At 66.6% G+C, this 57,671-nt stretch carries 44 protein-coding genes and 1 pseudogene (2 of these 45 running past the window's edge); 22 read left to right on the top strand and 23 right to left on the bottom strand.

Annotated elements, in window-relative coordinates:
• Nucleotides 1-1,656, top strand: the 3' end of a protein-coding gene (locus tag DFR29_RS10400) for a S8 family serine peptidase (protein WP_133818520.1). Its footprint begins 1,716 nt before the window's first position; 1,656 of the gene's 3,372 nt are visible here — the last part of the coding sequence; its start codon lies off the left edge, out of view; it ends in the stop codon at nt 1,654-1,656.
• Nucleotides 1,657-1,759: 103 nt separating this feature from the next.
• On the opposite strand, the gene DFR29_RS10395 is transcribed toward DFR29_RS10400, so the two are convergent.
• Together DFR29_RS10395 and DFR29_RS10390 are read right to left on the bottom strand one after the other, a co-directional pair.
• Nucleotides 1,760-2,269 carry a hypothetical protein gene (locus DFR29_RS10395; RefSeq protein WP_133818519.1) on the bottom strand — a complete coding sequence of 170 codons (510 nt, stop codon included), beginning with the start codon at nt 2,267-2,269 and terminating at the stop codon, nt 1,760-1,762.
• Between the two features lie 199 nt (nt 2,270-2,468).
• Nucleotides 2,469-3,230: a TerC family protein gene (locus DFR29_RS10390; RefSeq protein ID WP_133818518.1), complete on the bottom strand. Its 762-nt coding sequence runs from the start codon at nt 3,228-3,230 to the stop codon at nt 2,469-2,471.
• A 505-nt stretch (nt 3,231-3,735) separates the two neighbouring features.
• Here DFR29_RS10390 and DFR29_RS10385 point away from each other — a divergent pair.
• The 3 genes from DFR29_RS10385 to DFR29_RS29995 all read left to right on the top strand — a co-directional run bounded on the left by DFR29_RS10385 (nt 3,736) and on the right by DFR29_RS29995 (nt 6,192).
• Complete coding sequence (locus tag DFR29_RS10385) at nt 3,736-5,052, top strand: pyridoxal phosphate-dependent decarboxylase family protein (RefSeq protein ID WP_208113560.1); 1,317 nt, start codon at nt 3,736-3,738, stop codon at nt 5,050-5,052.
• A 139-nt stretch (nt 5,053-5,191) separates the two neighbouring features.
• Complete coding sequence (locus tag DFR29_RS10380) at nt 5,192-5,611, top strand: EF-hand domain-containing protein (protein ID WP_166654008.1); 420 nt, start codon at nt 5,192-5,194, stop codon at nt 5,609-5,611.
• Nucleotides 5,608-6,192, top strand: a complete 585-nt coding sequence (locus tag DFR29_RS29995; protein WP_243746010.1) for a DUF3011 domain-containing protein — start codon at nt 5,608-5,610, stop codon at nt 6,190-6,192. Before DFR29_RS10380 ends, DFR29_RS29995 begins: the two co-directional genes overlap by 4 nt.
• 218 nt (nt 6,193-6,410) lie before the next feature.
• Here the strand turns inward: DFR29_RS29995 and DFR29_RS10370 are convergent, their stop codons facing one another.
• Nucleotides 6,411-6,794, bottom strand: a complete 384-nt coding sequence (locus tag DFR29_RS10370) for a hypothetical protein (protein ID WP_133818515.1) — start codon at nt 6,792-6,794, stop codon at nt 6,411-6,413.
• A gap of 291 nt (nt 6,795-7,085) precedes the next feature.
• On the bottom strand, nt 7,086-10,109 hold the full coding sequence (locus DFR29_RS10365; protein ID WP_243746017.1) for a sensor histidine kinase: 3,024 nt from the start codon (nt 10,107-10,109) through the stop codon (nt 7,086-7,088).
• A gap of 242 nt (nt 10,110-10,351) precedes the next feature.
• On the opposite strand from DFR29_RS10365, the gene DFR29_RS10360 reads away from it, so the two are divergent.
• The 8 genes from DFR29_RS10360 to DFR29_RS10325 all read left to right on the top strand — a co-directional run bounded on the left by DFR29_RS10360 (nt 10,352) and on the right by DFR29_RS10325 (nt 17,682).
• Nucleotides 10,352-10,984 carry a response regulator transcription factor gene (locus DFR29_RS10360; RefSeq protein ID WP_133818513.1) on the top strand — a complete coding sequence of 211 codons (633 nt, stop codon included), beginning with the start codon at nt 10,352-10,354 and terminating at the stop codon, nt 10,982-10,984.
• A 344-nt stretch (nt 10,985-11,328) separates the two neighbouring features.
• The gene (locus DFR29_RS10355; protein WP_133818512.1) at nt 11,329-11,985 is read left to right on the top strand and encodes a hydrolase; all 657 of its coding nucleotides are present in this window, start codon (nt 11,329-11,331) and stop codon (nt 11,983-11,985) included.
• Between the two features lie 206 nt (nt 11,986-12,191).
• Complete coding sequence (locus tag DFR29_RS10350) at nt 12,192-13,016, top strand: alpha/beta fold hydrolase (RefSeq protein ID WP_133818609.1); 825 nt, start codon at nt 12,192-12,194, stop codon at nt 13,014-13,016.
• Nucleotides 13,017-13,088: 72 nt separating this feature from the next.
• Nucleotides 13,089-13,370 carry a XapX domain-containing protein gene (locus DFR29_RS10345; protein ID WP_133818511.1) on the top strand — a complete coding sequence of 94 codons (282 nt, stop codon included), beginning with the start codon at nt 13,089-13,091 and terminating at the stop codon, nt 13,368-13,370.
• A 2-nt stretch (nt 13,371-13,372) separates the two neighbouring features.
• A complete protein-coding gene (locus DFR29_RS10340) occupies nt 13,373-15,214 on the top strand; it encodes an amidohydrolase (protein ID WP_133818510.1) in 1,842 nt (613 codons plus the stop codon).
• Nucleotide 15,215: 1 nt separating this feature from the next.
• Nucleotides 15,216-15,923: a YoaK family protein gene (locus DFR29_RS10335; protein ID WP_133818509.1), complete on the top strand. Its 708-nt coding sequence runs from the start codon at nt 15,216-15,218 to the stop codon at nt 15,921-15,923.
• Nucleotides 15,920-16,330 carry a DoxX family protein gene (locus DFR29_RS10330; protein WP_133818508.1) on the top strand — a complete coding sequence of 137 codons (411 nt, stop codon included), beginning with the start codon at nt 15,920-15,922 and terminating at the stop codon, nt 16,328-16,330. Before DFR29_RS10335 ends, DFR29_RS10330 begins: the two co-directional genes overlap by 4 nt.
• Complete coding sequence (locus tag DFR29_RS10325) at nt 16,327-17,682, top strand: alginate export family protein (RefSeq protein ID WP_133818507.1); 1,356 nt, start codon at nt 16,327-16,329, stop codon at nt 17,680-17,682. Before DFR29_RS10330 ends, DFR29_RS10325 begins: the two co-directional genes overlap by 4 nt.
• Nucleotides 17,683-18,038: 356 nt before the next feature.
• Here DFR29_RS10325 and DFR29_RS10320 read toward each other — a convergent pair whose 3' ends face one another.
• The 8 genes from DFR29_RS10320 to DFR29_RS10285 form a co-directional block, all read right to left on the bottom strand.
• Nucleotides 18,039-18,974, bottom strand: a complete 936-nt coding sequence (locus tag DFR29_RS10320) for a rhomboid family intramembrane serine protease (protein ID WP_133818506.1) — start codon at nt 18,972-18,974, stop codon at nt 18,039-18,041.
• Between the two features lie 142 nt (nt 18,975-19,116).
• Nucleotides 19,117-19,524 (bottom strand): hypothetical protein, encoded by a 408-nt coding sequence (locus tag DFR29_RS10315; protein WP_133818505.1) that lies wholly within the window; start codon nt 19,522-19,524, stop codon nt 19,117-19,119.
• Nucleotides 19,525-19,804: 280 nt separating this feature from the next.
• Nucleotides 19,805-21,490 carry a sensor domain-containing diguanylate cyclase gene (locus DFR29_RS10310; protein ID WP_166654007.1) on the bottom strand — a complete coding sequence of 562 codons (1,686 nt, stop codon included), beginning with the start codon at nt 21,488-21,490 and terminating at the stop codon, nt 19,805-19,807.
• 809 nt (nt 21,491-22,299) lie between these two features.
• Nucleotides 22,300-24,294 (bottom strand): amidohydrolase family protein, encoded by a 1,995-nt coding sequence (locus tag DFR29_RS10305; RefSeq protein WP_166654006.1) that lies wholly within the window; start codon nt 24,292-24,294, stop codon nt 22,300-22,302.
• 251 nt (nt 24,295-24,545) lie between these two features.
• Nucleotides 24,546-25,274: a TetR/AcrR family transcriptional regulator gene (locus tag DFR29_RS10300; protein ID WP_133818502.1), complete on the bottom strand. Its 729-nt coding sequence runs from the start codon at nt 25,272-25,274 to the stop codon at nt 24,546-24,548.
• A 249-nt stretch (nt 25,275-25,523) separates the two neighbouring features.
• On the bottom strand, nt 25,524-25,727 hold the full coding sequence (locus DFR29_RS10295) for a hypothetical protein (protein WP_133818501.1): 204 nt from the start codon (nt 25,725-25,727) through the stop codon (nt 25,524-25,526).
• A 39-nt stretch (nt 25,728-25,766) separates the two neighbouring features.
• On the bottom strand, nt 25,767-29,000 hold the full coding sequence (treS, locus tag DFR29_RS29640) for a maltose alpha-D-glucosyltransferase (RefSeq protein WP_133818500.1): 3,234 nt from the start codon (nt 28,998-29,000) through the stop codon (nt 25,767-25,769).
• Nucleotides 29,000-30,478 carry an alpha,alpha-trehalose-phosphate synthase (UDP-forming) gene (locus tag DFR29_RS10285; RefSeq protein WP_341829850.1) on the bottom strand — a complete coding sequence of 493 codons (1,479 nt, stop codon included), beginning with the start codon at nt 30,476-30,478 and terminating at the stop codon, nt 29,000-29,002. Before DFR29_RS10285 ends, treS begins: the two co-directional genes overlap by 1 nt.
• 195 nt (nt 30,479-30,673) lie before the next feature.
• Between DFR29_RS10285 and otsB the strand changes: the two genes are divergently transcribed.
• The 5 genes from otsB to DFR29_RS10260 are packed head-to-tail and all read left to right on the top strand — an operon-like array spanning nt 30,674 to nt 35,668.
• Nucleotides 30,674-31,426 (top strand): trehalose-phosphatase, encoded by a 753-nt coding sequence (gene otsB / locus DFR29_RS10280; protein WP_166654005.1) that lies wholly within the window; start codon nt 30,674-30,676, stop codon nt 31,424-31,426.
• On the top strand, nt 31,413-32,726 hold the full coding sequence (locus tag DFR29_RS10275; RefSeq protein ID WP_166654004.1) for a mechanosensitive ion channel family protein: 1,314 nt from the start codon (nt 31,413-31,415) through the stop codon (nt 32,724-32,726). Before otsB ends, DFR29_RS10275 begins: the two co-directional genes overlap by 14 nt.
• Complete coding sequence (locus DFR29_RS10270; RefSeq protein ID WP_133818497.1) at nt 32,723-33,526, top strand: endonuclease/exonuclease/phosphatase family protein; 804 nt, start codon at nt 32,723-32,725, stop codon at nt 33,524-33,526. Before DFR29_RS10275 ends, DFR29_RS10270 begins: the two co-directional genes overlap by 4 nt.
• Complete coding sequence (clsB, locus tag DFR29_RS10265) at nt 33,523-34,743, top strand: cardiolipin synthase ClsB (protein WP_133818496.1); 1,221 nt, start codon at nt 33,523-33,525, stop codon at nt 34,741-34,743. The genes DFR29_RS10270 and clsB overlap by 4 nt, the downstream gene beginning before the upstream one ends.
• A complete protein-coding gene (locus DFR29_RS10260; RefSeq protein WP_166654003.1) occupies nt 34,727-35,668 on the top strand; it encodes a lysylphosphatidylglycerol synthase transmembrane domain-containing protein in 942 nt (313 codons plus the stop codon). The genes clsB and DFR29_RS10260 overlap by 17 nt, the downstream gene beginning before the upstream one ends.
• A gap of 135 nt (nt 35,669-35,803) precedes the next feature.
• Here the strand turns inward: DFR29_RS10260 and DFR29_RS10255 are convergent, their stop codons facing one another.
• The 4 genes from DFR29_RS10255 to DFR29_RS10240 all read right to left on the bottom strand — a co-directional run bounded on the left by DFR29_RS10255 (nt 35,804) and on the right by DFR29_RS10240 (nt 39,725).
• Nucleotides 35,804-36,679 carry a BON domain-containing protein gene (locus DFR29_RS10255; protein WP_133818494.1) on the bottom strand — a complete coding sequence of 292 codons (876 nt, stop codon included), beginning with the start codon at nt 36,677-36,679 and terminating at the stop codon, nt 35,804-35,806.
• An 88-nt stretch (nt 36,680-36,767) separates the two neighbouring features.
• The gene (locus tag DFR29_RS10250) at nt 36,768-37,349 is read right to left on the bottom strand and encodes a DUF4142 domain-containing protein (RefSeq protein WP_133818493.1); all 582 of its coding nucleotides are present in this window, start codon (nt 37,347-37,349) and stop codon (nt 36,768-36,770) included.
• A 147-nt stretch (nt 37,350-37,496) separates the two neighbouring features.
• Nucleotides 37,497-38,114 (bottom strand): GIY-YIG nuclease family protein, encoded by a 618-nt coding sequence (locus DFR29_RS10245; RefSeq protein WP_133818492.1) that lies wholly within the window; start codon nt 38,112-38,114, stop codon nt 37,497-37,499.
• 273 nt (nt 38,115-38,387) lie between these two features.
• Nucleotides 38,388-39,725: a sigma-54-dependent transcriptional regulator gene (locus tag DFR29_RS10240; protein ID WP_243746013.1), complete on the bottom strand. Its 1,338-nt coding sequence runs from the start codon at nt 39,723-39,725 to the stop codon at nt 38,388-38,390.
• 1,388 nt (nt 39,726-41,113) lie between these two features.
• Between DFR29_RS10240 and DFR29_RS10235 the strand changes: the two are divergent.
• From DFR29_RS10235 to DFR29_RS10215, 5 genes and pseudogenes are all read left to right on the top strand, one after another.
• Nucleotides 41,114-41,449, top strand: a pseudogene (locus DFR29_RS10235) (KGG domain-containing protein); the annotation flags it as partial.
• Nucleotides 41,450-41,645: 196 nt separating this feature from the next.
• Complete coding sequence (locus DFR29_RS10230) at nt 41,646-45,086, top strand: response regulator (RefSeq protein ID WP_133818489.1); 3,441 nt, start codon at nt 41,646-41,648, stop codon at nt 45,084-45,086.
• Nucleotides 45,071-45,925, top strand: a complete 855-nt coding sequence (locus tag DFR29_RS10225; RefSeq protein ID WP_243746008.1) for a CheR family methyltransferase — start codon at nt 45,071-45,073, stop codon at nt 45,923-45,925. The genes DFR29_RS10230 and DFR29_RS10225 overlap by 16 nt, the downstream gene beginning before the upstream one ends.
• Nucleotides 45,922-46,512, top strand: coding sequence for a chemotaxis protein CheB (locus DFR29_RS10220; RefSeq protein WP_133818488.1), 591 nt, complete (start codon nt 45,922-45,924; stop codon nt 46,510-46,512). Before DFR29_RS10225 ends, DFR29_RS10220 begins: the two co-directional genes overlap by 4 nt.
• Entirely contained in the window at nt 46,509-47,645 is a 1,137-nt protein-coding gene (locus DFR29_RS10215) for a hybrid sensor histidine kinase/response regulator (protein ID WP_133818487.1), read from the top strand. The genes DFR29_RS10220 and DFR29_RS10215 overlap by 4 nt, the downstream gene beginning before the upstream one ends.
• A gap of 162 nt (nt 47,646-47,807) precedes the next feature.
• On the opposite strand, the gene DFR29_RS10210 is transcribed toward DFR29_RS10215, so the two are convergent.
• From DFR29_RS10210 to DFR29_RS10180, 7 genes are all read right to left on the bottom strand, one after another.
• Nucleotides 47,808-50,231, bottom strand: a complete 2,424-nt coding sequence (locus DFR29_RS10210) for a PAS domain S-box protein (RefSeq protein WP_133818486.1) — start codon at nt 50,229-50,231, stop codon at nt 47,808-47,810.
• A gap of 159 nt (nt 50,232-50,390) precedes the next feature.
• Nucleotides 50,391-51,404 (bottom strand): sialidase family protein, encoded by a 1,014-nt coding sequence (locus DFR29_RS10205; protein ID WP_133818485.1) that lies wholly within the window; start codon nt 51,402-51,404, stop codon nt 50,391-50,393.
• Between the two features lie 155 nt (nt 51,405-51,559).
• Nucleotides 51,560-52,915, bottom strand: a complete 1,356-nt coding sequence (locus DFR29_RS10200; protein WP_166654000.1) for a M20/M25/M40 family metallo-hydrolase — start codon at nt 52,913-52,915, stop codon at nt 51,560-51,562.
• 369 nt (nt 52,916-53,284) lie between these two features.
• Entirely contained in the window at nt 53,285-53,869 is a 585-nt protein-coding gene (locus DFR29_RS10195; RefSeq protein ID WP_166653999.1) for a hypothetical protein, read from the bottom strand.
• Nucleotides 53,870-53,880: 11 nt separating this feature from the next.
• Entirely contained in the window at nt 53,881-56,025 is a 2,145-nt protein-coding gene (locus DFR29_RS10190; RefSeq protein ID WP_133818483.1) for a xanthine dehydrogenase family protein molybdopterin-binding subunit, read from the bottom strand.
• A 52-nt stretch (nt 56,026-56,077) separates the two neighbouring features.
• On the bottom strand, nt 56,078-56,536 hold the full coding sequence (locus tag DFR29_RS10185; RefSeq protein WP_133818482.1) for a (2Fe-2S)-binding protein: 459 nt from the start codon (nt 56,534-56,536) through the stop codon (nt 56,078-56,080).
• Between the two features lie 102 nt (nt 56,537-56,638).
• On the bottom strand, nt 56,639-57,671 hold the 3' portion of the coding sequence (locus DFR29_RS10180; RefSeq protein WP_133818481.1) for a sulfatase-like hydrolase/transferase. 563 nt of this gene lie beyond the right edge of the window; 1,033 of the gene's 1,596 nt are visible here — the last part of the coding sequence; the start codon falls outside the window, past its right edge — the gene reads right to left on this strand; it ends in the stop codon at nt 56,639-56,641.

The following is a 57,671-nucleotide window of genomic DNA, read 5'->3' as shown; positions in this document are numbered from 1 at the left end:
GGTAGCCCGGCCGTGCTGTACTACGACCAGAACACGCGCACCTTCGACAATACGGGCGAAGAATGGAACCTCAGCGTGTCGCCGGCTGACACGACCAAGCCGGTGCAATTGGTATTGGTATACACCGACGCGCCGGGCCACGGCCTCGGCGGCAATACGCCGGCCTGGAACAACAACCTCGATCTGCAGGTCAGTGCCGGCGCCGGCACCTACCGGGGCAATGTCTTCGGCAGCAACGGCTATAGCGCCACCGGCGGCACGGCCGACGCGAGCAACAATATCGAATCGGTCTGGCTCGACGCAGCCACGGCCAGCGCGGCCGGTGCGCTGAACGTGAAAGTGCTGGCGGCGAATATCACCTCCGACGCGCTGCCCAACAGCGGCGATGCGACCGACCAGGATTTCGCCCTGGTCTGCGTCAACTGCGTATCGCAGCCGGACTATTCCGTAGCCACGCCGGTCAGTGCGCAGGCGGTCTGTACCAGCAGCACGACGACGGCGAGCTACGCTGTCAGCATCGGCTCGGTGATGGGCTATACGACGCCGGTGAACCTGTCGCTGGCAAGCCTGCCCGCTGGCGCCAGCGGTGCAGTGACGCCGGCTACGGTCGTGCCGCCGGGTTCGGCCAGCATCGGCCTCAGTGCATTGAATGCGGTCGCCGCGGGTACGCATACCTTCCAGCTGCAGTCGGCCTCGGCCGCTGGCAATCGTTCGCGCGATCTGTCGCTTACCGTCGCTACGGCGGCACCGGCAGCAGCGGCGTTGACTGCGCCGGCCAACAGCGCGACCAATGTCGCCGTGCGGCCGGCCTTCAGTTGGTCAGCGGCGGCACAGTCCTCGGAATACGTGCTCGAAGTCGCGACCGATGCGGCTTTTGCCACTATTGTCTTCAGCAAGACCGGCAGCGACACCACGGCCACGCCGACGACGGACCTGGCCACCAGCTCGACGTATTACTGGCGTGTGCGCGCGAACAATGTCTGCGGCGCCGGCAGCAACTCGCCGGTCTATCAGTTCAGCACGGTCGCCGCACCGGGCGACTGCGGCCTGGGCAGCGTGGCCAATACGGTATTTTCCGACGATGTGGAGAACGGTACCAACGGCTGGACCACCAGCGCCGGCAGCGGCTCGGCCAACTGGGCCATCAGCGCGGCGCGGCCTTACGGCGGCACGGGCAATGCCTGGCTGGCGCAGGATCCGGTTGTGGTGTCCGACCAGCGCCTGGTTTCGCCGACCATCAACCTGCCGAGCGGCCAAAGCCCGCTGACCCTGCAGTTCCAGAGCGACCAGACCATGGAGCCGAACAGCAACGGCGGCTGCTGGGATGCGGGCCTGCTGGAAATCTCCACCGACGGCGGCAGCATCTTCACGCAGATTGCTGGCTCGGCCATGCTGACCGACCCGTACAACGGCGCGATCGGTGCCAACAATCCCGCGGTCGGCCTGCAGGGCTGGTGCGGCGATCCGCAAGCCTACCTGCGCTCAGTGGTGGATCTGAACGCCTATGCCGGCCAGGCCGTGAAGCTGCGCTTCCGCATGACCAGCGACACCTCGATCGGCCGTGTGCCGCATGGCTGGTACGTGGACAACATCAAGGTGCAGGGTTGCGCCGCACCGCAGCCGGACGCGATCTTCGCCAATGGTTTCGATAGCTGATCCGATAGCCGGGCGGTAACGGCAGGAAACGAAAAGGGGCGCTTCGGCGCCCCTTTTCTGTCGTACGGTGCTTCTGTCGTACGGTGCAACCCCGCGTCGCGGCTCAGTCGGCCTTTTTCACCGCGGCGCCCAGCTTGCCGCCGGCATAGGACACGCTGGCCGCCCGCTTGATGCTGGGACAGCAGGCGCCGTCGTCGGGCGCATAGGCGAGGATTTCGCCGAGAATCCTGCCCGCCTCGATGCGCTTGGGCGAGAAGCTTTCGCCCTGGGCCGTGCCGCTGCTGCCGTTGTCGCGCTCGGCCTTGAAAACCAGCTGGTCTTTTTCAACAACGAACAAGGCCTCGTAGAGCAGGGTGAAATTGCCGCCGCTGGCGCTTTCCAGCGAATACGACACATAGGCGTCGGCCTTGCCATTGCCGTCGATATCGCCGCGGACCAGCTTGCTCACGTAGATCCCGGCGGCGGACTCGGCGGCGGCTTTCCTGTCCAGGTAGGCCCTGATCGGCGCGTCGAGCGTGCCGACGGAATCGTCACTGCTGATTTCGGCCGCCGTCGCGGCACCGCCAGGCAGGACCAGGGACAGGGCGAGGATGGCAGGGGGGCTCAGGATCATGCAGCAGCTCCTTTATGGCCGGCGAGGTGCCTGGCCGGTGCATGAAAAGCCGGTACACATGAACGAGGCGTCAATGCGGGCAGTCGCGCGCCGGCGAATCGGCTGCCGGCAGTGTTGTCTGCGCGGCGGGGGGAAACGCACAGCCCCGCCCGCTGTCGTCGCGGGCGGGGCTGGGGTGGCAGGCAGCGTGGCGCCGGGCTCAGGTCTGCGACGAGTCGCTGTACTTCTCGTGCAGCTTTACCGGTTCCACTTTCTTCTTGGCGCGGTTGCGAATCCACAGGTTGATCATTTCGACGAAGACCGAGAACGCCATCGCCGCGTAGATATAGCCCTTGGGAATCTTCTGGCCGAAACCATCGGCCATCAGTACCAGGCCAATCATGATCAGGAAGCTCAGCGCCAGCACCTTCACGGTCGGATGGCGTTCGACGAAATCGCCGATGGCCTTGGCGAACAGCAGCATGAACACGATGGAGATGAGGATCGCAGCGAACATCACCCAGCGCTCGTCCACCATGCCGACGGCGGTGATGATGGAATCCAGCGAGAACACGATGTCCAGGATCATGATCTGCACGATCACGCTGCCGAAGGTCGCTGCCGCAGCCATGGCATTGTCTTCGGTGGCGCCTTCGAGTTTCTGGTGGATTTCGTGCGTGGCCTTGCCGATCAGGAACAGGCCGCCGCCGATGAGGATGAGGTCGCGCCAGGAGATCTCGTGGCCGAATACGGAGAAGATCGGTGCGGTAAGGCCGACGATCCAGGAAATCGCAAACAGCAGGCCGAGGCGGGTGATCGCTGCCAGCATGATGCCGAGCTTGCGTGCCTTGTCGCGTTGCTCCGGCGGCAGCTTGCCCGCCAGGATGGAAATGAAAATGATGTTGTCGATGCCCAGCACCAGCTCCAGTGCGGTCAGCGTGGCGAGGGCGATCCAGATTTCGGGATTGGCTAGCGATTCCATAAGCGTTCTCTTGCCGCACGGTGAGATGCCCGTACCCCGTCGCCATGGGTCGATGCGACAAAAGGTCGGACATGGGGTAGGGGCCGCCACGGGGCGGTTGCGGCGCAGACTACCATTGGCCCTTATACAGGACTAGGAACGGCTCGGACTGCAGGCCGGCATGGCTACGGCTTTGGTCCGGCAATTACCGCGTCGCCAGCCGGTTGTAATGCTTGCAGCGACAAAATGACGCAGCGGGTGCCCGGCTGGCGAAGCCGCCTGGCGGCAGACAACGGCGAGGCCGGGCAGGCCGCAGGCGTAGCCCGGCATCGGCATGTTCCCGCCAGCAAAGTCGCATGGCGGGAAGCAGGGGCGCAGCGAGGGCCTGGGTTCGACCGGAATTCCGGCATGGGCTTTCTGATGGCGATACATTCCGATGTCCGGGGCGCCTGCGGCGTGCCCCGGCCAGCCCGGCGGCGCATTGCGTGCGCCGGAATAGTAAAATTGTTAATTTATGGAGGATTTCTTGCCCGACTTGCCGTCTTTCGACCAGGCCATTGCCGCCGCCAGCAAGCTTGCCGCGGCGCACCTTGCCAACTTGCCGCAACGGCGCGTGGCGCAGATGCAGCGGGCAGCTGCGCCGGCGCCGCCGGACGGCGGCGGTTTCGATGCCGCCCTGGCCCTGCTGGCCGAGCGCGTCGCACCCTGGCTGTCGGCCTCGCCCGGCCCGCGCTATCTGGGTTTCGTCACCGGCGGGGTGACGCCCGAAGCGCTGGCGGCAGACTGGCTGGTCAGCACCTGGGACCAGAACGTATCCAATGCCATAGGCTCGATCGCTGCAGAGCTGGAAAGCGTGACGGTCGCCGCCTACGCCCAGGTCTTCGGCATCGCTGCTGGCATGCACGGCCAGTTCGTCAGCGGTGCGACGGCGGCCAACCTGGTCGGCCTGGTCACGGCGCGGGAGTGGGCGGCGCGCAAGACAGCCGACCAGCGCGCGACGGTTTTCGCCGGTGCGGCCCATTCCAGCATCCTCAAGGCCATGGCGATTGCCGGCATAGGCCGGGGCCAGTACCGCGCCGTGGCAACGTTGCCCGGCCGCACCGCTGTCGATACAGCGGCGCTGGAAGCGGCCTTGCAGCAGCATCGCGGGCCGGCCATCGTCGTCGCCAGCGCGGGCGAAGTGAATACCGGCGACTTCGACGATATCGACGCTTTGGCCAGCCTGGCCGAACGCTACGATGCCTGGCTGCACGTGGACGGTGCATTCGGCCTGTTCGCCAGTCTGCTGCCCACGCTGTCGGCGCGCCTGCGCGGCCTGGAACGGGCGCACTCGGTCACGGTAGATCTGCACAAATGGCTGAATGTGCCCTACGACAGCGCGATCGCGTATACCTCGCGGCCGGATCTGCAGCGGGAGATCTTCGCCGCCAGTTCGGCCTACCTGGGCAGCGATCCCGACCCGCTGCATTTCACCCCGGAGAACTCGCGCCGCCTGCGCGCCTTGCCGGCCTGGATGGTGATGGCGACGCGCGGCCGCGCCGGTATCGCCGAATGGGTGGCGGCCAACTGCGCCCAGGCGCAGGCGCTGGCCGAGGGTCTGGCCGCGAGCGGACGATTCGACGTGCTGGGCGGGGTACATCTGAACATCGTCTGCTTCGCCCTCAAGGAGGGCGATGCCGCGGCACGCGATGCCTGGCTGCAGGCCTTGAACGCCGGCGGCGAAGTCTTCATGACGCCGACCCAGCTGTTCGGCCGCGCGGCGGTGCGTGCGGCATTTTCCAATTGGTCGACTACCCAGGCCGATGTGGCCCGCATCCTCGCTGCCATCGCGGCGACGCCGTAGGCGACTGCCGCTGCGTGCCTATGCCATGATGCGGGCGGTGCGCTGGCGCGTCGTATCGACGCGGCCGGCAGCAACGTCAGTCGTTCCAATGCTGTACTCGCTTCCCTTACTCATTCGACTTCCAAGCGGAGGGCAGGCCATGGCTTATCGAAGTGTGCTGGTAGGTTTCGCGCTGGTGCTGTGGACGACAGGAACAATCGCCGCCGACAAGGCTGTCGCGGACAAGCCGGGCGATACGCGCTCGCGCCTGCTGCAGCGTATGGACCGCAACGGCGACGGCAAGATCAGTTTCGAGGAATACCGCAATGCCATGCAGCGGCGCTTCGCCGCACGCGACAAGAACAACGACGGCGTGCTCGACGCGAAGGAATTCCCCAAGGAATGGCTGGCTGGGGCCAGCGAGCAGGCATCCGATCACAAGATCACGCTGGAAGATTTCGGCGGCGAACTGGAAGCCACGTTCAAGCGCTTCGATACGAATGGCGACGGCCAGCTCGAAGCGGGCGAACTCGATGCCTTTGTCGCTGCCCGCAAAGCCCAAGAGGAGTCCAAGCCATGAAGCGCGCCGATCTTCTGAGCACCGCGGCGGCTGCCGCACTGCTGCTTGTCACTGCCGCCAGCCAGGCGGAAACCGTGCGCTGCGAATCCAGCGACGGCAGATACCGCAGTTGCCCCATCGACGGCCGCAACGGCGTCAGCCTGTCGCGCCAGCTCAGCTCGCAAGGCTGCTGGCAGAACGATACCTGGGGTTTCGACCTCAACCGCATCTGGGTCGATCGCGGCTGCCGCGCCGAATTCCGTGTCGGCGAACGTTCGTCCGGCTCGTCCGACAAAAGCAATGCAGTGGCTGGCGCCATCGTACTGGGCCTGGTCGGCGCGGCCATCATCGCCAGCAACAAGAACAAGGATCGCGACCGCTACGACGACTACCGGCCCGGCTATGGCGGCAATCCGCGCAGCACCTTCCGCTGCGAATCCAACAACAACCGGTTCACCTATTGCAATGCGCCCAATCGTGGACATCTGGAAGTGTATCGCCAGCTGAGTTCCGCCCCTTGCGACTATGGCCGCAGCTGGGGCCAGGAGCGGGGCAGGGTGTGGGTCAGCAACGGGTGTCGGGCGGAGTTTGCGGTGTATTGACGAATGGCCGGATGGAGTCGTGTGGCAGCAGCGCTGCAGCGCCAGTTCCGGCTTGCTTGTACTTCCTCTCTTCCAGACCTTGCTTGGAGGAGAGGAAGCAGTCGGCTCCGCTCCCCGATAGCCAAGCCGCTGCGCAGCGAGTCACCGCACGACGGGGCGCCGGCGTTTGCTGGCGTCTATGCCACTGCCGCGAAAATGCGCCAGGCAACCGTGCCCCGCTACCACCCCACTGCCACCAGCACCGCCGCCGCCAGCAATCCTATCCAGCCGGGGTGCCTGCCCCGCGTGCCAGCCAGTACCAGCAGGGCACTGAGCGCCAGGGAAATGACGATGGCGTTCTGTACAAATACCTGAAGTATCTGCGGCTCGGATGGAAAGGCCATGCGCAGCAGCACCGCGGCGAAAGCCCAGCCCAATACGCTAACGATGTGCCAGCTGGCCCACAGAATGCGCACGTGACGCTCGCGCAGCGGCGGTGCGGCAGCGGCAGGCACCATGCCGCCCGTGCGCAGGTGGCGGAAGATCAGCCATTCGCCCAGGATGGAGTGGATTGTTCCCACCATCAGCAGCACTAGCGCTGCGCAGAACAGGTTCGTTTGCATAGGCTTTGTGAGGTGCACACCGGCTGCCCGCGAGAGATGCCAGCATAGCGCTGCGTTGCCGGTGCGCGCGGCCCGCGCCGATTCGCCGCAGCCGCTGCGCTGCCGGCGTCTGCGCAACAGGTACTGGGCGGGGTTGGGCAACCGCCGGACCGGTTGGAATCTGGCTTTGCCGTTGCAGCCTCTTTCAGGCAACAGGGTGGCCCGACGCCCGCCAGGCAGGCGGCGGGCGGGGTGGTGCAGACCGGTGGCCGCGGGCACGGGCGACTGCGCGGAAACCTTTTCGGAAGTTCCTCAGGGCAGCGGTTTGCGCCCCCCTTCGCCGAACACGATCTGCCGCGGCACTGTCAGCACGATTTCGCTGCCGCCTTCCTGGCGGTTGCGGATGCTGAGCGTGCCGCCCAGGCGTTCGGCGCGTTCGTGCATGCCGACCAGGCCCCAGTGCCCGTCCCGGCGGCGCTGGCGCAGGATTTCCTCGGCAATGCCACGGCCGTCGTCCTGGATGCGTACGCGCAAGGTGTGCGCCTCGTAAGCGACCAGAACGGCGATGCGTTCGGCCTGTGCATGCACGAAGGCATTGCGCAGGCCTTCGCGCACCAGGGCGAGCAGTTCTTCGCAGACCGGTGGGCAGATCGGCTGTTCGTTGCCGCTGACGCTGACGTCGAAATGGGCGGGATCGGCCTGCGCCGCGGCGATACTGGCGCCCAGCGAGCGCACGGCGGCGGCAAAGCTTTCGTTGTCGGTATCGCCGGCGCGCAGGGCGACGATCTTGTCGCGGCCTTCGACCAGCATCACGCGCGCCTGGTCGACTGCCTGGTCGAGCTGGCGCCGGCGCGGGTCGTCGGGCGCCAGCCCGGCGGCAAGGGACTGCAGGCGCAGCAGCAGACCTTGTATACCCTGCAACAAGGTGTCGTGCAGGTCGCGCGCAATGCGTTCGCGTTCGCCGAGCCGGTCGGCGAAGCGCTGGCGGATCTTTTCCGCGGCCAGGTGCAGGCGCCAGAAGTAGAAGCGCAGTGCCGCAGCCAGGGCGAACAGGGCGCACAAGGCATAGAACCAGCCGCGCTGGTAGAAACGTGGCGCGATCTGAAAGTCGAGGCTGGCGCCCTGCTCGTTCCAGAGGCCGTCTTCGTTCGCGGCGATCACGCGGAAGCGGTAGTGGCCCGGATCGAGGTTGGTATAGAAGCCCTCGCGCCGGTTGCCGGCGTCCTGCCATTGTTCGTCCACGCCGTCGAGGCGGTAGCGAAACTGCACGCGCTCGGGTGCGGCCAGGCTGGTCGCGGTATAGGCGATACGCAGATTGGTGCTGCCGGCCGGCAGTTGCAGTGCGGTGCGGGCGGCATGGCGCACGCCGCCGGCGACGACGCTTTCGATCAGCACCTGTGGCGGCAGCTGGTTGCTCGCGATGGCGTCCGGTGCGATCCATGCCGCGCCCTGGTTGGTGACGAACCAGAGCCGGCCGGCGGCGTCGACCGCGGCAGTGCCGGTGATGCTGGCCTGGCGCGCGACGCCGCGCAGGCCGTCGCGGAAATCGAACAGGCGGTAGTGGGCGCGATAGGCCGGATCGGCGAAGGCGCGCTCGGCTTCGGCGGCGTCGACGCGGACCACGCCGTTGATGGTGTTGAGCCAGAGATCGCCGTTGTCGCGGCGCACGATGCCGGAAATGCCGCTGAGCAGATCTGCATCGTCGAGGTGCAGGCTCTGGAAGCGCTGGCCGTGCAGGCGGGCCAGGCCGGCTTCGCCGCCGACCAGTACCTGTGCCGAGCTGGCGTCGATCACGCTGACCAGGCCGACAGCGAGGCCGTCGGCCTTGCCGTAGAGGCGCTGGCCGCCGCTGTCGATGCGGGCCAGCGCATCGCGCGCGTGTCCCAGCCAGAGGCCGCCGGCCGCATCGCTGGCGAGCGCGGTCGGGGTACGTCCCTGCAGTTCGGCGACAGCTTGCAGTGCTGTCCAGCGGCCTTCGCTCCAGCGATGGATGCCATGGCGCGAAAACGCCGCCCACAGGCCGCCGTGGCCGTCGCCGGCCAGCGCGCGAATATCGTCGGTGGTGGTGGCCGGCGGCAGGGCGACCTTGTCCAGGCGGCCGTCGTGGTAGCGCAGCAGGCCGTCGGGTTCTTCCAGCCAGAGCTGGCCGGCGCCGTCGTACAGCGCACCGACGATGGGCGGCAGTCCGCGCAGCACTTCCTGTACGCCGTCGCGCGTTACCTGCGCCAGCCTGCCGTTGTTGGCTATCCACACCTCGCCATTGCCGCCGGCCAGGCTGAAGCTCAGGTCGGCCATGGCCTGGAATTCGGCAGGCGATGTGACATTGTTTACATGGAAACTATTCAGGCCCAGGTTGGTGCCGGCCCAGACGCTGCCTTCGGCGTCCTGCAGCAGCGGCACGGCGATGTCCGAGGTCAGGCCGTCCTTGGTGCCGAAGAAGCTGTCGACGTCGTCGCTGCGCAGCGACTGGCCGTCGGCGATGCGGGCCGGATCGGCGACGCGGTAGATGCCGCCGCGATTCGCGTCCGATCCCCACAGCCGGCCCTGCCGGTCGAACAGCAGGCGCTTGGCCTGGCCGAAGCGGGTGCGTGGCGGTGGCGGCGGCGGTGGCTCCGCGGCGCTGGCCGGCAGCGGCCGGGTGCCGTACAGGCCGTCGGACAGCCAGATCCTGCCGTCGGGTGCCTGTGCCAGCGCGGCATCCTTGCCGACGGCGATGCCGCTGTGTTCGAACTGCGTGCCAGCGGCGTCGAGAAAGACCAGTGCTTCGTCGGTCGCCACCCACAGGCGTCCGTCGCGGTCCAGCAGCAGGGCATCGGCGCGCTTGCCGGGATAGTTCATCTCGCGGCCGACGGTCTGCCAGCGTTGGCCGTCGAAGCGCACCAGGCCGCCGCGGCTGGCGGCCCAGAGGCGTCCGTCGCGGGTCTGCGCCAGGGCCAGCACCATGCCGTCGGGAAAGCCTTCGGCGCTGCCATAGCGCTGCAGCGTGTCGCCGCGCAGCACGGCAGTACCGCCGTAGAAGAAACCCATCCACAGGCTGCCGTCGCCACTGCTGTGCAGGGCGGTGATATTGCGCGTGGTCAGCGTATCGCCGGCAGCCGGCAGGCGGCGCACGAAGCCGACGCCGTCGAAGCGATACAGGCCGTTGCCGGTGCCCAGCCAGAGAAACCCGTCGCGGTCCTGCGCCAGTGCCCAGATGTCGGCCGGCGCTCCGCGTTCCACCGACCAGGCGGTGTGGCGGAACTGGCGTTCGGGTGCGGCTGCGGCGACGGTGGTGCAGAGGCCTGCGAGCAGCGCCGGCAACAGGCAGTGCAGCAGAAGGCGCAGCGGGCCGGGCATGCTCACGATGGCTCCGGATATGCCGGCGGCGGAAATGCATCGTGGCGACGCATCTGTCCGGCCGGCCGGTGGAAGCGGCAGTAATGTACAGACCGCTTGGTGCAGGTGCAACGCAGGCACGGCGCAGGTTCACCCGTTTGGGCATTGAACCGGCGCGAACGCCCGACCATGATGGCGCCGCGCCGGTGCAGTCCATTCTCAGACGGCAGGCTCGCCGCCGTTGCGCGGGCTGGAGGTCGTCGATGAAAAAGGACGTGGTGCGGATTCGGGTATTGCTGGCGGACGACCATCCGGTGATGCGCGATGGCCTGCGCGCCGCCATCGAAAGCGCCGGCGATATGGACGTGGTGGGCGAGGCGGGCGACGGCGTCGAAGCGGTAGCGCGCTTCCAGCAATGCCAGCCCGACGTGAGCGTGCTGGATATCCAGATGCCGCTGCTGGACGGGCTGCAGGCGATTGCGCAGATCCGCGCGCTGGATGCGGCCGCGCGCATCGTCGTGCTGACCACCTATCCCGGCGATGCGCGGGCGAAGAAGGCGCTGGCTTCGGGTGCCATTGCCTATCTGCTGAAAAGCTCGACGCGCGAGGAAATTCTCAATGCCATCCGCGCCGCGGCGCAGGGGCGCGGCATGCTCAGCGCCGAAGTGGCCAGCGACGTGGCACTGCATGCCGGTGCCGACATGCTCACCGGGCGCGAGCTGGCCGTGCTGCAGCTGGTCGCGACTGGCCATTCCAACAAGGAAATCGCCGAGAAGCTCACGGTCGCCGACGACACCGTCAAGGCGCGGCTGCAGAGCGCCATGGTCAAGCTGGGTGCGTCCGACCGCGCCCATGCGGTGACGCTGGCGGTGAAGCGCGGTTTTCTCGATCGCTGACAATGCTACTTGTCCATAAGCGGGCAGCGTGCCGCGCGCGACGGGCATGCTGCGCTGCGCCGCAGGTAGTGCGGCTATGCGCCAAGGCCGGCACCTCGACGGTGCCATTCGCGGTGCTCGTCGCAGCCTGCGGAAAGCATTCGCGCCGCGTGCCAGGCGCGATGGGCACGGCGAATGGCGCCGCCGCGCTGCCGGCGTAAATCACCCTTTCGGGTAGGAAAACTCTGCCCGTAGCGGGATGGGCCAGGGCGGTCGCGACAGCCAAAGTAGGCAGCCTCGGCTGGGCGTGGCGATCCGTCTCCGCGTGCCGGCGCATCTGTCCCGACCCTGCAGGAGAATCGCGCATGTCCCCCGTTGCTACGGCTGCTCCCGGCAAGCTGCTGCTCAATCCGGCCGATCACACCCTGATCCTGATCGACTTCCAGTCACAGATGGCTTTCGCCACGCATTCGATCGACGCCATCGTGTTGCGCAACAACGCCGGCCTCGTCGCTGCCGCAGCGGCCAGTTTCAAGGTGTCGACCATTCTCACGACCGTGGCCGAGAAGAGTTTTTCCGGCCCCATGTTCGGCGAAGTCACCGCGCCGTTCCCGGGCCAGGCGCTGCTGGACCGCACCTCGATGAATACCTGGGAAGACGCGGCGGTGATCCGCCGTATCAACGAGATCGGCAAGCCGCGCATCGTGCTGGCCGGGCTGTGGACCTCGGTCTGCATCGTCGGTCCGGCGCTGTCGGCGCTGGACCAGGGTTTCGAGGTGTATGTGATTGCCGATGCCTGCGGCGATGTGTCGGCCGAGGCGCATGGGCGCGCCATCGAGCGCATGGTGCAGGCCGGTGCCCAGCCGATGACCGCGCTGCAATACCTGCTCGAACTGCAGCGCGACTGGGCGCGCAGCGAAAGCTACGACAGCACGACCGGCATCGCCAAGGTGTTCGGCGGCTCCTACGGCCTGGGCGTGATCTATGCCAAGAGCATGTTCGGCGCCAGCGAAGGCCATTGAGGCACAACGCCGCGATTTCCACAGTGCGAGGTATCGCCATGTCTACACCGCTCGACGACGACGCACGCGACACTATCGATGCGCAGCGGCGCGCACTGCTGGCAGCGACGGCCGCTGCCGTCGGCGCCGGCATCGCCTGGCCCTTGCTGGCCGGCGCGGCCACTCCTGCATCTCCCTCCCATCCGAAACGCGGCAAGGAAACGTCCATGACAACGATCAGCAGCAAAGACGGCACGGCCATCTACTACAGCGACTGGGGCAAGGGCCGCCCGATAGTGTTTTCCCACGGCTGGCCGCTGACCGGCGATGCCTGGGAAGCACAGCGCTACTTCTTCGCCAGCAACGGTTTCCGCGCCATCGCGCATGACCGCCGCGGCCATGGCCGTTCCGGCCAGCCCTGGGACGGCAACGACATGGACACCTATGCGGACGACCTGGCCGCGCTGATCGAAAAGCTCGACCTGAAGGACGCCGTGCTGGTCGGCCATTCCACCGGTGGCGGCGAAGTGGCGCATTACCTCGGCCGTCACGGCACCGCGCGCGTGTCCAAAGCCGTGCTGGTCAGTGCCGTGCCGCCGGTAATGGTGAAGAGTGCGAGCAATCCCGACGGCGTGCCCAAGGAAGCGTTCGACCAGATCCGTGCCGGCGTGCTGGCGGACCGGTCCGGCTTCTACCGCGACCTGGCGTCGGGCCCGTTCTTCGGTTTCAACCGGCCGGATGCGAAGAAGCAGCAAGGGCTGATCGACTCGTTCTGGCTGCAGGGCATGGCGGGCGGCCTCAAGGGCCAGTACGACTGCATCAAGCAGTTTTCCGAAGTCGACTACAGCGAAGACCTGAAGAAGATCGACATACCGACCCTGGTGCTGCACGGCGACGACGACCAGATCGTGCCCATTGCCAATGCCGCGCAGAAGTCGGTCAAGCTGCTGAAGAAAGGCACGCTCAAGGTCTACAAGGGCGGCTCGCACGCCTTGCCGAATGTGAATGCCGACGAGGTCAATGCCGACATCCTCGCCTTCATCAAGAGCTGATCACCCGGCTGCGCCGTCACTGCCGGCGGCATTGCGCCGCCGGCCATCGCTTCGTCTGCCGCAGGTATCGCAATGAATGTCTATGTGGTTTCGCTGGGTGCCGGCGTGCTGGTCGGCGTGATCTACGGCCTGCTCAGCGTGCGTTCGCCGGCGCCGCCGGTGATCGCCCTGGTCGGCCTGGCCGGCATACTGATCGGCGAACAGCTGGTGCCGCTGGCCAAGCGCCTGCTGGCCGGCGATACGCCGACCGTGTCGGAAGTGAAGCAGGATTGCCGCGAACATATGTTCGGCCAGCTGCCGCAGCGGCCGGCGCGGACTGCCGATGCGGCACACAGCGATAGAACCGGAGCCTGAACATGCCCGATCACGCCGATCTGATTGTGCACAATGCCAGTATTGCAAGCGGCGACAGCAGCCGGCCGCAGGCCCGGGCACTGGCGGTTGTTGGTGGGCGTTTCGTCCATGTCGGCGACGATGCCGAGGTGCTGGCCCTGGCCGGCCCTCAGACGCAGGTAGTCGATGCGCGCGGCCGGCGCCTGATTCCCGGCCTGATCGACTCGCACCTGCACGTCATCCGCGGCGGTCTGAACTACAACCTGGAACTGCGCTGGGACGGACTGCCTTCGCTGGCCGATGCCATGCGCCTGCTGCGCGAACAGGTGGCGCGCACCCCGGCACCGCAGTGGGTGCGTGTCGTCGGCGGCTTCAGCGAACAGCAATTCGCCGAGAAACGCCTGCCGACGCTGGCCGAACTCAATGCGGCTGCACCGGATACGCCGGTGTTCATCCTGCACTTGTACGACCGAGCCCTGCTCAATGCGGCAGCGCTGCGCGCCGCCGGCTATACGCGCGATACGCCAGATCCGCCCGGCGGCGAAATCGTCAAGGACGGCAACGGCGAACCCAGCGGCCTGCTGCTGGCCAAGCCGAATGCCCTGCTGCTGTATTCGGCCCTGGCCAAGGGGCCCAAGCTGCCTTACGACTACCAGCTCAATTCGACACGGCATTTCCTGCGCGAGATGAACCGCCTGGGCGTGACCAGCGTGATCGATGCGGGCGGCGGCTTCCAGAATTACCCCGACGACTATCAGGTGATTGCCGACCTGCACCAGGCCGGCCAGCTGACCTTGCGCATTGCGTACAACCTGTTCACGCAGAAACCCAGGGAAGAACTGGCCGACTTCACCCGCTGGACCAGCAACAACCGCTATCAGCAGGGCGACGATTTCTACAAGCTCAACGGCGCGGGCGAAATGCTGGTGTTTTCCGCCGCCGACTTCGAGGATTTCCGCCAGCCGCGGCCGGAATTGCCGGCGTCGATGGAGGGCGAGCTGGAAGGCGTGGTGCGGGTGCTGGCCGAGCGGCGCTGGCCCTGGCGCCTGCATGCGACCTACGACGAAAGCATCGGCCGCGCGCTGGATGTATTTGAAAAGGTGGACAAGGATATTTCGCTGCAAGGCATCCACTGGTTCTTCGACCATGCCGAGACCGTGAGCGAGCGCAATATCGAACGCATTGCACGCCTGGGCGGCGGCATCGCGGTGCAGCACCGCATGGCCTACCAGGGCGAATACTTCGTCGAACGCTACGGCGCCCAGGCCGCGGCGCACACGCCGCCGTTCAAGCGCATGCGCGAACTCGGCGTACCGGTCGGCGCCGGCACCGACGCCACCCGCGTCGCCAGCTACGATCCCTGGAACGCGCTTTACTGGCTGACCACGGGCAAGACCCTGGGTGGGCTGAGCCTGTATCCGTCCAGCAATACGCTGGACCGCCACGAGGCGCTGGATTTGTATACCCGCGCAAATACCTGGTTTTCCAACGAGGAAGGACTGAAGGGCCAGATCAGGACCGGCCAGCTGGCCGACTTCGCCCTGCTGTCGGCCGACTACTTCGCCGTAGCCGAGGAAGACATACGCCAGATCGTCTCGCTGCTGACCGTGGTCGACGGCAAGGTGGTCTATGCGGCCGGCGAATTCGCGCCGCTGGATCCGGGCATTCCGCCGGCGATGCCAGACTGGTCGCCGGTGAATTTCGGCAGCCGCTACTGGAAGAGCGAAGCGGCGCAGCAGGCGCACCGGCGCATGCCCGCCGCCACGGCCTGCCAGGTGCATCGCCATGCCGCTGCGCCGGCCAGCGGCCTGGCCGATGCCGGCGGCTTCTGGGGCGCGCTGGGCTGCGCCTGCTGGGCGTTCTGAAATGAACGCCAGCCTGCCTGTGCGCGCCAGCGCCACCACGACCGACGCCATGCTGCTGGCCTTTATCGCCGGCTTCGTCGACAGCGTAGGATTTGTTGCCTTGTTCGGTCTGTTCACCGCCCACGTGACCGGCAACTTCATCCTGCTTGGCGCGGCGCTGATCCGGCCCAGCCACGGCGTCATCGCCAAGCTGCTGGCGCTGCCGGTATTCCTGCTCGCGGTGATGGCGACGACGGCCTATGTCGGCCGGCACCGGCCGCAATGGGGTACGCCGCTGACGGTCGTCGTGCTGGCGCAGATGCTGTTACTGACCGGCTTCGGCGTACTCGGCCAGCTGGCCTTGCCGATCAGCAACGCCGACCAGCCGCTGGCGATTGCCGCCGGCCTGATCGGCGTGGCGGCGATGGGCGTGCAGAACGCGGCTTCGCGCCTGTTGCTGCCGGAGCTGCCGCCGACGACGGTGATGACCGGCAACGTGACCCAGCTCGCCGCCGACGCAACCCAGCTCTGGTTCGGCCCGCGCGGTGGTGATAGCGCCGCAATGCGCACGCGCCTGGCCAAGTTCTGGCCGCCGCTGCTGGCCTTTGCGATTGGCGCGGCGGCCGGCGCGGTGGCGTATCAGCTGCTGGCGTTCTTTTCCCTCGGCATTGCCGTGCTGGCGCTGGCGATCGTGCTGCTGCGCTGCCGCGGGCGTGGAGTAGCCGCATGAACGATGCACGCAGGGCGTTGCTGTACTGGCTGGCGCGCGCCGCCTTGTGCCTGGCCTTCGTCTACAGCGGCGTGGCCAAGCTGCTGGACTGGTCTGGCGCGCTGGCCGAGCAGGCGCATTTCGGCCTGCAGCCGGCGGCACTGTTCGCCGCGGCGACGATTGCCGTGCAGCTGGGCGGCTCGGCACTGGTGCTGTTCGCGCCAGGCCGCAAGGCGGCATGCGGCGCACTGGCGCTGGCGGGCTTCACCCTCGCCGCCACGCTGATCGGCCACGCGTTCTGGCGCGAAACCGGCATGGACCGCTTTCGCGATCTGAACGCCTTTCTCGAACATATCGGCCTGATCGGCGGTTTCGTACTGGTGGCGCTGTACGAAGGGACACGCCGGCGCCGCAGCGCGCTCGCGTGAAGCGCCGCCTGCTCGGCGCGCTGGGCTTGCTGGTGCTCGGCGGTACGGCGATGGCGGCCGATGCCTTGCCGGCATTCCGCCTGCTGCGTTTCGAGGAAGACTGGAGCGTGCTGCGCGACGATCCCGCGCGCGCGCCGGCGTACAAGTTCGTTGCCCTGTCCGATGAATCGTTCGCCTCGTTCGGCGGCGAATGGCGCCTGCGCCTGGACAGTCTGGCGGCACCGCGCTACGGCCTGGGCCGGGTTGCCGATAGCTACGCCTTGCAGCGCGTGCTGGTGCATGCCGACTGGCATATCACGCCGCGCCTGCGCCTGTTCGCCCAGCTGGGGCGCGAGGACGCGATCGGCAAGAAAGCGCCGCTGGCGGTCAGCGACAGCGACCGCGGCGATGTACAGAACCTGTTCCTGGATATGGCTGTCGACACGGCGAAGTCGCTGAATCTGCGCCTGGGCCGGCAGGAACTGATGTTCAGTCCCTTGCAGCGTTTCGTCTCGGTGCGCGAAGGGCCGAATGTGCGGCAGGGCTTCGACGGCCTGCGCGCGAGCTGGCGCAGGCCGGCCCTGTCCGTCGATCTGTTCGCGACGCGGCCGGTTGCCTACGCGGCTGGTGCGTTCGACGATGCCACCGACCGCAGCCAGGCTTTCCAGGGTGTGTATCTGTCGCGGAACCTGGCTTCGCGCTACCGCTTCGATGCCTACTATTTCGGCCTGCGCCGTGATGGCGCCGTGCTTGCCGGCAGCCGCGGCCGCGAGCGGCGCGACAGCGCAGGCCTGCGCCTGGCAGGCAGCAGTGCCGGTTTCGATCTGGATATGGAAGCGCTGGGGCAGGGCGGACACCTGGGCCCGCGCACTATCCGCGCCTGGGCCTTCAGTGCGATTGCCGGCTATACGGCTTCTGCGGCCTGGTCGCCGCGCTATGCGCTGGAATACGACATCGGTTCCGGCGACAGCGGCAGGCCGGGCAGTGCGCTGGGCACCTTCAATCCACTATTTCCAAAAGGTGCTTATTTCGACGAAAGCGGCCTGATGAGCTGGGCCAATGCCCGTGTGCTGCGCGCCAGCGCCAGCGTGCAGCCGACGGCTACGCTGAGCCTCAAGGCCAGCCTGATCGGACGCTGGCGCCAGAACACCGCCGATGCCGTCTATCTGCAGCCTTATGTGGCCTTGCCGCAGACCCTGGCCAATCGCGAGCGCCGTGTCGGTAGCGCCTACGTAGTCGATGCGGCCTGGCGTATCGGCCGGTCGTTCAATGTCGCGCTGCAGTTGAGCCGTCACCAGGCCGGACCCGCCATCCGCCGCGCAGGTGGCGATGATGTGGATTTTGCCATGCTGCTGACTCAGTACCGCTACTGATTTCAGAACACGGTACGAAATACAAGAAATGTACTGCCAACACTCCGCAAGGCAAAAATCAGGCTCCGGAGGGCAACGTGCCTGCTCCGTTGGGCAAATTTTGCGCTCCAGAGCATGCCAGTCACCCTCCGGAGCGCCATTTTGGGTCTCCGTTGAGCACAATTTGCTCTCCGTAGCGTCGCAATTGCGCTCCGTAGGGGGCCAGCTCCCCTCCGTAGCGTGATTTTTGCCTTCCGCTGACGAATTTTTGCTCAACGGCGAGGAAAAATCGGGCAATTCGCACGGTGAGGCAAGCCTCGCTGCCTCGCGCTCACTAACTAGCTGTCCGGTATTGCCGGAGGTGCAACTTCCACCGCTCAGCGCTCCATCTCCGCACTCAACACCCGCATCCGGTCCGCATGTACCAGCCGGAACAGCAGCCCCAGCACTGCGCCGGTGGCGGCGCCGCTTATATGTGCCACGTAGTTGATGGTGGAGCGGCCGGCACTGGCGTAGTGGTCGTACAGATCCCAGCCTACGTACCACAGGGCGATCACGATCAGCGGCAGGCTGAAGCGGCGCAGAAAAATCAGAAACCAGAATAGGCAGCGCACGCGTGCCGTCGGCATCAAGGTGGTGATCAGCGCGAGCATGCCCATGACGACGCCCGAAAGGCCTACCGTCGGTAGCGCGCCCTCGGCAGAGCCGACGCTGTAGCTGTAGGCGAGGCTGCAGGTCACGGCCATCAGCAGGAAAGCCAGCAGGTAGTAGACGTAGCCGATCGCGCTTTCGACGAAAGACGCAAAGATGAAAAAGAAGATCAGGTTGCCGATCAGATGGCTCCAGCTGGCATGAGCAAAGGTCGAGGTCAGCATGCGCACCACGTCGTAGTGCGAGGGGTCGTAGGCCAGCTTGTCGGTCATCAGCGGCGGCACGGCGCGTTCAAAGTCGGCGAAGCCGCTGCTGATCTTGGCGGATTTGTAATCGATGTCCTTGGCCGGGTCGGCATAGAAACTCAGATCGCTGCGCTGGCGCGCCATTTCGGCAATGGTGGCCTCGCGGGCATCGGCGCTGCGCAACAGCAGCAGGTTTTCCACGCAGCCGCGATGCTCGCCGTCGGCGCTGGTGCTGGAAAGAATGGCCTGCAGATTGGGATCGACCGCCTGGGCGCAGTGAGTGCTGATACGGCGCAGGTAATGGGAATCGGCCGACATCTGGCGCGAAAACGTCAGGAAGCAGAGCAGGCAGACGAATGCCGTCAGGAACGGGATGCGGTAGAGGCTGACGTCGAGTTTGTAGGGAAAAAAGAACATCGCGCATTTCCGGCCGAATCCGGCCTGGATTCTGCCATCGAAAAGCCTGTGCGGTGGCCGCTGCGCCGCGGTGGCGGCCACGCTGCCGAGTTGACGGCTCGCCCGGTGCCTCGCGCGACCGGCTCGTGGCGTCTGCGCTGCGCTACTGCCCCGGCGTGCTGTTTTTTGGTTTTGTATACGGAACGAACTTGCTCAGGCCCACGCTGCCCATGAGCGTGCGCGTACCCGAATCGAGCAGCTTGACGGTATCGATGTCGCACAGTTCCGACGAATGCGTGTCGGTGACGAGTATCGAGTCGCTGCGCAGGAAGGCAGCGCCGGACGGTGTGTTGACATAGACCGTGCTGCCGACCGTGTAGACGATGGCGGTCTTGTCGATCACCTGGGTGGAACGGATATCGCGCAGCCGGATACAGCGCACGGGTTCGCCTTCGGTACGGCCGGCAATGGCCTTGGCCAGGCGTGCTTCGGGGCTGCGGTCGGCGGCGACGGCGGCGACGCTGAGCAGCGAGAGTGTAGTCGCCAGCGCGATAGTGAGCGGACGGAACATGACGATATTCCTTGTGTTGCCAGGGGTGTGGGCAGCATCGGCCTGCGGGTTGCCTGCGTCAAATGCATAGCCTCGTAGGGCAGGACGCCGGCGGGCAGCGCGACGTTGCAGGCGGAACCGACACGCGCAAACGTTGGGCGCATACGCAGGGCGCGATGAGCGCAGCGAATTGCGCCGCACAGTGCCCGGGCCGGCGAAACAACACGTTTCGGTTACGCCCCGTTGCAACCCGGTACCCCAGCGGGCGAACCACGGCGTTCCGATCACGCCCCATTACAAGCTAGACGACCGCCCGCGCCGCCTCGACCCGGTCGCGGCCAGATTCCTTGGCCAGGTAGAGCGCGCGGTCGGCCCGGGCGATCAGATCGGCCGGCGTGTTGCCGTGGGGAGGATAGCTGGCCAGTCCGATGGAGCAGGTGACGCGGCCCAGGTGGACGCGGCGATGACTCACATCGATGGCTGCGATGGCCCGGCGTACCTGTTCGGCGCGGCCCAGTGCCTGGTCCAGGTCGGTGTCGAGCAGTACCAGGGTGAATTCCTCGCCGCCGTAGCGGCAGACGATGTCTTCGCTGCGCGCAACCTGGGCCAGTACCACGCCGACCTGGGCAAGCAGGGCATCGCCGGCATCGTGGCCTTGGGTGTCGTTGAAACGTTTGAAGTGATCGATGTCCAGCATCAGTACGCTGAGATCGGACTGGCGCCGCTCGGCACGCTGCAGTTCGCGCGGCAGCGAGGCTTCCAGGTAGCGGCGATTGAACAGGCCAGTCAATGGGTCGCGGATGGACTGGGTGCGCAGACTGTCCTGCAGGCGCAGGTTGGCCAGCGACAGCGACAGCTGTTCGGCGGCGGCGATGCAGTCGCGGCGCAGGCTGGCGTCGATAGGGCCGGCGCAGCTGACATGCAGGATGCCGAACGCCGCGCCCTGCGCGCTGAGCGGCACGCACAGGTACTGCGCAGGGCTTGCCGCCGCGCTGTCGTGCAGGTGCTGGCAATGCAGTACGACCTGCGCCCCGGCCGGCGGATAGGGCTGGCCGCGGCGGATTGCCAGGCAGGCTTCCGGTGCGAACAGGGTTTCCCGCGCGATGGCGGGTTCACCCCACTCCAGCGCGGTCTCGACCAGGTTCTGCGAGGCGTTGATGGTCTGTACTGTGCCGGCGCTGCCGCCGAGCAGGGCCGGCAGGGTGGCCCGCGCGACGGCGTAGGCTTCGGATATGCTTTGGCAACTTTGCAACATTTCCGCCATTTCGCCGAGCTGGCGCAGCGCACTGGAGAGGCCGCGCGATTCGGTCAGCGCGGCTTCCAGTGCAATGGCCGCTTCGCGCAGGCTGGCCTCGGTGATCTGGCGCCGGCGCTGTTCGCGCCAGACCAGTATCAGGCACAGGCCGAGCAGGGCGATGGCGGTAACGGCTGCCACGACCAGCAACAGCTGCGTGCGTGCGACGCTGGCGCGGGTGGCCGATTCGCGCTCGCCGAGCAGGTTTCCCTCGATCTCGTGCATGGCCTGGATCAGGGCGGTGAAATCCGCAATGCCTTCGCGGTCGCTGCCCTGGTTGATCAGCGACAGCGCGGCAGCCGGATCGCGCTGCTGCGTATGGAGCAGGCGGTCCATGGTCTCGCGCCGGGTTGCCGCCAAGGCGATGAGTTTTTGCACATTGTCGCCTTGGGCGCGATGGTCGGCGACCAGCTGCTTTACCCGTTCCACGCTCACGTGCATGCGTTCGCGGGCATCGACGTATTCGTTGACGGCGTTTTCGCGCCGGGTCAGCACAAGGTCGCGCATGCTGGCGCTCATGTCGTGGGCGGCCAGTTCGACGGCACCGATTTCCTTGCGCACCAGATGGCTGTGCATGACCCAGCGCATGTCCTCGACCAGCCGGTCGTTGCTGCGGTAGAGCAGCACATTGCTCAGGCCCAGCAGCAGGCCGGCGGCGAGAAACAGCAGGGCGAGGCGGGCGCGCAGGTCCACGGCTAGGTTTTTGCCGGGATGCAGGCCTGACCGGACTGCAGCAGATGGCCAGGTGCGGCTGGGTGGCAGGTGGCGCTGGCCGGTAGGTTCCGCATGGGCTTCCGAGGGTGGATAGCTGGGCCGAGTGTAGGCGGACCGGGGTCTGGCCGCGCAAGCGTATGGCAGGCTCGGGCAGGACGATTCGGCCAGGCGACGGTGGTCGTGAACGCACTCCCTTGCCGATGTGCGGTCCGCAGTCTCGGAGGGGCGCATCCGCCCTGCAGCGGATAGCTCGTGCAGTCGCTGGCTGTGCCGGGCCATCACGCCACGCACCGATCCCACGCTTGGCCTGCGCCGCCGCCGCGGCCCGCCGCCTGAGCTGAGCTTCGCAGTGCCTGTGTTACGCCCGTCGGCGGCGTAGCGCGCCGACGCGAAGACGGCGTCTTCGGCCTGGAAACCGGCAGCCGCGGCGGTGCCGCGCAAAAACAGCAGATGTATTCGGTTTTCGTCGACACCAACAAGGCACGCAATCTCTGGCTGAGCTTGAATGTCAGGTTTTGATGGTTTTGCCGATTCCTGCTTTGCTGTTTGCCGAATTTTATGGATGGAGGCGATGGAGCGGGAATGCTTGTCTTCCGGTGCGGATGCCAGGCGGTGCAAGCTGGCGCAGCCGCTGCGCGGAAAAGACCGCGTTCAGGCCTCGCTGTACTGCCTGACCCGCTCCCCCAGCGAAGCCGGGTGGAGCGGGTCAAGGCGAAACCCGCCATCCGGCACGCGCGCGCCGAGTGGGGCGAAGGCCACGCGCCGGTTTTGATGGCTGTACAGATTCCTTACTGCCGCCCTGCCGTCATGCCCAATGCCGCCTCGATCTGCGCCGGCTCGTAGATACGCCCGCCCTTGAATACCAGGTCGATACGCCGCGTGTCGTCGATGTTGCGGGTCGGGTCGCCGTCGATCAGGATCAGGTCGGCCAGCTTGCCGTTGCCGATCACGCCACGCTCGTGCGCAACACCCATGACTTCGGCCGAGGTCAGCGTGGCCAGGCGCAGTACTTCAGCCGGTGCGATGCCGGCGCGCACGTACAGGGCCAGCTCGTGATGCAGCAGGTAGCCGGCCAGGGCGTCGGTGCCGGGCACGATGGTCACGCCGGCATCGTGTAGCGCTTTGAGCAATTTATACATGGCAGGCAATGCAGCGGCGTAGGCGGCTTCCTGGCCCTTGGGCACGGCGTAGCTGGCGCTGCGTGCGCCGCGGCGCACGCTGGGCGGAAAGCGCGGGAATACGGTTTCCAGTCCGGGCACCGGTTTGCGCGGGTCGCCGCTCAGGCGCATTTCGAACAGGCCCAGGGTGGGATCGAGCACGACATGGCGGCGCTTGAGGAAATCGATGAAGGCGCGCACGCGGGGCTGGGCCGGGTCGAAATCGCGCGCGCGCTCGGCCACTTTGCCGAAACGTTCGCTTTGCAAGGTGGTTTCTTTCACCTCGGGCCAGAGCAGGTTCAATACCACGTAATTGAAATGCTGGATTTCATCGGCACCGGCCTGGATGAACTGCTCGGCCGACATGAAGGCCGGCACGTGGCCGCTGACGCGCAGGCCGCGCGCATGGGCGCGATCGGCGATCAGCGGCACCAGTTCGGGCTTGAGCGACATGTACGTCTTGATCTGCACGTAGCCGCGGTCGGCATACCAGTCCACCGCACGCAGTGCCTGCTCCGGCGTGTCCACGTGCATGGGCGTAGGACCGGCGTATTTGCCGCTGCCGTCGATCATGCCGGCCTTTTCCACGCGCGGGCCGATTTCCGTGCCGGCATCGAAACGCGCGACGCGGCGCAGGAATTCGTCGTTGTCGTTGGCCAGGTCGCGCGCACTGGTCACGCCGTTGGCGATGTCGAGCAGGCCGTCGACGCCATCGAAATGCTGGTGGTTGTCCCACAGGCCAGGCATCAGGAAACGGCCGCGCGCATCGAGGATTTCCGCGGCGCCCGCGTCGATAGTCGCGCCCGGCGCGACGCGCAGCAGGCGTTCGCCGCGCAGCAGCACGCTGCTGGCAGGAGTGACCGAACCGTCGCGGGGATCGAACAGGCGCGCATTGCGGATCAGCAGGTCGCCGGCCGGCTTGCGCCCCAGGCGCTGCGCCAGCCCGGCATGCCAGGCGGTTTCCGTCTCGCGCTGCGCGGCGAGCAGGGCGGCGCGCAGCGGTTCGCGGCCTTGCGGCAGGGTGGATACCCAGGGCGACGCCTGCAGCGCAGTGCCGTCGGCATCGAGCCAGACCGACTGCGGCGAAAAGCCAAGGCCGCTGATGCGGTAGTGAGTCAGTTCGCGCGGATCGCCGTTGCTGCGGTCGGTCAGGCTGCCGACGCGCTGCAGCTGCGCCTGGCCGTCGGGCAGCAGCGCCAGTTTCTGCTGCGGGGCCTGCAGCAGGGCGCGGGCGAGTACGCCGAGCAATTCCGGCGGCGCATCTTCGGGCAGGTAGAAGGCGGCGGCTGCGCTGTCGCTGCTGCCGCTGCCGTCCAGGCTTTGCCAGCTCGCCTTGCCGGCTTCGCGGCGAAACTGCTCGCGTACCGGCGCCTTCATGTAATTGTGTCCGCTGACCTCGTAATGCAGCGGAATGCCGGCGGCATCCAGCGTCCAGCGGGCGCTGAGCTGGTCGCCGTGATCGCGGTCGTCATAGGCGAACTCGACCTGCAGGCTGCCGTCTTTGTGCTGCGTGACGGTCTGGCGGCCGGCAACCTTGTCCAGCATCAGGAAGCTGTCTTGCCGCGCCGGGGCAGCAAGCAAGCCGTTCGAGAACAGCAGCACGGCAATCAGGCAGGCATGACGCATGAGGCTTCCCCGCTTCGCATGGCAGTGTCGTTGTACATCGTACAATTTGCTGCTGTCAAATCTCGTGTCCTGTGTCGAAAATATCTGAGAGACAGGACACGAGGCCGCCGCTGGCTGGCTGCCCAGGCACGACTTTGTACGCGCAGCCAGAGCTTGCGGTCGCAGCCGCAGTGAATGCGGCGTCATCGGGCAACCGTGCGATGAGGCTGAACGCTGTACAAGGGCCGCGACGGTGCTTGCCGCGTGGACGCTTACTCGCGCAGGCTTTCCAGCCCGGCCAGCACCTGCTCGACGAAGGAGGCATACGAATCGTCCAGCGGTGCCTCGCTGCCGTTCTGCCAGCGCAGGATGAAGGCCTTGTTGGCCAGCAATGGCAGGTTGGCGGCGAGTACCGGATGGGCAGCGGGATCCACGCCGAGCAGGCGCTGCTGCACCGCCGACTGCCATTGCTCGGTGTCGGCCTCGGGCAGCGGCGAGAATTCCTGGATGACGAAGCCGATCAGCGCCGCCACGACGGCGTTGTAGCCGGCCACCAGGCGTGCGCCGGCCAGGCCTGCCGCGCTCAGCGCAGCGAGTACGCCTTCGACGAAATCGAAATCGATACGCAGATTGCCGACCAGATGGGCGGCCACCAGCGGTGCCACATTCGGATGCCGCCGCGCTGATTCGCGATAACGCTGGAACAGGCGGCGCAGATAGCTACGCCAGTCGTCGTTCTTGCGCTGCTGCGGCGCGACGTCGCGAAACACGACGGCGACGACTTCGGCCAGGATCGCGGTCTTGTTCGGCACATGCCAATACACCGCGGTGGGGTAGACGGCCAGGCGTTCGGCCAGGTTGCGCAGATTGAACGCGGCCACGCCGCGCTCGTCGATTTCCGCGAGCGCGGCCTCGATCACGCGCTCGCGGCTCAGCGCCGGCTTGCTGGCGGCGCTTTTGCGCGCGGCCGTGGCGCGCGGTGGGCGGGGAGGACTGGGCATGCGCGGATAGTGCCATGCGATGCCGCCGGCTGGCAGCGGCACAAGACCGTGATGCGGTTGCCGCCGGCTTCGGTGCCAGGCAAGCGCCGCTTGCGCTGCCTTGGGCCGCGGCAATCGCGTAGCGCAGGTCTGGCGCGCGGGTGCGCGGGCTGGCGGCGGCGTTGTTGCGTGCCGGCTTTTCGGTGCGTGGCTGACGCGGCGATGCGGCGGCTCGGCGGTGCCGCGCCGCTGCTTCGACTACGCCGCCGCTCAGTTCTTGCGTTCGCGCGGCACGGCCGGCACGAAGGGCGAGATCGGGTCGCTGGCGGGAAATGTCTCGCGCAGGGATTTGTCCAGGTTTTCGTCGGCGCGGCGTTGGCGCTGTTGTTTCTTATCGCTGGGTTCGGCGACCGGGTTGGTGCCCGGTTGCGGCGGGTCTTTCGCATCGCGGGGGCGTGCAGGTGTGGTGGCCATGGAGCATCTCCGTTGCGGCTATCAGGGAAGCGGCGGAATTCATTGCAGCACGCTGGCGCGGGAAGCCAGTAGCGACCGCGTGCCCAGGTTCAGCGCGTCGCGCAACGCCGTCCAGGCCACCTGCAGCGACTCGCGCTGACGCGCCTGGGCCAGCTCGCGCACCGCGTGCCAGGTCTGCAGCAGGCGCAGCAGATGACGGCGGCGGCGTGGTTCGGCCGGTTCGGCGCTGCCCGGGCAGGCGAGGAAATAGGCGGCCAGCAAGGCTTCGCGGGCCTGGTCGCGGAAGGCGCGGGTGAAATCCAGTGCGAAGCGGTCGTCGGCGTGGAATTCGCTGGCGACGATGGCGCTGGTGTGGTCGATCGCATGCAGCAGCGCCGCCAGGTCGGCCAGGCGGCAGCCGCTGTGGCCGTGCTCCAGGCGCAGTACCGGATCGGGTTCGGCAAAATCCACAAAGCAAAGATCGCCGGAAACCAGCAGTACCTGGGCCAGCGACAGGTGGCCGTGTACTGGCTGGGCCAGGCCGGCGTCGGCACCGGCCAGCGATTCGTCCAGGTTGCGGATGCGCCGCGCGCAGGCGACCAACTGTTCGCTGCTCAGGCCCAGCATGTCGCGCAGCTGGGCCTGCTGCTGGCGGAAGCCACGCAAGGTGTCGCTGAGCAGCTGGCGCAGCCAGACGCTGCCCAGGATCTGGTTGCCGTCCACATTGGCAGAAAGCACGCCATGCAGCTCGCCCAGGCGCGTGCCGAGCACATGGGCGAACGGGCGGATGGTCTGGATCAGCTGGCGCTGGCGCTCGCTGCCCGTGGCGCGGTATTCGTGCAGGCTGCGGCGCAGGAAATCCAGGCTCCACTCCTGCGCATCGCCCTGGTTGGCCGGCCATTCGTGCGCCAGCGCAAACACCTCGGTGGTGCCGTCGCGTTCGCGGCTGGCCACGCCGAGCAGCGGCGCCGCCCCGGTGTAGCCGGCTGCGCGCAGCGCGCGGGCAATCTGCAGCGGCGCCTGCAGTGCGGCCGCGTCGTTGCGCGCCAGCGTGACCGCCAGCGAGGCGTCCAGGCGCACGCGCTGCAAGCCCTGGGCAACGCCGCCGGACTGCAGTTCGCGCCCGCGCGGCGCAGGCATGGCCTCGACGCCGGCTTCGCGCACGAAGCGCAGGGTCGTACCGTCCTGCGTCCACCCGGCCTGGCTGGCCCAGGCATCGCGCCAGGCTTCCAGCAGTTCGCGCACCGCCAGGCCATCGCTGAGATGGCCGACCTGGGCGCCGCGGCGAATCCGCGCCAGCGCCAGGCCTTGCGCCGTGCGGTCGGCCTGGCCGCCTTCCCAGGCCACCGCCAGCGGCAGCAGGCGGCAGCGGCCGGCGGCATCGTTCACTTCCACCAGAACGGCATCGCCGCCGCCGGGTGTGGCAGCAATGATTTGTCCCAGATGCAACTTCTGCGCATCTGCCGGCCAGCCGCGCCGCTGCAGCCAGGCCGGCAGCAGGTCGTCTTCCAGGCGCTGGCGGTGCAGCTGGTCCAGGTCTTGTGCCAGGCCATGGCGCAAGACCAGGGTGGTCAGTTCCGGCAGCGGCTCGGGCTCGGGCGCATACCAGTCGGGCAGGCGTTCGCGCCCGGCCAGTTCCAGCGTCATGAAGCCATAGGGCGGCAAGGTCAGCATGTAGGCCGTGCTGCCTATGGCCGGCAGGGCCGAGGCGCCGACCACGTCGATGGGGACGCGGGTGGCGAATTCGGCCAGATCCAGTTCCACCGCCTGCAAGGTGCGGCCGAAGTTGGCCACGCAGAGCAACGAGACGCCCTGCCATTCGCGCAGATAGGCCAGCACCTTGCGGTTGCGCGGATACAGAAAACGCAGTTCGCCGCGGCCGAACAGCGCGCCGTAGCGGCGGCGTACGGCCAGCACGCGGCGGTTCCAGTGCAGCAGCGAGTGCGGATCGGACTCCTGTGCTTCCACGTTGACTGCGGCATAGCCGTACAGCGGATCGTTGATCACCGGCAATACCAGCGATTGTGCGTCGGCGCGGGAAAAACCGCCGTTGCGGTCGGTCGACCATTGCATTGGCGTGCGCACGCCGTCGCGGTCGCCCAGGTGTACGTTGTCACCCATGCCGATCTCGTCGCCGTAGTACAGCACGGGCGTGCCGGGCAGGGTCAGCAGCAGCGCCGTCATCAGTTCGATGCGGCGGCGGTCGCGCTGCAGCAGCGGCGCCAGGCGGCGGCGGATGCCGAGGTTGAGGCGCGCGCGCGGGTCGGCGGCATAGGTATTCCACAGGTAGTCGCGTTCGGCGTCACTGACCATTTCCAGGGTCAGCTCATCGTGGTTGCGCAGGAAGATCGCCCATTGCGACGAGGCGGGCGTCGGTGGGGTCTGGCGCAGGATGTCGCTGACCGGGAAACGGTCTTCCTGCGCGATCGCCATGTACATGCGCGGCATCAGCGGAAAGTGGAAGGCCATGTGGCATTCGTCGTCGCGGCCGAAGTATTCCAGCATGTCTTCCGGCCACTGGTTGGCTTCGGCCAGCAGCATGCGGTCGGGGTAGTGGGCGTCGATTTCCGCGCGCAGGCGGCGCAGTACCGCATGCGTTTCCGGCAGGTTTTCGTTGCTGCTGCCTTCGCGCTCGACCAGGTAGGCCACCGCGTCGAGGCGGAAGCCGTCCAGGCCCAGGTCCAGCCAGAAGCGCAGCACGTCGAGCATGGCCTGCAGAACCAGCGGATTGTCGAAGTTGAGGTCAGGCTGGTGCGCGTAGAAGCGGTGGAAGTAGTAGCGGCCGGCGACCGGATCCCAGCTCCAGTTGGATTTCTCCACATCCGGAAAAATGATGCGCGTACCGGCATAGGCCTGGTCGGTGTCGGACCAGACGTAGAACTCGTGCTCCGGCGAGCCGCGCGGCGCACGGCGCGCACGCTCGAACCAGGGGTGTACCGAGGCGGTGTGGTTGAGCACCAGGTCGCCGATCACGCGCAGGCCGCGCGCATGCGCCGCGTCGAGGAAGCGGCGCAGGTCGTCCAGCGTGCCGTAGTCGGGATGTACGTCGAAATAGTCGGCCACGTCGTAGCCGTCGTCGCGCCGCGGCGACGGGTAGTAGGGCAGCAGCCACAAGGTGTCCACGCCCAGCGAGATGATGTAGTCGAGCTTGGACAGCAGGCCGGGAAAATCGCCGATGCCGTCGCCGTTGCTGTCGCAGAACGACTTGACGTGGATCTGGTAGATGACCGCTTCCTTGTACCAGTCGTCCAGGCGGCGCTGTACGGCGGCCGGTGCCGTGCTGGCGTCGGCCATCACGGAGCCACCGGTGCGGTGGCGGCCAGGCCGTCCGGTATTGCCGCGGCTGGCGGCGGTAGGGCCAGCGTGTCGAGGAACTGGGCGCACCAGGCGCGGATATTGCCGCGCTCCAGCACCTGCATGCCGGCGCGCCAGCGCTCGCTGCGTTCCTCCAGCGGCATGCCCAGTGCGCGCGCCATCGCGCGCGAGCAGCCTTCGGTATCGAACGGGTTGACGATCAGGGCCACGTCGCCCAGTTCCTCGGCGGCGCCGGCGAATTCCGACAGCACCAGCACGCCGGGATCGAGCCCGTTCTGGCAGGCGAGGAACTCCTTGGCGACCAGGTTCATGCCGTCGCGCAGCGGCGTCACCAGGCAGACGCGGGCAAGACGGTAGAAACCGGCCAGCACGCCATGTGGGTAGCCGCGATTGACGTAGCGCACCGGCGTCCAGGCCGGCGCTGCATGATGGCCGTTGATGTCGCCGACCAGGCGCTGCACCTCGCGGCTGAGCTGGCGGTATTCGCTGACTTCGCGGCGCGATTCCGGCGTCACCTGCAGAAAGGTGGCCTTGCCCGACAGCTGCGGGTTGTTGCCGAGCAAGTGGCGAAACGCGCGCAGGCGCTGCGGCAGGCCCTTGGAGTAGTCGAGCCGGTCCACGCCGATCAGCAGGTTGCTGCGGCCCAGACTGCTGCGCAGCTGCTGGGTTTCCGGTGCGTTTTCCGCGCTGCGCGCCATTTCGGCCAGGGCGGGCGGATCGATGCCGATGGGAAAGACCCGCACGCGGGTGAATTCGCCGCCGGGCAGGCGCAGTCCGTCGCTTTCTTCGACGGCGTCGAGTTCGCCGATCAGGTAGTTCTGCATCGCGCGTGCATCGTTGCTGGTCTGCAGGCCGATCAGGTCGCAGGCGGACAGCAGGCCGAGCATGGCGCGATGCTGCGGCAAGGTGACCAGGGTGCGCGGCGCCGGCAGCGGCGTGTGCAGGAAAAAGCCGATGCGGTTGCGCAGGCCGCGGGCGCGCAGCAGCGAAGCCAGCGGAATCAGGTGGTAGTCGTGGATCCAGACGATGTCGTCGGGGCCGGCCTCTCGCGCTATGCGTTCGGCGAAGCGTTCGTTGACCCGCAGGTAGCCTTGCAGCGCGGCACGCTCGAACGCCATGAGGTCGGTGCGGCCATGTAAAAGTGGCCAAAGTGTACGATTGGCATATTCCGCATAATAGGCGTCGTAGTCCTGCCGCGACAGATCCCAGGTGACGTAGCGGATAGGCCCATCCTGGCTCGCCGCCACGGCGTCGTCGTTGGAAATGTCGCCGCTCCAGCCCATCCAGCTGCCGCCGCGGTGCTGCAGCAGGCAGAGCACGGCTTGTGCCAGTCCGCCGGCCTGGGTCGCGCCGGGCCGCATCACGCGATTGGACACGACGATAAGCCGGCCGCTGCCGCTGGCGTAATTCTCGTCGGGCGCGGGTGCGTCGTCGCGATACATCGTCATTGCTTCCATCAGCCTTCCTTGAACCGCAGTCGCTGCAGAGCGGAGCAAGTGGCGTGCCATGGCGGACTGTGGCACAGCTTCTGCACTCGTCCGCAACAGCGGCGAGCGCAAGCGGCGCCGCCTCTGTTCCTTGGCGAAGGATGCGCAATGTTGGCGAAACACCCGGCAATTTCCGTTTCTGCACGACCCGACGATTACGCGAGCATGGCTGCACTGCCAGCGCCGCCGACCCGACTGCCTGGCGACAGAAGCTGGGCGCTGTTCCTCGATCTCGACGGCACGGTGTGCGCTTATCGGGACGATCCCGCCCAGGTAGCGCTGGACCCCGCGCAGCATGCCTTGCTGACACGCCTGAGCACGTTGCTGGACGGTGCGCTGTGCATAGTGAGCGGACGCAGCAGTGCTGACCTGGAACGCATCCTCGGTGCGCTGCCGCTGTGGCGCGTCGGCGAGCACGGCAGCCGCGCCGACGAGTTGCGCGACAACGCGTTCCAGGCGCAACTCGTCGCAGCGGAAATGGCCCTGCACAAACTCAGTGCGGAGGAGCCCGGCACCTGGGTGGAACGAAAGCCCAGCTCGTGCGCATTGCACTATCGGCATGCCCGGGACCGTGCAGACTGCTTGAGAAAGGCACTGCTGCCACTCGGCCACACGCTGGATCAGATGCGGCTGCTCGACGGGCACCTGGTGTTTGAATTCACCACGCGTTTCAGCGACAAGGGCTCGGCCCTGTGGCGGCTGATGCAGCGGGCGCCGTTTACCGGCCGTATCCCGGTGGCGGTCGGCGACGACGTGACCGACGAAGACATGTTCACCGCGGCATCCGCTCTGGGCGGCTTCGCTGTTGCGGTCGGTCCGCGCATTTCCGCAGCGGCGGCATTTCAGCTGGCCGATGCGCGCGCGGTGGATCGCTGGCTGCGGCAGCTGGCCGAAGGAGAACCCTATGCGCTGGCTTGAGCGCAGTGGCTTCGCCGCGCTGCTGCTGGCGCTGAGTTGCAGCAGTCCGCTGCTGGCGCAGACAGCGGCCAGGACGGCCACCGCGGAGACGGTGCTGAAGGAAGTGCCAGGCCTCGACCGGGTCGAATCGCAGCGCTACGGCAAGGTGCTGATCCTCGAAGGCAAGGTCGTGCGCGAGGCGGATCGCGAACTGGCCGAGAAGATCGCCCAGGCGAACAACGACGGCGGCCAGGTCGTCAATCGCATCGAGGTGAGTACCAGCACGCTGGAACGCATCATTCCCACCTTGCGTGTGAGCGCGCAGAAGCTGTCGCGCATCGTCGGTTCGGCGCCGCTGCTGCTGGTGGCGATCTTCGTGATCTGGGCATGCTGGCGGGCCGGCCGCTGGCTTTCGCAGCGTGCCTGGGTAGGACGGCGCGCACGCAGCAATCCGTTCGTGGGCGAGCTGATCCGCCAGGCGATACGCCTGGCCGGCGCGATCTTCGGCGTGCTGTTTGCGCTGGAGGTGATGGATGCGATGACCCTGGCCGCGGCCTTGCTCGGTTCCGCCGGCGTAGCAGGCATCGCGCTGGGTTTTGCCTTTCGCGATCTTCTGGAAAATTACATTGCCGGCGTGCTGCTGAGCCTGCGCCGGCCGTTTGCGCCGGACGACAACGTGTCCATCGACGGCCACCAGGGCGTGGTAGTCGGCATGAATTCCCGCGCCACCTTGCTGATGACCTACGACGGCAACCAGCTCAGCCTGCCCAATGCGCTGGTGTTCAAGGCAGTGATGATCAACTACACCAGCAACGGCCGGCGCCGTTTCGACTTCGTGCTGTCGGTGGAACCGGGCGCGGACCTGGGCGTGGTCATGCGCGAAGGCCTGCAGGCGGTGAAGGACACGCCGGACGTATTGGCCGAGCCGGCGCCGTCGGTGCAGCTGATGGAAGCGACGCGGGAGGAGATCCGCGTGCAGTTCCTCGCCTGGGTCGACCAGCGCCAGGGCAATTTCGGCGCGGCGCGCAGCGAGGCCTTGCGGCGTGCGCGGGCGCATCTGAAAGGGCTGGGCGTCGATTTCAGTCCGCCGACCATGCGCCTGGTGGCGAGCAACGATGGCGCGACGGCCGCCAGGCCGCTGGCGGGCAAGCCGGTACCGGCGGCGAGCGCTTCGCCGAAGCCGCGTCCCGGCGCGGGCGAAACGACCGCACCGGCAGCGGCCAGGCCCGATGCGGCAGTGGCCGACGCCGTTGCCGAGGCGCGGCGCGAACTGGGCGAGCAGGATCTGCTCAAGCAGGATCGCAACCGGGAGCGCCGATGAATACCGCCGCCGCCCTGCCGCTGTTGTCCGGCGAGGATGTGGCCGCCAATGACGGCGTGCCCTTGCCCCAGCCCAGCACCGTGCGTGTGCTGACCATCAACACGCACAAAGGTCTCGCGCCGTGGAACCGCCGCTTCATGCTGGGCGAGCTGCGCGACGCGGTGCGCACCAGCGCTGCGGACATCGTCTTCCTGCAGGAAGTCAGCGGCGCCGACAGCCGCCGCGGTGCAGGCGAGGCGGCCGGGCCGCACTACGAATTTCTCGCCGATACCTTGTGGCCGCAATTTGCCTACGGCCGCAATGCGGTATATCCGCATGGCCATCACGGCAATGCGCTGTTGTCGCGTTTTCCCATAATCAGCGAACGCAACCACGATATTTCGCTGCCGGGACCGGAGCCGCGCGGCCTGCTGCATTGCGTGCTGGAGCTGCCGCAGTGGGGCCGCCTGCACGCGATCTGCGTGCACCTGGGCCTGCGGGAGGCGCACCGGCTGCGCCAGCTGCGATTGCTGAGCGAGCTGGCGCAGCAGATTCCGGCCGACGAGCCGCTTGTCGTCGCCGGCGATTTCAATGACTGGCGCGGCCGTGCCGATGCAGCACTGGGTGCGCCGGGGCTGCAGTCGGCCTTTGCCCGCACCGGCGTATCGCCGCCGCGCACGTTTCCGGCGCGCTGGCCGCTGCTGCCGCTGGACCGCATTTACGTGCGCGGCCTGCAGGTGCAGTCGGCCTGTGTGCTGTCGGCCTTGCCCTGGCCACACCTGTCCGATCATCTGCCGCTGCTGGCCGAGGTGAAGCCGTGAGGCCGGGCTGGTCGGATGGCAATCGCGTGAAGCTGTTCGAAAACGGCGAGGAATTCTTTCCGCGCGTATTCGAAGCGATTGCCGCGGCGCAGACACGCATCTATCTGGAAACCTTCATCCTGGCCGACGACGACGTCGGCCGGCAGTTACAGGCGGTGCTGCTGGCGGCAGCGGCGCGCGGCGTGGAGATCGACATTCTCGCTGACGGCTTTGGTTCCGAGCCCTTGAGCGAGGACTATCGCGCCAGCCTGGCCCAGGCCGGCGTGCGCCTGCATATCTATGCGCCGCGGCGGCGCCTGTTCGGCATGCGGGTTAACCTGTTCCGGCGCCTGCATCGCAAGATCCTGCTGGTCGATGGCTGCATTGCTTTCGTCGGCGGCATCAATTTCTGCGTCGACCAGATGCTCAGTGCCGGGCCCAAGTCGCTGCTCGATTTTGCTGTGGAACTGCATGGACCCGTGGTCGAGCAGATCGCCCAGTTCGCCATCCGTTCCTACAGTGCCGCGCATCCGCCGCAGACGCGGCGCGAGCGGCGCCAGGGCGAGACGGCAGCGCAACCGTTGCGCGACGGCGTGCCGGTGCGTTTCGTCACGCGCGACAACCACCGCCATCCCACCGACATCGAGCGCGAATACCGCATCGCCATCCGCGCCGCGCAGCGGGAAATCCTGATCGCCAATGCCTATTTCTTTCCGGGCTACCGCCTGCTGCGCGATCTGCGCAATGCGGCACGGCGCGGCGTCGCGGTCAGCATCGTCGTACAGGGCAATCCGGATCTACCCATCGTCACCGTGGTCGCACGCTGGCTCTACCATTACCTGGTGCCTGCCGGTGTCTGTGTCTGCGAATTCCGCGAGCGGCCGCTGCACGCCAAAGTCGCGGTGATCGACGGGCGCTGGGCTACGGTCGGTTCGAGCAATCTCGATCCCTTGAGCCTGTCGCTGAACCTGGAGGCCAATGTGCTGATCGACGACGAGGGCTTTGGACAGATCTTGCGCGAGCGCCTGCGCCGCCTGATCGACGAAGGCTGTCATCGCATCGATGCCTCGCGCGTGCCGCGGCGTACTTTCTGGCGTGTCGTCAGCGGCGTGGCGATCTTCCATTTCCTGCGCCATTTTCCACGCTGGGCCGCACGCATTCCTGCGTCGCGGCCGCGAATAGAGCCGGTAGCTGGCAATGATGCACAGGCGATGGACGGCCATGGCAGCCATCGATAGTGCCGCCGCGCCGCCGCGGCCGGGCTGGCAGCGCTGGGGCCTGCGCCTGCTGTGGCTGGCTTTCGCGGCGCTGACCGCCTGGCTGTTGTGGAATATTGCCCACGAGACCGACTGGAACGCCGTGCGCGAGGCCTTGCAGCGCCGTTCCTGGCGCAGTATTGCGCTGATCGCCGGGGTGGCGCTGACCAGCTATGCGGTATACGGCCTGCTCGATGTGATCGGCGCGGCCAGCCTCGGCCTGGCCTTGCCGCGTTGGCGCGTCTGGCTGATCGCCATGACCAGCTATGCCTGCAATCTGAATCTCGGCAGCCTGGTCGGTGCCGCGGCAATGCGCTACCGCCTTTACGGCCAGCACGGTGTGGCCGTGGCCGATGTGTCGCGCCTGATCGCCTTGAGCATGGCGTCGAACTGGATGGGCTTTCTGCTGCTGCTGACGTCGATGCCGCTGTGGGGTTCGGAACGCGCGCTGGCGCGCTGGACCGGAGCAGGGCTGGCCTGGGCGATCAGCCTGGCGGCGATCGCCGTGCTGGCGCTGTATTTCCGCGCCTGCTTCGCGCGCAAGACGTGGCGGCTGCGCGGTCATGTCTTCCGCTTTCCGCCCTGGCCGGTAGCGGCGGCCCAGGTTGGTGTGGCCGCGTCGAACTGGGCGCTGATGGGGGCCTTGCTGAATCTCGCCCTGGGCGATCAGGCGGGCTACGCCGAATCCCTGGGCAGCCTGCTGGTCGCCGCGGTGGCCGGCGCGGCGACGCACGTACCCGGCGGCTGGGGCGTGCTTGACTATGTGCTGGTCAAGAGCCTGGCAGGCGGCGACCCGCATCGGCTGGTCGCCGGTGTACTGGTATACCGTGCAGCGTATTACCTTTTGCCGCTGAGTCTGGCGGGAGCTGGCCTGCTGCTGATGGGGCGGTGGCGCAAGGTGGATTGACGCAATCGCCGGCTACGCCGAGAGCGGATTTCCCGCTCGACAGTGGTTGCCTGCTGTTTGCGTGGCTATCGGGGGTTGCCCCGCGAGCTGCGCAAGCGGCGGCACCCGGTGTCGAACCGGGTGCCGCCTACTGCTTCAATTGCGCTTTACACCAATGCGATTGTCGATCTCGACCACGCCGGCGCAGTGCTCGCACAGGTCTTCCACGCGATGCTTGGCCCAGCGTTCGCTGACCTGGCCGCTCAAGGTGACCTTGCCGTTCTGCACGACTACGTCGATATCGCTAGCGTCGACATGCGGATCGTCGCTGAGCAGTTGGCTGACGTCTTCGCGCACCCGTTCGTCCGAGCGCACATAGCCCTTGGGGCCGCGGCCGCGGAAATCTTCGCCGGGCCGGCCACGCGGGCGGCCGTAGGCACCGCTGCCGTGGCGGGCATCGCCTTGTGCTTCGGCGTAGCCGGACTGCCGCGGCGATGGCCCCTGCGACTGGGTTTCGAGACCGCTTCCGATGTAGCCGAAGTCGTGGCCATGGCCGCGCTCGTGGCCGAAATGCGCGCGATAGTCGCCGCGCTGGCGGTCGGGTTGCGCATAGGACTGGCTGCCGCCCGGCCAGTCGCGGCGGCCGTTGCCGCCAAGGCCGCGCTCTGCGTCATAGTCGCCATAGCCCCAGCCCGACTCCTCGCGCGCGGCGGCATGCATGCTGCGCGGCAGGGCATCGTCTTCGTCGTAGCGGCCGTAGGCGCCGTGCTGCACGCCGGCATGGCTGCGCGGCGCTTGTGCGCGGCCGTAACGGTCTGGTGCCTGCGGCGGATAGTGGTAGTCGTCCGCGTCGGCAGCATGGCGCGGGCGGTCCCAGGCGCTGCCGGCGCGAGGCGGGCGGGCGCCGAATTCGTCGTCGCCACGGGCATGGCGGTCGTGCAACGTACCCGCCTCATCGGCTGTGCCGTAGCCCGGATGGGAAGATGCATCGCGCTGGCTGCGCAGAGGTGGATCGTTACGGTGGCGGTTCATGCGGACCTCGTTGCGGAGTGGTCGGGATCGGACGGAACGGATCGTTGCCTCTCGGCCTGCACCGGCTGGCGCGCGCGGGCAAGGCCGATCACGCGCCGCTGGGCAGTTCGCTCTTGAGCTTCCTGGCCTGGCTCAGATGCCGGTTCACGCTTTCGCGGGTATTACGCAGATGCGTGGCGATGGCGGCATCGGTGGCGGCCGGCAGCAGCTTCTGGTCGATGGTCGACAGCACCTTGGCATGGCCGTCGATCATGGCCTGCAGATAGGCGCTCTCGAATGCCTTGCCGTCGAGCCTGCCGAGCTGCTCGCGTTCGGCAGCGGAGCTGTCCTTCATCGCCTTGACCGCAGCGCTCTCGGCCAGCGGCGTGCGCGTGGTCTGGCTGAGTTCTTTCACCTTGGCCAGGTTGGCGTTGTGGTCTTTCTGCAGCATGCGCGCGTATTCCCGTGTCGCGTTGCCGAGCGCCTTGCCCTGGGCGATTTCGGCACTGGCGATTTCGTGCTCGTTGACGGCACTCAGCGTGCTCAATGCCTCGCTGTCGCCAGGTGACGGCTGCGGCGCGCCTGCCGGTGTCGTGGGCGGGTCGAGTGTTTTGGCGGGATTCTGCGCACTGGCGGCGCTGCAGACGGCGAGGGTAAGAACGACGGTCGCGGCAATCCGTGTTGTACGCATGGCGATCTCCTGGTGGTGCGAGGGACGGTGTCGCTGGCGAATCGCATTGCCGAGCAGAACACGCAGTATTCCCTGCACGCAGCAATCGCTATGCCAATGGAAACTTGTATACCGACCAGCCCGCCCTGCGGTGCCGGCGCGAGGGCTTCAACGCAGGCTGGCGGCGCGGTGCCAGTCCAGTACCGGCTGCGGCAGCCAGCGCGTCAGATCCAGCTGCAGCGCCACATAGGCGTCGAGCACGTCGGCGACCCGTCGCTGTGCCAGGCTGGCGCGCGCCGCCGTGCCACGCTGCTGCAGTTGCAGCGGCGTCAGCAGCCCGGTCCAGCTGAACAGCAGTTCGGCGTGAGCGGACAGGCGCTGGCGCAGCCAGTCGTGCAAGGGGCGGTGCAGCACATGGCCGTGGTCGTGCAGTTCGCCGGCTGCGTCCTCCAGCGTGGCATAGGCGCCGCGGTACCACTCGGTATGACCGCCGGCGCCCGCATTGACCGTCAGCGGTGCCGGCGCACGGTGCTCGCGCAGCTGTCGTGCCAATCGCGTTTCCAGCGCCCGTGCCTCGCGCACGGTCTCGGTTTCCACGGCGAAAGCGTGCTCGGTGTCGAAGAACTCGTAGAAGCGGGGATGCAGCGACTGCATGCGCGCCAGCGGATTGCGCGAATGGCCCAGCTTAAGCAGGTCTTCCCCATGGCAGGGCAGTACATACAGAAACGCGGTGGCCTGGCTGGCGGTCGAGGTCAGCGGGAAGGCGGGACTGGGCTCGGCTTCCATCGCAGGGCAGGGGAGTTGGGGTGTGGCGATGCTAGCGGAACGGAAATGACGATGTCTGCCGGGGCACGCGCCGAGGTGCTTATTGCATCGCTATTTTTTTGCGACGGAAGCGATCGACGCCCCTCGCGGTGCAATTCGCTGTGCTCATCGCACCCTACGAAAGCGGGGTGTGCTCCGGTAGTGCGCCGACGAGCGCAGCAAATTCGCCACACGGTTTGCGACCGTGGCGACCCAGGCGCCGCAGGGGCGATCTCCCGGCGCCAGCGCAGGAGATCAGCCGGTTTGCGCGGGATTCTGCTGATACTTGGCCAGGTGGTTGTAGATGGTCTTGACGCTGACACCCAGGGCACGGGCGGCCTTGGTCTTGTCGTTGCCGAAGAACTCCAGGGTCTTCATCAGCATGCGCCGTTCGACTTCCTCGAACGTGGTGCCGACGGCAATGGTCAGCGTGCTCGGGGTTTCTTCCAGCGGCGTGGTGATGCGGATCTGTCCCAGCGGATCGGCGATGGTGTCGCTGCCGGCCATGATGTAGGCGCGGCTGACCGCGTTGCGCAGTTCGCGCACGTTGCCGGGCCAGGAAAAACGCCGCAATTGCTCCAACGCAGTGCCGGTGAAGGACTTGCGCCCGCCGTGACGCTGGTTGAGATGCGACAGGAACAGGTTGGCCAGCGGCACGATGTCGTCGGAACGTTCGCGCAGCGGCGGAATGGCAATGGGGAATTCGCCGATGCGGTAGAACAGGTCGTCGCGCAATTGCCCGCTGCCGTGACCGCGATCGGTGCGATAGTGCGTGGCGGCGATCACGCGGACGTTGATGCCGATGTCGCTGCGACCGCCATTGCGACGAATGACACCGCTTTCCAGCGCGCGCATCAGCTGGCCTTGCAGCAGCATCGGCATTTCGCCGATTTCGTCGAGAAACAAAGTGCCGCCGGCGGCCTGCTCGAAATAGCCGGGCAGCATGCCGTGGCCCTCGCCGCTGTCGCTGCTTTCGCTGCCGAACAGCTGGCTGGCCAGTTGTTCGGATTCCATCGCACCGCAATTGACCGCGACAAAGGCGCCAGTGCGCAGGCTTTCCGCGTGGATTGCCCGCGCCACGATTTCCTTGCCGGTGCCGCTTTCGCCCTGAATCAGCACCGATGCATCGGTCGGCGCGACGCGGCGGATCTGCGTGATCATCATGCCCAGTGCCTGCGACGCGCCGATCAGGCCGTGCCAGCCCTGTTCGGCAACCGGCGGCGGCAAGCTGCGGCGCTTGGCCACGCTTTCGAGCAGTGCGCGGTAACGTGCCGGTTCTATCGGCTTGACCAGGTAGTCCAGCAGCGAGGTACGTATCGCCTCGACCGCTGTTTCGACGCTGGGGTAGCCGGTGACGAGAACAACGTCGGTGCCGGATCTGGTGCAGGCACGTACCAGTTCCAGGCCGGAACCGTCGGGCAGGGACAGATCAATCACGGCCAGATCGAAGGTTTCGCGCTTGAGCCAGATTTCCCCTTGCTGGACCGTGCCGGCGACAGTGATGTCGTAGGAAATGCTGCGGGCGATTTCCGCGGCGGCACGTACGAAACTGATGTCATCGTCAACGATGAGCAACGACGGGTTGGACGACATCCGCACAGGTAAAACCTCCACCAGTTTGCAATCCGGTAACACTTCCCTTGCGGTGATCATAATTTTCACGAACCCCAAATCAAGCGTGAAAAAAATACAGGCGTATTTGCTGTCCGATAACTTTTTGCTGTGCTAGCGCTCAACAGCCCACGCCATGGCAGATGAATTTCCTGTTCCGTTCGGGCTGCTACCCGGCGCCAGGCCAGTCCCGATGCGCCGATCGAGGCAAAATACAGACCCGTCTGCGATGGGGTAGGCAGGCGACCACTGCGACCGCTTTGCGCGCAGAACGTCGCACGCTGTGCACAAAACAAGCAGCCGACGCTTTGGCAGGCATTTTTTCAGCGGCACCAAAAAGGGGAATTTGCGCTAGAGCGCAGCGTCATGAGTATCGGGTGGCTCGCGATCAGGGCTGCGATGCGGCGTGCAGTCGATAGATACACCACGGCGTCGCCCTGGTGATTTCGATAGTGTGGCAGGTGTGCATGCAGACTCCATCGCGGCGGGTACCGTTTCCGGTATCGATTCTTGCGTTCTTATTTAGCGCAAAAACGGCTACGCGTGGGTATGGCGCAGGTCAAAAATGATGGCGGCGTATTGTGAGTGTGCCATTGTTGGAACAATGCGGCAGTGCTGTGCAGTCGGCGCTATGCCACACCGGTATCGGCGCGATGACAGTGGCTCGTGCCGGAGAAGCGCTGCAAAAGGCCCCCGCCTGTGTGCGGTCGGCAGCAGTCGCGCATCGAGCAGACTTTGGCGCTGTCGGTTCTGCCGGCAGTGCGCCGCGCGGCAGGATGCGCAGCCAAGATCGCGGTGACGGCGGTTCTTCGCTTTTGTGCGCGCCGGTCAGATGAACTGCCGGCCGGTTTTCGATGCGGCCGAAGCGAAGCGCCGATTTGCGAACGACATGGCCACGGGCCCTACGACACTTTATGAAATTTTTACAGCGGGGGAATTCTGCAATTCCGCGCATGATGCCGCTGGTGTTTCTGCAGCGGGCTGCGTACAAAAGTGTGACGCCGTGTGTCGCCAGTCACAATCGGCGAATCGCGCCACATTTCTTTTGACGGCCTCCACATTGCCTTCGCGTTCTATTGCAGAGACTGGAAGCGACGGTAGGCCCAGGCGTTAGCAGGGAGTGAAATATTCGCCAGGTCTGCTGCAGAGCGCGGCTGGCACGGTCATTGCGGTAGCTGACCTGCCGCCCGGCAAATCGATCTTCTGTCGCGACCAAGACTAGGGCGGTGCAGCGAAGACGGAAGATATCAATGGAGAGAGCAATGAATCCCAACGACGATCAGCGCAATCCGCAAACCCAGGACTCCAACGACCGCACCGACGAGGAACGCCAGGCTTCCGCCAGCCGTCCCGGCAGCGCCAGCCCCAGCGGTACCAGCCGGCGCGGATTCGCGTCCATGGACGAGAACCGGCAGCGCGCCATCGCCAGCGAAGGCGGCCGTGCTGCCCATGCGCGGGGTACGGCGCATGAATTCACTTCGGAAGAGGCGCGCGAAGCCGGCCGCAAGGGCGGCGAAGCCGTAAGCCAGAACCGCGAACACATGGCCGCCATCGGCCGGCGCGGCGGCGAAGCGCGCGGCGCGGCCCAGCGCCGCCTGCGCAGTGAAACCGAAGACGACGACAGCGGCAGCGGTACACGCCGCGACACGGTCGCCAGCGACAGCAGCACATCGCGTATCGGAGCCCCCGGCCGGCGCGAGGAATAGGCAGCAGGCCTGACGTCCCCTGCCCAACGGGCAGCACCTGCGCACTGTGGCGCAGGTGCTGCCCGTTGCAACCGTTTCGTCACGCCGCCATCACGTCGGCTATGGCCCCTTTCGCGCTTGCTTAAGTTTTGTATTCAAGCGCTTACGTATTTTCGCGCCGGGCGTTATCGTGTCGGTTCGGGCGACAGGGGCATACATGAATTCATCCAACAAGCCGGAAGATCTGCGCGGCCTGCGCTCGCTGGGTTTTCTGCCGCTGAATGTGGGCATCGGCTACGTCGTCGCCGTGCTGGCGGTAGTGCTGATTGCATGGTTCTCCTACGCGTCGCTGGCAAATCGCACGGTCACCTCCGAGCGGGCCGCCGCCACAGGGGCGCTTCTGGAGCAGTTGCGCCAGGTCGTGTCCACGCTCAAGGACGCAGAAACCGGCCAGCGCGGGTACCTGCTGACCGGCGATGCCAACTATCTGATGCCGTTCACCCTGGCCCGGGCCGGCCTGGCTAGCGAGCTGGACAAGCTGCGCCGGCAATTGCCGGCCGACGATCTGCAGAACAAGGGGCGTGTCGAGACGCTGGCCCAATTGGCCGGAGAAAAGCTCGACGAACTCGGCGAAACCATCGCCCTGCGCGAAGCCGGCAACCTCGAAAGCGCCATGAGTCTGGTCAGGTCCGACCGCGGCCGCATCACCATGGACCGCCTGCGCGCCGCCGCCGACGAGATCGAGCAGGCGCTGGCGCCAGTGCTGGCCGAGCAGCAGCGCCAATGGAAAAGCGCCGCCGATCGCTCGATGTTCGTTTCGCTGGCCGGCTCGGGCTTGCTGTTTGCGCTGATCCTGCTGGCTGCCTACATGACTTCGCGCGACTACCATGCGCGCGAGACCGAAGCCTGGCTGCGCAACGGCCATGCAGGCTTCGGTGAAAGCCTGCTCGGCGAACAGTCGCTGCAATCCCTCGGCGACAATGCACTGAATTTCGTCTCGCGCTACCTTGAAGCGCCGGTAGGATTGATTTATGTGACGCAGGGAGGCAATCGCCTCGAACTGGTCTCCGCGCATGCCACCAGCGGTAACAGCGCTGCCGCCGAGCGGCGCGCCGACGAAGGCCTGATCGCCCAGGCCAGCAAGGACCAGCGCCTGCTGCATGTGCGCGACGTGCCGGCCGGCTACCTGACCATTGGTTCGGGCAGCGGCCAGGCCGATGCGGTTGAGTTGCTGATCCTGCCGGCGGTGGTCGACGGCCGCGTCCACGGCATCATCGAGCTGGGGTTTTTCCGCCGCGTGAAGGCGGCGGAAATCGAATTCCTGCGACGCGTGTCCGAACTGTTCGGCGTCGTGCTGCGCACGGCCAAGGACCGGGCGCGCGTGCAGGAACTGCTGGAGGAAACCCAGCAGCAGGCGGAAGAACTGCAGACCCAGCAGGAAGAACTGCGCGTCAACAACGAGGAGCTGGAAGAGCAGGGCAGCGCGCTGCGCGCCTCGCGCACCCAGCTGGAAAATCAGCAGGCCGAGCTGGAACAGAGTAATTCGCAGCTGGAGGAATTTGCCCAGCAGCTGGAACACCAGCGCGACGAGCTGGCGCGATCCCAGGTGGTGCTGATCGAGAAGGCCGCCGAACTGGAACGGGTCAACAGCTACAAGAGCGAGTTCCTGGCCAACATGAGCCACGAACTGCGCACGCCGCTGAATTCCACCCTGATCCTGGCCAGGCTGCTGGCCGACAACAAGCCCGGCACCTTGACGCCGGAACAGGTCAAGTTTGCCGAAACCATCAGTTCCGCCGGCAAGGATCTGCTGTCCATCATCAACGACATCCTCGATCTGGCCAAGATCGAGTCGGGCAAGGTCGAGCTGAATCGCGAAGCGGTGAACATTGCCGCCGCGACCGATGCGCTGACGCGCTCGTTCCGCCCGGTGGCGGAGGAAAAAGGTCTCAAGTTCAGCTGCGACATCGAGATCGGCACGCCGACCGAGCTGTTCACCGACCCGCTGCGCCTGGGCCAGGTACTGCGCAACCTGTTGTCGAATGCGCTGAAGTTCACCGAGCGCGGCGAAGTCGGCCTGCGTGTTTCGGTCGACGACGCGGGGCATATCCAGTTCATCGTGCAGGACACTGGCATCGGCATCGCCGAAGCACAGCAGGACGTGATCTTCGAGGCGTTCCGCCAGGCCGACGGCAGCATGCATCGCAAATATGGCGGCACCGGCCTGGGCCTGTCGATCTCGCGCGACCTGGCGCGCCTGCTCGGCGGCGACATCGCCGTGCGCAGCACGCCGGGCAAGGGCAGCATTTTTCAGCTTACCTTGCCCTTGAACCCGGCCGAAGCCGAGCGCGGAACCGCTGCGCCTGTGCGCCCGATCCTGCCGGCCGAGGAACCGCCGCGGCGCGCGGCCCGCGAGCTGCCGCTGGCGCCATCGGCCATCGAGGACGACCGCGAACGCATCAGCGAGGGCGGCCGCTGCGTGCTGGTGATCGAAGACGATCCGCATTTCGCCGAAGTGCTGCGCGACGTCGCGCGGGAAATGGGCTTTGCCTGTGTAGTCACCCAGCTGGCCGGCGACGGCCTGGCCGCGGCGACGCGCTTCCGTCCGCTTGCGATCCTGCTCGACATCAACCTGCCCGACCAGTCCGGACTGGGCGTGCTCGACCAGCTCAAGAGCGATTCGCGCACGCGGCATATTCCGGTACACGTACTGTCGGTTGCCGATTATTCGAAACAGGCGCTGGAACGCGGCGCGGTCGGCTATGCCGTCAAGCCGGTGTTGCGCGCGCAGCTGGTCGAGGCGCTGCGCCAGATGGAAGCCAAGGGTGCGGCGCGTGTGCGTAACGTGCTGGTGGTGGAAGACAACCCAGTGCAGCTGGACAGCATCCGCCTGCTGCTCGCTGCCGACGACGTGGAGATCGTTGGCGTGGATTCGGCCGGAGCGGCACTGCTGGCGCTGCAGTCGACCACCTTCGACTGCATGGTGCTCGACCTCAACCTGCCCGACATGAGCGGCTATGCGCTGCTGGAAAAAATGGCCGAGCGCGACGAAGTGGCGTTTCCGCCGGTGATCGTCTATACCGGCCGCGCGCTGAATCGCAACGAGGAACAGTCGCTGCGACGTTTTTCCAGATCTATCATTATCAAAGATGCACGCTCGCCCGAACGCCTGCTCGACGAGGTCACCCTGTTCCTGCACCAGATGGAATCGACCTTGCCGCCCGACCGGCAGCGCATGCTCAAGGCGGCGCGCGACCGCGACGCCGTGCTGGAAGGCCGCCGCATCCTGGTGGTCGAGGACGACGTGCGCAATATCTTCGCCGTGTCCAGCGTGCTGGAGCCCAAGGGCGCCAAGATCGAGATCGCACGCAACGGACGCGAGGCGCTGGAAGCGCTGAACAAGGCTGCCGCCTCGCCGGATGACGCGATCGACCTGGTACTGATGGACATCATGATGCCCGAGATGGACGGCTTCACGGCGATGCGGGAAATCCGCCGTCGCGCCGAATGGCGCAAACTGCCGATCATCGCGCTGACCGCCAAGGCGATGAAGGACGACCAGGAAAAATGCCTGGCCGCCGGCGCCAATGACTACATCGCCAAGCCGCTGGACGTGGACCGGCTGATTTCGTTGGTGCGTGTATGGATGCCCCGTTGAAGGACGAGGCGCGCATGGAATCCGCCCAGGACCTGGAACTGGAACTGCTGGTCGAGGCGATCTACCACAGCTATCACTACGACTTCCGCAGCTACGCCCGCGCCAGCCTGCGCCGGCGCCTGCAGGTGGCGATGCAGCGCTTCGGCTGCACCTCGCTGTCGCAACTGCAGGGACGCGTGCTGCACGAATCGGAAATCTTCGGCGAGCTGCTGGAATACCTCACCGTGCAGGTCAGCGACATGTTTCGCGACCCCAGCTATTTCCTTGCCCTGCGCGAGAAAGTGGTCCCGCTGCTGCGCACCTATCCGTCGCTGAAAATCTGGATCGCCGGCTGCAGCACCGGTGAAGAGGCCTATTCCATGGCCATCCTGCTGCGCGAGGAAGGTCTGCTCGACCGCAGCCTCATCTACGCCACCGACATCAACCCGAACGCGCTGCGCCGGGCCGAGGCGGGTATCTACGACGTGGCCAAGGTGCCGGATTTCACCAGCAACCATCGCCGCAGCGGCGGCCGCAGCTCGCTGTCGGACTATTACTCGGCCGCTTACGACCGCATCATCCTCGACAAAAGCCTGCGCAAGCACATCGTTTTCTCCGACCACAGCCTGGCCACCGACAGCGTGTTCGCCGAGATGCAGCTGGTGTCCTGCCGCAATGTGCTGATCTATTTCGATCGTGCGCTGCAGAGCCGGGCGCTGGATCTGTTCTACGAAGCGCTGTGCCGGCGCGGTTTTCTCGGCATCGGCCTGCGCGAGTCGCTGCGTTTCTCCAGCCATGCCGATGCGTTCGCCGAATTCGTGCGGGAAGACCGCATCTACCAGAAGACCGGTGGCCTGTGAGCTGGCCTGGCCGGCGTATCGACGCCATCGCCATCGGCGCCTCGTTCGGCGGCGTGGAAGCGCTCAAGCACGTGCTGCCAGCCTTGCCGGCGGGGCTGCCGGTAGCGGTATTCGTGGTGCTCCACCTGCCGCGCGAACGCGAAAGCCTGCTCGGCGAGATTTTCGCGCCGCTGTGCGCGCTGCGCGTGCGCGAGGTGATGGACAAGGACGCGGTCGTTCCCGGCAGCATCTACTTCGCCCCGCCCAGCTACCACCTGCTGATCGACCGGGGACCGCAGCTGGCCCTGTCCATGGACGATCCGGTGGAGTTTTCCCGCCCGTCCGTCACTGTGCTGTTCGAGTCCGTCGCCGCGGTCTACGCAGAGCATGCGCTGGGCCTGATCCTGACCGGTGCCGGCGGCGACGGCGCCGAAGGCCTCGCTGCGATCCAGCGCGAAGGCGGCCTGGCCGTGGTACAGCAACCCGCCAGCGCACGCATGCCGAACATGCCGGCATCGGCGCTGCAGCGCATTTCCGCCGATTACGTACTGACGTTGGATGAAATCATGACCCTGTTCCAGTCACTGCCCACGCAGGCACAACCATGAGCCGCCCCGAAACGCTGGCGCGCGAGCGCGTCAAATGCCTCCTGGTCGACGACCTGGAAGAGAACCTGCTGGCGCTTGCTGCTTTGTTGCAAGGTCCAGATGTGGAGTTGTTGCTGGCGCGCTCCGGCGCCGAGGCGCTGGAGCTGCTGCTGGCCCACGACGTGGCGCTGGCGCTGCTCGATGTGCAGATGCCGCAGATGGACGGCTTCGAACTGGCCGAATTCATGCGCGGCAGCGAACGCACGCGGCATGTGCCGATCATTTTCCTTACCGCGGGGCTGAGCGATGCGCGCCGCCAGTTCAAGGGCTACGGCTCCGGCGCAGTCGATTTCCTCGGCAAGCCGATCGAACCGTTCGTGCTGCGCAGCAAGGCCGAGGTGTTCTTCCAGCTGCACCGGCAGAAGCGCCAGCTGGCCTACGAACTGGAACAGCGCACGCGCACCCTGCAGTTGAACGAGATGTTCGTTGCGGTGCTTGGCCACGACCTGCGCAATCCGCTCAGCGCGATGATCTTTGCCGGTTCCATTCTGCAGCGCTCCAACGATGCCTCCACGCGCAACAGCGCCGACCTGATCGTGCAGACCGGCTGGCGCATGAACCGCATGATTGCCGATCTGCTCGACCTGGCGCGGGCGCGTCTGGCCGGCGGCATCGCGATCAGTCCTACCGATACCGATCTCGGCATCGTCGCCACGCGGATCAAGGCCGAGCGCGACGTGATGGCGCCGCGGCGCGACTTGCAGCTGGAGATTTCCGGCAACCTGCGCGGCCATTGGGATTCGGACCGCATCGAGCAGGTGCTGAACAACCTGATCGGCAATGCGGTGGAACACGGCGAGCGCGACTCGACCATCGAACTGGTTTTGCTGGGCCAGGCAGAGGACAGCGTCACCATTCGTGTGAGCAGCAGCGGCACCATTCCCGACGAAGCCCTGCCGGCGCTGTTCACGCCGTTCCGCGACGGACGTTACCGCGCCCGCGGCGAAGGACTGGGCCTGGGCCTGTACATCGTCAAGCAGATCGTCGACGCGCATGCGGGCGACATCCACGCCCGCAACCAGGACGGCCGCAGCGTATTCGAATTGCGCCTGCCACGCTTCGCGCCGGGCAGCCAGCTGGAAGGCGAGGTCTGATGTCCTGTCTCGTAACTCCCCAATAGATTCCGGCCGGATTTCGCCGGAGGACTCGGCGCGATGAGCAGGTGTAGCAGCGCCAGGGCGACGATAAGTAGACGAATTGCGTTGGTGCGGATTCGCTGTTGATACGATGCGCCGACGTCGTGGTGCGCCGGCGGCTTACCCGGACGTCGGCTTTTTCTGCATTTCCGCATTGTCGCCGGCGCGCACGCGGTAGCCGTCGCGGCCGGCCGATTTCGCTTCGTACAGGGCGCCGTCGGCACGTTCCAGCAGCTGCGCCACGCTGAGCTGTGCTTCGTTCTGGGCCAGGGCGACGCCGACGCTGGTGCTGACCGACAGGCTGAGCCCCTGCACCTCCAGCAGGAACGGCTTGCGCATCGCCGCGACGATCTTGGCTGCTGCGGCCGAGGCATATTGCGAACGGCGCATGCCTTCGATGATCACGGTGAACTCGTCGCCGCCCAGGCGAGCGATCACGTCGGAGGGCCGCAGCACGGTGCCCAGGCGCTGGGCGAAGATGCGCAGCACTTCGTCGCCGACGGCATGGCCGTGGCTGTCGTTGATCTGCTTGAAACGGTCGATGTCCAGATACAGCACCACCAGCAGCGAACGCTGGTCGCGGCTGCGCGCCAGCGCGCGTTCCAGCCGGACCAGGAAGCCGGCACGATTGGACAGGCCGGTCAGGCTGTCGCGCTCGGCCGCCTGTATCCAGCGCTTTTCTTCCACTTTTTGCCGGGTGATGTCCTGTGCCATCACGTGCACGCCCAGCACCTGGCGGCGTTCCTCGTCCCACTGCGGGATATAGGTCAACTCCAGGCAGACGTAGCTGCCGTCTTCGCGTTCGTCCTCGTCCTCGAAGGTAACGCGTACGCCGTGCAGGGCCTGCTCGATATGCGGCTGCCGGCGCAGGTAGGTGTCTTCGCCCAGCACCTGGCGCGCGTGCCGCCCGACCAGGCTGCGCGCGCCGGCATAGGCCTGTTCGTAGGCGACGTTGGCGAACTGGTAGCGCTGTGCGGCATCGACGTAGGCGATCATTGCCGGCAGCGCGTCGGTGATGGTGCGCAGGCGCTGCTCGTTGCGGCGCAGCTGCTCTTCGGCCAGGTGGCGTGCGCTGATGTCCTCGATGCTGCCGGCATAGCCGGTGATTTCGCCTTCGACAACCAGCGGCGCGGCCTGCATGGCTACCCAGACGGTGTGGTTGCTGTCGTGGCGAAAGCGCAGGCGCGACTGGAAGCGCTGGCGGTGCTGTACCGCGGCCTGCCAGTCGGCCGTGACGCGGGCGCGGTCGTCCGGATGCACCGCGCGCAGCCAGTCGTGGCCGCGTGCTTCGTCGCTGCGCAGGCCGGCCATGCGTTCGAAGGCGCGGTTGGCGTAGTTCCAGGCACCGCCCAGGCTGGCGCGGAACAGACCCATTGGCGAGCCGTCGTTGACCGCTTCCAGTTCAGCCTGCTGCTCGCGCAGGCGGTGTTCGTACAGGCGGTGCTCGGTGATATCGAGCGAATGCCCCATCACGAACGGCTGGCCGTCCTCGTCGCGCAGCACGCGGTTGTTGTATTCCCAGATGCGCTGCTCGCCGTCGCGATGCTGCACGTAGAACAGGCCGGAGTCGGCCTCGTTGCGTGCGATGCGTTTGAGATAAGTGTGGAAATGTGCCTGCATGGTCTCGGGAATGATGCCGAGCATGGAACGTCCCACCAGTTCCGCCACGCGATAGCCCAGCGCGTTGGCGGCGGCGGGGTTCACCGACAGCAGCAGGCCGTCCATGTCGTGGGTGCAGATCAGTCCCAGGCTTTGCTCGAACAGGTCGCGGAAGCGTCGCTCGCTGGCTTCGATGGAACGTATCGCCTGGCGCTGGGCGGTGACGTCGCGTGCCATTTCCAGCCGCGCCGGGCGCCCGCCATAGCGCAGTTCCTGTGCGCTGATCTCGACCAGGATGGGGCGCCCGTCGGCGGCGCGATGGCGTACCAGCGAGGCAGATGCCTGCACCGGCAGCGGCTGGCTCAAGGCCAGTTCCAGCGCCGCGTGCTCTTCGGGATCGCGCAGGTCGTACAGGCTCAGGCGCTGGAATTCCTCGTGGCGGTAGCCATAAGCCCGGATCGCCGCGTCGTTCACCGCGAGGAAGCGCAGGGTGACCGTGTCGAACACCCACATCGGCAGCGGCGTGCGCTCGAACAGGACGAGCAGGTCGTCGCGCTGGGCATTCAGTGCGGCGGTCGTGGCGCGGCCGGCCAGCACCTGGGCGATGCTGCGCTGCAAAAGTTCGGCATCGAGGCGATCCAGCGCCAGGCAGGCAGCCGCACCCAGTGCCATCCAGGCGGGCACGCGTCCGATTGCATCGACGCGGTCCAGCGCTATCCAGGCCGAGTCCGGCGCGACTGCGCGCAGCTGCGCGTAGGCGGGCAGGGCAGGGTCGGTCGCTTCCACCAGCAGCAGGTCGCAGGACAGGGCTTCCAGCGCCTGCAGGGCGTTGTCGAGATCGCCCAGGCCGAGCACGCGCGCGTTGGCGGCGTCCGCCAATGCGGCGGCGATCTGGCGAATGCCGGGGGCAGTGCCGATCAGGCCGATGTCGACGCCTTTGTGCATGCTCGCGGAACCCGCCGCGCTCCTTTTTTATGCTGTGCCATTCTAGCCAACACCGGCATGCGACGAGCACGGCCGATTGTGTCAAAACATCGCACGGCGGTAGCGGTTGCAGCAGAACAGCCATGACGTGAAGGTTGCGCAAATGCGCATTTTGCCACTTTATTCGAAAGTGCCGGCGAAGAGCCTGTCGCCGACAGGGGCGGCAGGCAGGCGCACGATGTCGTAGTCGCCTGAACCGGACGGCGACTCGCGTCCCCAGTACAGCTGCACTGTGCTGGCGGAGTCGCCGGCCAGCGGATGCGGTTCCACGTCGTTTTCGCCGGCGCTGAGGCGCTGCGGCAAGGCCGCTTCGAAGCCCAGCCCGTCGCTGGAGCGGCGCGAGTAGATGTCGTACTGGCTGCCGTTGGCATGGATATAGAACACGGCGAAGGCGCCGTCGGGCATCAGCACGGGCAGCGAGTCGTGGTTGTCGCCGCCGACGGCGAAGTCGACGGCGGCGGCCGACCAGTTGCGTACGTCGGTGGTGCTTTTGGCGAACAGGGACAGATTGCTGGAGCCGGTCTGGTAGGTGGCCAGATAGCGTCCGTCGCCCGGGCGGAAGGCGATGCGCGGCAACTGGCTGGCGCCGGCGATCGGGGTCTTGAGCTGGTCCCAGTTCAGGCCGTTGTCGCTGGACTGGGCCACATAGCTGCCGCCGGCCAGGCGCTGGTAGCTCATGCTCAAGGTGCCGTCGGGATGGCGGATCACGTGCGGATTGACTTCGCCGCCGGTAGTCCACCCCAGTTGCAGCTGGCCTTGCTCGGCGAAGGCGACGCCATCGGCCGAGGTGGCGCGATAGAGGCGGTAGCTGGAATTGGCGCCGCTGCCTTTCAGATAAAACAGCACGAAGCTGCCGTCGCCGAGTTGCAGCAGGGCCGGATGGCGCTGGTTGGCGGGCCCGCTGATGATGACCGCGGGTTCGGACCAGCTGGCGCCGTCGTCGCCGGAGCGGCTGAGCCAGAGATCGCCGAAGAAACTGCCGTCGAGGCGCTCGAACGCCAGCAGCAGGCTGCCGTCGGCGGTGCGCAGTATCGACGGCTGGTAGTCCACGCCGCTGCCGCTGGTGACGGTCTGTTGCGCCGGCAGCGGCGATGCGAACAGCAGCAGGGCTGGCAGGGCGAGGCGCTGGATCATGGTCGGTTTCCCTGGCGAGCGGGAAAGCCTAGCAACAGGCGGCCACCCACGCTACGGCGGGCTTTGCGCATCGTGCCCCACTGCGGCGCCAGCTAGCTTTGCGTAGGGCTGTGGCAATTATTTTGAAAGTGGACAATGAGGAGAATTCAACGAAGCTATTGGAAATCGTCGGCGAACAGCCGGTCGCTGGTCTTGGCCACTTCGCCGAGAAAGGCCAGGCCCAGCTTGGCGAAATGCAGGCTGTGGCTGGCGTTGCCGCCCATGTTGGCGAGGGTGTCGTTGATGCTGTGGATGCGGTTGAAGAACGGCTTCTCGATCACCAGTGCGGCGGGATAGTTGTACTGGGTCCAGGCCGCGTGGTCGGAACAGCCGTAGCCGCAGGTGCCGTCGACCAGGCTGATGCTGGCGGACGCGACGTAGGTGGCAAACAGCTCGCGATAGAACTGCACCAGGGTCGCATCGGCGAAATCGGTCATCACCTGGATCTGCTGGTTGCCGTTGGTGTAGTTGGTCATGTCCAGCTGCAGCACGCCGACCACATTGCGGTTCTGGTTGCGGAACTCCTGTGCGATGGCCTTGGAGCCGAGCAGGCCGGCTTCCTCGGCCGCATAGCCCATGAACATCACGGTGCGGCGGGGCTTCCAGCCGCTGGCCAGGGCGATGCGCAGCACTTCGGTCAGGGTGGCAATGCCCGAGGCATCGTCGTCGGCACCGGGCGCCGAGGTATTCGTGCCGGAGAAGCCCGACACGGTCGAATCGAGGTGGCCGCCGAGTACGACGATTTCTTCGGGCAGCTCGTTGCCGGCAATCGTCAGTATCACCGAAGGCTGCGGGGCGCAGCCGCTGCAGGTGGTATGCAACTGCACGCTCACGTCGCTGCGGCCAGCCGCCTGGGCCAGCCAGGTATCGCGTATCCAGTTGGCCGCGGCCGTGCCGTGCACCGTGCTGCGATGGCGGTTGGGCCAGGTTGTCGACAGGTAGGTGATGGTGTCGCGGATATTGCTTTCCACCAGCTGGCCCAGCCAGGGCGTTACGGTCGTCTGGTTGTCGATGCCGTAGGCCAGCGGCTGCGTGCGCGGCTGTGCCTTCAGCGCGTTGCTCTCGTGTACGAAGGCTTCGGCTTCGGCGCGCGTGGCAAAGGCGAAGAAACCGCCGCAGCGCTGCTCGCGTTCGTGGATGCGGCCGGAAATATCGCTGAGGCGCCAGGACTCGACCTCGGCCACGATCAGCGCAGTACCACTGGCGCTGTCCTGCAGCGCTTGCGGCGAGTGGGCCAGGTCGGCCATCTGGCGCTGGTAGCTGTCGCGGGCAGCGACGATGAAGACCGGGGCATAAGGATCTTCGCCGCTCTGGCGCAGGGACTGGATACGCGTGGCGACATCGGCCGTTCCGCCATGGGCCAGCGCGGACGGGACGGCCAGCGCGGTGGCCAAGGCCAGTGCCACGGTCGCCGTCCGCTGCAGACCTGCCGGCGTGGTCCGCGCGCTGGCGCGCGCCAAGGTGTTGCGCATTTTTCCCCACTCCCGATATGGCGGGCCGGACGGCTCCGCTGTGCGATGGCATGAATAGGCCCAGCGTAGGAACAGTCGGGCGCAGCGGCAATAGCGGCTTGCCGAAAACGCCATGCCGATTGGATCAATCGGCCGAATCCTTACAAGGCATAGCCTGTCGATTCGTTTTCGCAGGGGGCATGAGCGCAGCGAATTGCACCGCAAGGGGGGGCGCCGCTTGCGTCAGGATGCGTCAAAGCCCGCTCCCCTATCGCTGGCGATGGAGGAGAGGCCCAAAGCGGCCATGCTTTCTACGGCTCGTCAGCGAGGCATGGGCAGCGCCGCTTGGGTGAGCTGGCGACACGGTGCCATTGGCTTGTGCTCATCGCCCTACGTGGCGGGGCAGGGTCCGCCCGCATCGCTCCACAGTTTGAACTTTGCAACAAAATCCGCATGCGGCACCGGCACGGCCACACGATTGCCGCCGGGCTCCCAGCCCCACAACACCAGCTTGTCCTCGCTCACATGCTTGAGCAGGGCGGCAAAATCGCGCCCGCCGTTTTCGCTCTTGTTCTTGATCATTTCGCACAGGGCCGGCGCCGACAGGCCGATGGTGACCATCTTGTGCTCAGGCGGCGGCAGCGCCCAGTGCGGTGCGCCGGGCGGGGCATGCGGGCCGTAGCTGGCCGGTGCGTTTTTCTCGCCGTGGCAGGTGGAGCAGGGCAGTCCTTGCGCACCATGGCCGGTGGGGCCGCGCGCCACGCCCATCTCGTGCGGCAGGCCGTTGTCGAATTGCAGCGGCGCATCGCCAGGTATGTGGCAGTTCTGGCAGCGCGGATGCTGGAATACCTGCTGCACCGTGGCGAAGGCGGCGATGGCGGCTTCCTTCGGCGGCGCAGGGGGGCCGCTGCTGCCGCAGGCGGCAAGGGCGAGCAGGCTGGCCAGGCCGAAGGCATTGCGCAGGGGACGATTCATGGCAGTCTCCTTCAAGCCGTCACGCGCAGCGGCAACTGGCGCTGGCGCTGGCCGGTCAGGGCGAACAGGGCATTGCCCAGCGCGGCGGCCACCGGCGGTACGCCGACTTCGCCGATGCCGCCGGGCTTGTCCGTGCTGGGCACGATATGTACCTCGATCTGCGGCATCTGGTTCATGCGCAGCACGCGGTAGTCGTGGTAGTTGGACTCCTGCACCCGGCCGTCCTTGAAGTTGATCTGGCCGAACAAGGCTGCGCTGAGGCCGAACACCACGCCGGATTCCATCTGCGCGGCAATGCCGGCCGGATTCACCGCAATGCCGCAGTCGATCGCGCAGGTCACCTTGTGTACGCGGATGGCGCCGTTCTGCAGCGAGATTTCGGCGACCTGGGCCGCATAGCTGCCGAAGGATTCGTGCACGGCGATGCCGCGTGCGCGGCCTTGTGCGGGCGGCGTACCCCAGCCGGATTTTTCCGCCGCCAGGTTGAGCACGCCCAGGTGGCGCTTGTGCTCGGCCAGCAGGCCGCGGCGGAATTCCAGCGGGTCTTTGCCCGTGGCGTGGGCCAGTTCGTCGATCAGGCTTTCCATCACGAAGCCGGTATGGCTGTGCCCGACCGAACGCAGCCACAGTACCGGTACCGGCAGCGCCGGCGAATGCAGGTCGACGCGGTGATGCGGCAGATCCTTGATGTACGGCGAATCGGCCACGCCTTCGACCGAGGTGGTGTCGATGCCGTCCTTGATCATCATCTGGAACGGCGAACCACCCAGGATGGACTGGCCGACGATGCGGTGCTGCCAGGCGGCCAGCCTGCCCTGGGCATCCAGTCCAATGATGGCATTGTGCACAAAGGCGGGGCGGTAGTAGCCGCCGCGGATGTCGTCCTCGCGCGTCCACACGGTTTTCACCGGCTTGCCGGCGGCCTTGGCCACTTCCACGGCCTCGACGACGAAATCGCTGGTCGGTGTGGCGCGCCGGCCGAAGCCGCCGCCGAGGAACATGGTGTGGATCTTCACCTGCTCGGGCTTGAGCCCGGTGACGCGCGCCGCGCTGGCCTGGTCCAGGGTCTGGAATTGCGTGCCGGTCCAGATCTCGCAGCTGTCGGCCTCGATCTTCACGCTGCAGTTGAGCGGTTCCATCGGCGCGTGGGCGAGATAGGGCAGGCTGTAGTCGGCTTCGATCTTCTTTGCCGCCGCAGCCAGTGCGGTGGCGGCATCGCCGGCCTTGCTCGCGACCGGGCCTTCGCCCGTGGCCAGCTTGCGGAATTCTGCGGCGATGTCGTCGCTGTTGCGGCCGGCAAACGCACCCAGGTCCCACTCCACGCGCAGCGCATCGCGGCCGAGCTTGGCTGCCCAGAAATGATCGGCGATCACCGCGACCCCGCTGGGCACCTGTTTCACGTCGCGCACGCCGGCAACCTGGCGCGCGGCGCTGTCGTCGAAGGATTTGACCGTCGCGCCAAATACCGGCGCGCGCGCCACGACGGCGGTGAGCAGGCCGTCGAACTGCACGTCCATGCCGAACTTCGCGCTGCCGTCGATCTTCTCGCGCGTATCCAGGCGCTTGGTCGGCTGGCCGATCAGCTTCCACAGCTTGGCGTCTTTCAGCGGCACGTCCTTGGGCGGCTTGAGCTTGGCGGCGGCATCGACCAGTTCGCCGTAGGCCGCGCTTTTGTCGCCGGCGATGACGCGGCCGTTCTCGGTTCTGCAGGCGGCGGGCTTGACGCCGAATTTCTGCGCCGCGGCCTGTACCAGCAGCGCGCGCGCCGTGGCACCGGCCTTGCGGTAGCGCTCGAATTCGGTCCAGGTGCTCATGGAGCCGCCGGTGAACTGCATCGGCATGCCGACGGCGTGGTAGTCGGCCGCAGCGGGCGCGTGCTCGACGCTGATGCGGCTCCAGTCGGCGTCGAGTTCCTCGGCGATCAGCATGGGCAGTGCGGTCCAGATGCCCTGGCCCATTTCCGAATGCGCCAGCAGTATGCGGATGCCACCGTCGGCGGCAATGCGCAAAAAGGCATTTGGCGCAAATGCGGCTGTTGCCGCGGCCTCGGCTCGGGCCAGGCGGTTTGCCGCCGGAATGAAGAAGGATACGACCAGGCTGCCGGCGGCAAGGCCGCTGGTCTTGAGGAACTGGCGTCGCGATGCATCGGTAGTCATGGGCGCCTCGACAGGCGAGTGGCTGGGCCGCCGCGCAAGGCGGCGGCGTGGCTCAGGCTTTGGACAGTTCGGCCGCGCGGTGCACGGCGGCACGGACGCGCTGGTAAGTGCCGCAGCGGCAGATATTGCCGCTCATGGCCGCATCGATGTCGGCATCGCTGGGATCGGGCTTGGCCTTGAGCAGGGCCACTGCCGACATGATCTGGCCCGACTGGCAGTAGCCGCATTGCACCACGTCGAGTTCGGCCCAGGCCTGCTGTACCGGATGGCTGGCATCCGCCGACAGGCCTTCGATGGTGGTGATGGATTTGCCCGCGACGGCGGAGACCGGCGTGACGCAGGCGCGCAGCGGCGAGCCGTCCAGATGCACGGTACAGGCGCCGCACTGGGCCATGCCGCAGCCGAACTTGGTGCCGGTGAGGTGGGCGAAATCGCGGATCAGCCAGAGCAGGGGCATATCGTCTGGCACGTCGAACTGCTGGGTCTTGCCGTTGATCGTGAGGCTGACCATGGGATCTCCGATGCTGCCGGTTGGGTGGCTCGGTGTCGACCGGGCAAGCATGGACAGCCAGGCGGCCCGGGTCAACTGTTCGCTGGCAGCCTCATGCAGCCTTCACGGCGGCGTGGCCGGCCAGCCCGACGGCGTGATGGCATTGGCCAGTGCGGGCCGGCTGCTGTCCAGGGCGCTCATGCGCTGGGTCAGCAAGGTATGCAGCGCGGCCTGCAGGGCGGTGTTCGCCGGCTGTAGGTTCTCGATCTCGCCGTCGGCACCGGGAATGTACAGCTCGTACTGCAGCGAGCCTGGATCGACCTTGCCGTCGTTGCCGAACGCGTAGTAGACCGCGTATTTGTAGGCGCTGCCGGTCGGCTGGCTGCCTACGCTGACTGCACCGGGTGCAGCCTGGATGGCGCGGATATGCACGCTGGTATCGTCGTCGTAGGTGAACAGGGAGCAGTTGACGGTTGGCGTGGCGCCGGGATTGCTCAGCAGCGCCGACAGGTCGCTGCCCTGCAGGCCGGCGGGCACGCCCGCGCCGATCAGGCCGAGCAGGGTCGGCAGAACATCTACCAGGCCGGCCTGGGCACTGCAGGTCTGCGCGCTGGCGTACATCTGTGGATTGCTGAAAATGTAGGGAATGGAAATGGTCTCGGCGTAGACATTGCAGTCCTTTTCCATCGAGCCGCCATGCGACATGCCCAGTTCGCCGTGGTCGGCCAGGCGCAGCACGAGGGTGTCGTCGAACTGCGGCAGCTGCTGCAGCGCCGTGTAGACGCGGCCCAGCTGCTGGTCGGCCAGGTAGGTGAGATAGGCATAGAACTTCAGGTAGGTCAGCGCGTCGGCCGGGCCGAGCTGCGTCGGCGGATCGACCTTGCGGCTCTGCGCCCAGGTCGCGGTGTACTTGGCGCGGGTCGCCGCCTGGATTGCGGGCTTGGTCGACAGGTTGTCGGCGCTGTAGCTGTCAGGCAGCACGAATTCGTCGGCATGGGCCAGGGCGTCGAAGGCGGCGGGGAATTCGGGAAAGGCCTGTTCCTGCAGGCGCAGATACAGATCGGCCCAGACATCGTGCGGATTGACCAGGGAAACGACCAGCGCGAACGGCGTGGCGGTGCTGACCGTGCCGAGGAAGGCGATGGCGTCGTCGGCA

The organism is Tahibacter aquaticus (assembly GCF_004363655.1).
In the GTDB taxonomy this organism is placed as follows: domain Bacteria; phylum Pseudomonadota; class Gammaproteobacteria; order Xanthomonadales; family Rhodanobacteraceae; genus Tahibacter; species Tahibacter aquaticus.
Note: the sequence above shows the minus strand (reverse complement) of the source record. Positions and strands in the feature narration are given on the sequence as shown.

What these genes read in the sequence shown, in the direction of transcription:
- DFR29_RS10395 (WP_133818519.1), bottom strand. Translation starts at nt 2,269, where the DNA reads ATGATCCTGAGCCCCCCTGCCATCCTCGCCCTGTCCCTGGTCCTGCCT.
- DFR29_RS10390 (WP_133818518.1), bottom strand. Translation starts at nt 3,230, where the DNA reads ATGGAATCGCTAGCCAATCCCGAAATCTGGATCGCCCTCGCCACGCTG.
- DFR29_RS10380 (WP_166654008.1), top strand. Translation starts at nt 5,192, where the DNA reads ATGGCTTATCGAAGTGTGCTGGTAGGTTTCGCGCTGGTGCTGTGGACG.
- DFR29_RS29995 (WP_243746010.1), top strand. Translation starts at nt 5,608, where the DNA reads ATGAAGCGCGCCGATCTTCTGAGCACCGCGGCGGCTGCCGCACTGCTG.
- DFR29_RS10370 (WP_133818515.1), bottom strand. Translation starts at nt 6,794, where the DNA reads ATGCAAACGAACCTGTTCTGCGCAGCGCTAGTGCTGCTGATGGTGGGA.
- DFR29_RS10365 (WP_243746017.1), bottom strand. Translation starts at nt 10,109, where the DNA reads ATGCCCGGCCCGCTGCGCCTTCTGCTGCACTGCCTGTTGCCGGCGCTG.
- DFR29_RS10360 (WP_133818513.1), top strand. Translation starts at nt 10,352, where the DNA reads ATGAAAAAGGACGTGGTGCGGATTCGGGTATTGCTGGCGGACGACCAT.
- DFR29_RS10355 (WP_133818512.1), top strand. Translation starts at nt 11,329, where the DNA reads ATGTCCCCCGTTGCTACGGCTGCTCCCGGCAAGCTGCTGCTCAATCCG.
- DFR29_RS10350 (WP_133818609.1), top strand. Translation starts at nt 12,192, where the DNA reads ATGACAACGATCAGCAGCAAAGACGGCACGGCCATCTACTACAGCGAC.
- DFR29_RS10345 (WP_133818511.1), top strand. Translation starts at nt 13,089, where the DNA reads ATGAATGTCTATGTGGTTTCGCTGGGTGCCGGCGTGCTGGTCGGCGTG.
- DFR29_RS10340 (WP_133818510.1), top strand. Translation starts at nt 13,373, where the DNA reads ATGCCCGATCACGCCGATCTGATTGTGCACAATGCCAGTATTGCAAGC.
- DFR29_RS10335 (WP_133818509.1), top strand. Translation starts at nt 15,216, where the DNA reads ATGAACGCCAGCCTGCCTGTGCGCGCCAGCGCCACCACGACCGACGCC.
- DFR29_RS10330 (WP_133818508.1), top strand. Translation starts at nt 15,920, where the DNA reads ATGAACGATGCACGCAGGGCGTTGCTGTACTGGCTGGCGCGCGCCGCC.
- DFR29_RS10320 (WP_133818506.1), bottom strand. Translation starts at nt 18,974, where the DNA reads ATGTTCTTTTTTCCCTACAAACTCGACGTCAGCCTCTACCGCATCCCG.
- DFR29_RS10315 (WP_133818505.1), bottom strand. Translation starts at nt 19,524, where the DNA reads ATGTTCCGTCCGCTCACTATCGCGCTGGCGACTACACTCTCGCTGCTC.
- DFR29_RS10305 (WP_166654006.1), bottom strand. Translation starts at nt 24,294, where the DNA reads ATGCGTCATGCCTGCCTGATTGCCGTGCTGCTGTTCTCGAACGGCTTG.
- DFR29_RS10300 (WP_133818502.1), bottom strand. Translation starts at nt 25,274, where the DNA reads ATGCCCAGTCCTCCCCGCCCACCGCGCGCCACGGCCGCGCGCAAAAGC.
- DFR29_RS10295 (WP_133818501.1), bottom strand. Translation starts at nt 25,727, where the DNA reads ATGGCCACCACACCTGCACGCCCCCGCGATGCGAAAGACCCGCCGCAA.
- treS (WP_133818500.1), bottom strand. Translation starts at nt 29,000, where the DNA reads ATGGCCGACGCCAGCACGGCACCGGCCGCCGTACAGCGCCGCCTGGAC.
- DFR29_RS10285 (WP_341829850.1), bottom strand. Translation starts at nt 30,478, where the DNA reads ATGGAAGCAATGACGATGTATCGCGACGACGCACCCGCGCCCGACGAG.
- otsB (WP_166654005.1), top strand. Translation starts at nt 30,674, where the DNA reads ATGGCTGCACTGCCAGCGCCGCCGACCCGACTGCCTGGCGACAGAAGC.
- DFR29_RS10275 (WP_166654004.1), top strand. Translation starts at nt 31,413, where the DNA reads ATGCGCTGGCTTGAGCGCAGTGGCTTCGCCGCGCTGCTGCTGGCGCTG.
- DFR29_RS10270 (WP_133818497.1), top strand. Translation starts at nt 32,723, where the DNA reads ATGAATACCGCCGCCGCCCTGCCGCTGTTGTCCGGCGAGGATGTGGCC.
- DFR29_RS10260 (WP_166654003.1), top strand. Translation starts at nt 34,727, where the DNA reads ATGGCAGCCATCGATAGTGCCGCCGCGCCGCCGCGGCCGGGCTGGCAG.
- DFR29_RS10255 (WP_133818494.1), bottom strand. Translation starts at nt 36,679, where the DNA reads ATGAACCGCCACCGTAACGATCCACCTCTGCGCAGCCAGCGCGATGCA.
- DFR29_RS10250 (WP_133818493.1), bottom strand. Translation starts at nt 37,349, where the DNA reads ATGCGTACAACACGGATTGCCGCGACCGTCGTTCTTACCCTCGCCGTC.
- DFR29_RS10245 (WP_133818492.1), bottom strand. Translation starts at nt 38,114, where the DNA reads ATGGAAGCCGAGCCCAGTCCCGCCTTCCCGCTGACCTCGACCGCCAGC.
- DFR29_RS10240 (WP_243746013.1), bottom strand. Translation starts at nt 39,725, where the DNA reads ATGTCGTCCAACCCGTCGTTGCTCATCGTTGACGATGACATCAGTTTC.
- DFR29_RS10230 (WP_133818489.1), top strand. Translation starts at nt 41,646, where the DNA reads ATGAATTCATCCAACAAGCCGGAAGATCTGCGCGGCCTGCGCTCGCTG.
- DFR29_RS10225 (WP_243746008.1), top strand. Translation starts at nt 45,071, where the DNA reads ATGGATGCCCCGTTGAAGGACGAGGCGCGCATGGAATCCGCCCAGGAC.
- DFR29_RS10215 (WP_133818487.1), top strand. Translation starts at nt 46,509, where the DNA reads ATGAGCCGCCCCGAAACGCTGGCGCGCGAGCGCGTCAAATGCCTCCTG.
- DFR29_RS10210 (WP_133818486.1), bottom strand. Translation starts at nt 50,231, where the DNA reads ATGCACAAAGGCGTCGACATCGGCCTGATCGGCACTGCCCCCGGCATT.
- DFR29_RS10205 (WP_133818485.1), bottom strand. Translation starts at nt 51,404, where the DNA reads ATGATCCAGCGCCTCGCCCTGCCAGCCCTGCTGCTGTTCGCATCGCCG.
- DFR29_RS10200 (WP_166654000.1), bottom strand. Translation starts at nt 52,915, where the DNA reads ATGCGCAACACCTTGGCGCGCGCCAGCGCGCGGACCACGCCGGCAGGT.
- DFR29_RS10195 (WP_166653999.1), bottom strand. Translation starts at nt 53,869, where the DNA reads ATGAATCGTCCCCTGCGCAATGCCTTCGGCCTGGCCAGCCTGCTCGCC.
- DFR29_RS10190 (WP_133818483.1), bottom strand. Translation starts at nt 56,025, where the DNA reads ATGACTACCGATGCATCGCGACGCCAGTTCCTCAAGACCAGCGGCCTT.
- DFR29_RS10185 (WP_133818482.1), bottom strand. Translation starts at nt 56,536, where the DNA reads ATGGTCAGCCTCACGATCAACGGCAAGACCCAGCAGTTCGACGTGCCA.